The 57,671-nt window shown below is 48.5% G+C and carries 53 protein-coding genes; 21 read left to right on the forward strand and 32 right to left on the reverse strand.

Annotation, left to right across the window (positions count from 1 at the left end; genetic code table 11):
• The 5 genes from AB8599_RS13870 to mlaF are packed head-to-tail and all read right to left on the reverse strand — an operon-like array spanning position 1 to position 3,032.
• Positions 1 to 324: a lipid asymmetry maintenance protein MlaB gene (locus AB8599_RS13870; protein WP_407331481.1), complete on the reverse strand. Its 324-nt coding sequence runs from the start codon at positions 322 to 324 to the stop codon at positions 1 to 3.
• Positions 321 to 968 carry a phospholipid-binding protein MlaC gene (mlaC, locus tag AB8599_RS13875; protein WP_407331482.1) on the reverse strand — a complete coding sequence of 216 codons (648 nt, stop codon included), beginning with the start codon at positions 966 to 968 and terminating at the stop codon, positions 321 to 323. The genes AB8599_RS13870 and mlaC overlap by 4 nt, the downstream gene beginning before the upstream one ends.
• A gap of 6 nt (positions 969 to 974) precedes the next feature.
• Positions 975 to 1,451, reverse strand: a complete 477-nt coding sequence (mlaD, locus tag AB8599_RS13880; RefSeq protein WP_407331483.1) for an outer membrane lipid asymmetry maintenance protein MlaD — start codon at positions 1,449 to 1,451, stop codon at positions 975 to 977.
• Positions 1,452 to 1,455: 4 nt separating this feature from the next.
• Positions 1,456 to 2,226: a lipid asymmetry maintenance ABC transporter permease subunit MlaE gene (mlaE, locus tag AB8599_RS13885; protein WP_407333230.1), complete on the reverse strand. Its 771-nt coding sequence runs from the start codon at positions 2,224 to 2,226 to the stop codon at positions 1,456 to 1,458.
• A gap of 8 nt (positions 2,227 to 2,234) precedes the next feature.
• Positions 2,235 to 3,032, reverse strand: coding sequence for a phospholipid ABC transporter ATP-binding protein MlaF (mlaF, locus tag AB8599_RS13890; protein WP_407331484.1), 798 nt, complete (start codon positions 3,030 to 3,032; stop codon positions 2,235 to 2,237).
• Positions 3,033 to 3,433: 401 nt separating this feature from the next.
• On the opposite strand from mlaF, the gene AB8599_RS13895 reads away from it, so the two are divergent.
• From AB8599_RS13895 to mgtE, 12 genes are all read left to right on the forward strand, one after another.
• The gene (locus tag AB8599_RS13895; RefSeq protein WP_407331486.1) at positions 3,434 to 4,396 is read left to right on the forward strand and encodes a calcium/sodium antiporter; all 963 of its coding nucleotides are present in this window, start codon (positions 3,434 to 3,436) and stop codon (positions 4,394 to 4,396) included.
• 11 nt (positions 4,397 to 4,407) lie between these two features.
• Complete coding sequence (locus tag AB8599_RS13900; protein ID WP_407331487.1) at positions 4,408 to 5,376, forward strand: KpsF/GutQ family sugar-phosphate isomerase; 969 nt, start codon at positions 4,408 to 4,410, stop codon at positions 5,374 to 5,376.
• On the forward strand, positions 5,376 to 5,927 hold the full coding sequence (gene kdsC / locus AB8599_RS13905; protein ID WP_407331488.1) for a 3-deoxy-manno-octulosonate-8-phosphatase KdsC: 552 nt from the start codon (positions 5,376 to 5,378) through the stop codon (positions 5,925 to 5,927). The genes AB8599_RS13900 and kdsC overlap by 1 nt, the downstream gene beginning before the upstream one ends.
• On the forward strand, positions 5,924 to 6,490 hold the full coding sequence (gene lptC, locus AB8599_RS13910) for an LPS export ABC transporter periplasmic protein LptC (protein ID WP_407331489.1): 567 nt from the start codon (positions 5,924 to 5,926) through the stop codon (positions 6,488 to 6,490). The genes kdsC and lptC overlap by 4 nt, the downstream gene beginning before the upstream one ends.
• Positions 6,471 to 6,980, forward strand: coding sequence for a lipopolysaccharide transport periplasmic protein LptA (gene lptA / locus AB8599_RS13915; RefSeq protein ID WP_407331490.1), 510 nt, complete (start codon positions 6,471 to 6,473; stop codon positions 6,978 to 6,980). The genes lptC and lptA overlap by 20 nt, the downstream gene beginning before the upstream one ends.
• 6 nt (positions 6,981 to 6,986) lie before the next feature.
• A complete protein-coding gene (gene lptB / locus AB8599_RS13920) occupies positions 6,987 to 7,712 on the forward strand; it encodes an LPS export ABC transporter ATP-binding protein (RefSeq protein WP_407331491.1) in 726 nt (241 codons plus the stop codon).
• A 76-nt stretch (positions 7,713 to 7,788) separates the two neighbouring features.
• Positions 7,789 to 9,264: an RNA polymerase factor sigma-54 gene (locus tag AB8599_RS13925; protein ID WP_407331492.1), complete on the forward strand. Its 1,476-nt coding sequence runs from the start codon at positions 7,789 to 7,791 to the stop codon at positions 9,262 to 9,264.
• Between the two features lie 25 nt (positions 9,265 to 9,289).
• Positions 9,290 to 9,577 (forward strand): ribosome hibernation promoting factor, encoded by a 288-nt coding sequence (hpf, locus tag AB8599_RS13930; RefSeq protein WP_407331493.1) that lies wholly within the window; start codon positions 9,290 to 9,292, stop codon positions 9,575 to 9,577.
• Positions 9,578 to 9,579: 2 nt separating this feature from the next.
• Positions 9,580 to 10,023, forward strand: a complete 444-nt coding sequence (ptsN, locus tag AB8599_RS13935) for a PTS IIA-like nitrogen regulatory protein PtsN (protein WP_407331494.1) — start codon at positions 9,580 to 9,582, stop codon at positions 10,021 to 10,023.
• Positions 10,024 to 10,045: 22 nt separating this feature from the next.
• The gene (rapZ, locus tag AB8599_RS13940; RefSeq protein WP_407331495.1) at positions 10,046 to 10,897 is read left to right on the forward strand and encodes an RNase adapter RapZ; all 852 of its coding nucleotides are present in this window, start codon (positions 10,046 to 10,048) and stop codon (positions 10,895 to 10,897) included.
• Positions 10,894 to 11,169, forward strand: a complete 276-nt coding sequence (locus AB8599_RS13945) for an HPr family phosphocarrier protein (RefSeq protein ID WP_407331496.1) — start codon at positions 10,894 to 10,896, stop codon at positions 11,167 to 11,169. Before rapZ ends, AB8599_RS13945 begins: the two co-directional genes overlap by 4 nt.
• Before the next feature lie 130 nt (positions 11,170 to 11,299).
• A complete protein-coding gene (gene mgtE, locus AB8599_RS13950; RefSeq protein WP_407331497.1) occupies positions 11,300 to 12,667 on the forward strand; it encodes a magnesium transporter in 1,368 nt (455 codons plus the stop codon).
• Between the two features lie 154 nt (positions 12,668 to 12,821).
• On the opposite strand, the gene pmbA is transcribed toward mgtE, so the two are convergent.
• Positions 12,822 to 14,162, reverse strand: a complete 1,341-nt coding sequence (gene pmbA, locus AB8599_RS13955) for a metalloprotease PmbA (RefSeq protein WP_407331498.1) — start codon at positions 14,160 to 14,162, stop codon at positions 12,822 to 12,824.
• Between the two features lie 318 nt (positions 14,163 to 14,480).
• Here pmbA and yjgA point away from each other — a divergent pair, with 318 nt between their 5' ends.
• The gene (gene yjgA, locus AB8599_RS13960; protein WP_407331499.1) at positions 14,481 to 15,011 is read left to right on the forward strand and encodes a ribosome biogenesis factor YjgA; all 531 of its coding nucleotides are present in this window, start codon (positions 14,481 to 14,483) and stop codon (positions 15,009 to 15,011) included.
• Positions 15,012 to 15,112: 101 nt separating this feature from the next.
• Here the strand turns inward: yjgA and tldD are convergent, their stop codons facing one another.
• The 24 genes from tldD to csrD form a co-directional block, all read right to left on the reverse strand.
• Positions 15,113 to 16,558 (reverse strand): metalloprotease TldD, encoded by a 1,446-nt coding sequence (gene tldD / locus AB8599_RS13965; protein WP_407331500.1) that lies wholly within the window; start codon positions 16,556 to 16,558, stop codon positions 15,113 to 15,115.
• Between the two features lie 82 nt (positions 16,559 to 16,640).
• Positions 16,641 to 17,459, reverse strand: a complete 819-nt coding sequence (locus AB8599_RS13970; protein ID WP_407331501.1) for a carbon-nitrogen hydrolase family protein — start codon at positions 17,457 to 17,459, stop codon at positions 16,641 to 16,643.
• Positions 17,459 to 21,334, reverse strand: a complete 3,876-nt coding sequence (locus AB8599_RS13975; RefSeq protein WP_407331502.1) for a YhdP family protein — start codon at positions 21,332 to 21,334, stop codon at positions 17,459 to 17,461. Before AB8599_RS13975 ends, AB8599_RS13970 begins: the two co-directional genes overlap by 1 nt.
• A 53-nt stretch (positions 21,335 to 21,387) precedes the next feature.
• A complete protein-coding gene (rng, locus tag AB8599_RS13980; protein WP_407331503.1) occupies positions 21,388 to 22,857 on the reverse strand; it encodes a ribonuclease G in 1,470 nt (489 codons plus the stop codon).
• Complete coding sequence (locus AB8599_RS13985) at positions 22,854 to 23,441, reverse strand: Maf family protein (protein ID WP_407331504.1); 588 nt, start codon at positions 23,439 to 23,441, stop codon at positions 22,854 to 22,856. The genes rng and AB8599_RS13985 overlap by 4 nt, the downstream gene beginning before the upstream one ends.
• Positions 23,442 to 23,453: 12 nt before the next feature.
• Positions 23,454 to 23,942 (reverse strand): rod shape-determining protein MreD, encoded by a 489-nt coding sequence (gene mreD, locus AB8599_RS13990; protein ID WP_407331505.1) that lies wholly within the window; start codon positions 23,940 to 23,942, stop codon positions 23,454 to 23,456.
• Positions 23,935 to 24,921, reverse strand: a complete 987-nt coding sequence (gene mreC, locus AB8599_RS13995; RefSeq protein ID WP_407331506.1) for a rod shape-determining protein MreC — start codon at positions 24,919 to 24,921, stop codon at positions 23,935 to 23,937. Before mreC ends, mreD begins: the two co-directional genes overlap by 8 nt.
• A gap of 41 nt (positions 24,922 to 24,962) precedes the next feature.
• Positions 24,963 to 26,006: a rod shape-determining protein MreB gene (gene mreB, locus AB8599_RS14000; protein ID WP_407331507.1), complete on the reverse strand. Its 1,044-nt coding sequence runs from the start codon at positions 26,004 to 26,006 to the stop codon at positions 24,963 to 24,965.
• A 116-nt stretch (positions 26,007 to 26,122) separates the two neighbouring features.
• Positions 26,123 to 29,125 carry a DUF6701 domain-containing protein gene (locus AB8599_RS14005; RefSeq protein WP_407331508.1) on the reverse strand — a complete coding sequence of 1,001 codons (3,003 nt, stop codon included), beginning with the start codon at positions 29,123 to 29,125 and terminating at the stop codon, positions 26,123 to 26,125.
• Positions 29,122 to 29,562 carry an MSHA biogenesis protein MshP gene (locus AB8599_RS14010; protein WP_407331509.1) on the reverse strand — a complete coding sequence of 147 codons (441 nt, stop codon included), beginning with the start codon at positions 29,560 to 29,562 and terminating at the stop codon, positions 29,122 to 29,124. The genes AB8599_RS14005 and AB8599_RS14010 overlap by 4 nt, the downstream gene beginning before the upstream one ends.
• Complete coding sequence (locus tag AB8599_RS14015; protein ID WP_407331510.1) at positions 29,552 to 30,337, reverse strand: PilW family protein; 786 nt, start codon at positions 30,335 to 30,337, stop codon at positions 29,552 to 29,554. The genes AB8599_RS14010 and AB8599_RS14015 overlap by 11 nt, the downstream gene beginning before the upstream one ends.
• Positions 30,337 to 30,969, reverse strand: a complete 633-nt coding sequence (locus AB8599_RS14020) for a type II secretion system protein (protein WP_407331511.1) — start codon at positions 30,967 to 30,969, stop codon at positions 30,337 to 30,339. Before AB8599_RS14020 ends, AB8599_RS14015 begins: the two co-directional genes overlap by 1 nt.
• The gene (locus AB8599_RS14025) at positions 30,956 to 31,420 is read right to left on the reverse strand and encodes a type II secretion system protein (protein WP_407331512.1); all 465 of its coding nucleotides are present in this window, start codon (positions 31,418 to 31,420) and stop codon (positions 30,956 to 30,958) included. Before AB8599_RS14025 ends, AB8599_RS14020 begins: the two co-directional genes overlap by 14 nt.
• A gap of 9 nt (positions 31,421 to 31,429) precedes the next feature.
• On the reverse strand, positions 31,430 to 31,870 hold the full coding sequence (locus AB8599_RS14030) for a type II secretion system protein (RefSeq protein WP_407331513.1): 441 nt from the start codon (positions 31,868 to 31,870) through the stop codon (positions 31,430 to 31,432).
• 1 nt (position 31,871) lies between these two features.
• Positions 31,872 to 32,468 carry a hypothetical protein gene (locus AB8599_RS14035; protein ID WP_407331514.1) on the reverse strand — a complete coding sequence of 199 codons (597 nt, stop codon included), beginning with the start codon at positions 32,466 to 32,468 and terminating at the stop codon, positions 31,872 to 31,874.
• Positions 32,469 to 33,686 (reverse strand): type II secretion system F family protein, encoded by a 1,218-nt coding sequence (locus tag AB8599_RS14040; RefSeq protein WP_407331515.1) that lies wholly within the window; start codon positions 33,684 to 33,686, stop codon positions 32,469 to 32,471.
• On the reverse strand, positions 33,686 to 35,401 hold the full coding sequence (locus tag AB8599_RS14045) for a GspE/PulE family protein (protein WP_407331516.1): 1,716 nt from the start codon (positions 35,399 to 35,401) through the stop codon (positions 33,686 to 33,688). The genes AB8599_RS14040 and AB8599_RS14045 overlap by 1 nt, the downstream gene beginning before the upstream one ends.
• Positions 35,391 to 36,548: a tetratricopeptide repeat protein gene (locus tag AB8599_RS14050; protein ID WP_407331517.1), complete on the reverse strand. Its 1,158-nt coding sequence runs from the start codon at positions 36,546 to 36,548 to the stop codon at positions 35,391 to 35,393. The genes AB8599_RS14045 and AB8599_RS14050 overlap by 11 nt, the downstream gene beginning before the upstream one ends.
• Positions 36,549 to 36,555: 7 nt before the next feature.
• Complete coding sequence (locus tag AB8599_RS14055) at positions 36,556 to 37,389, reverse strand: ExeA family protein (protein WP_407331518.1); 834 nt, start codon at positions 37,387 to 37,389, stop codon at positions 36,556 to 36,558.
• Between the two features lie 16 nt (positions 37,390 to 37,405).
• A complete protein-coding gene (gene mshL / locus AB8599_RS14060) occupies positions 37,406 to 39,016 on the reverse strand; it encodes a pilus (MSHA type) biogenesis protein MshL (protein ID WP_407333231.1) in 1,611 nt (536 codons plus the stop codon).
• A gap of 5 nt (positions 39,017 to 39,021) precedes the next feature.
• On the reverse strand, positions 39,022 to 39,348 hold the full coding sequence (locus AB8599_RS14065) for an MSHA biogenesis protein MshK (RefSeq protein WP_407331519.1): 327 nt from the start codon (positions 39,346 to 39,348) through the stop codon (positions 39,022 to 39,024).
• Entirely contained in the window at positions 39,332 to 39,988 is a 657-nt protein-coding gene (pilO, locus tag AB8599_RS14070) for a type 4a pilus biogenesis protein PilO (RefSeq protein ID WP_407331520.1), read from the reverse strand. The genes AB8599_RS14065 and pilO overlap by 17 nt, the downstream gene beginning before the upstream one ends.
• On the reverse strand, positions 39,988 to 41,436 hold the full coding sequence (locus AB8599_RS14075; RefSeq protein ID WP_407331521.1) for an MSHA biogenesis protein MshI: 1,449 nt from the start codon (positions 41,434 to 41,436) through the stop codon (positions 39,988 to 39,990). The genes pilO and AB8599_RS14075 overlap by 1 nt, the downstream gene beginning before the upstream one ends.
• A gap of 155 nt (positions 41,437 to 41,591) precedes the next feature.
• Positions 41,592 to 43,544, reverse strand: a complete 1,953-nt coding sequence (gene csrD / locus AB8599_RS14080; protein WP_407331522.1) for an RNase E specificity factor CsrD — start codon at positions 43,542 to 43,544, stop codon at positions 41,592 to 41,594.
• A 218-nt stretch (positions 43,545 to 43,762) separates the two neighbouring features.
• Between csrD and AB8599_RS14085 the strand changes: the two genes are divergently transcribed.
• Positions 43,763 to 44,641, forward strand: coding sequence for a LysR family transcriptional regulator (locus AB8599_RS14085; RefSeq protein ID WP_407331523.1), 879 nt, complete (start codon positions 43,763 to 43,765; stop codon positions 44,639 to 44,641).
• A gap of 88 nt (positions 44,642 to 44,729) precedes the next feature.
• On the opposite strand, the gene AB8599_RS14090 is transcribed toward AB8599_RS14085, so the two are convergent.
• Positions 44,730 to 45,293, reverse strand: a complete 564-nt coding sequence (locus AB8599_RS14090) for a YbhB/YbcL family Raf kinase inhibitor-like protein (protein WP_407331524.1) — start codon at positions 45,291 to 45,293, stop codon at positions 44,730 to 44,732.
• A 549-nt stretch (positions 45,294 to 45,842) separates the two neighbouring features.
• On the opposite strand from AB8599_RS14090, the gene AB8599_RS14095 reads away from it, so the two are divergent.
• The gene (locus tag AB8599_RS14095; RefSeq protein ID WP_407331526.1) at positions 45,843 to 49,211 is read left to right on the forward strand and encodes an Ig-like domain-containing protein; all 3,369 of its coding nucleotides are present in this window, start codon (positions 45,843 to 45,845) and stop codon (positions 49,209 to 49,211) included.
• Between the two features lie 400 nt (positions 49,212 to 49,611).
• On the opposite strand, the gene AB8599_RS14100 is transcribed toward AB8599_RS14095, so the two are convergent.
• The gene (locus tag AB8599_RS14100; RefSeq protein ID WP_407331527.1) at positions 49,612 to 50,133 is read right to left on the reverse strand and encodes a single-stranded DNA-binding protein; all 522 of its coding nucleotides are present in this window, start codon (positions 50,131 to 50,133) and stop codon (positions 49,612 to 49,614) included.
• 399 nt (positions 50,134 to 50,532) lie between these two features.
• Between AB8599_RS14100 and AB8599_RS14105 the strand changes: the two genes are divergently transcribed.
• The 6 genes from AB8599_RS14105 (at position 50,533) to AB8599_RS14130 (ending at position 57,211) form a co-directional block, all read left to right on the forward strand.
• Positions 50,533 to 51,210: a LuxR C-terminal-related transcriptional regulator gene (locus AB8599_RS14105; RefSeq protein ID WP_407331528.1), complete on the forward strand. Its 678-nt coding sequence runs from the start codon at positions 50,533 to 50,535 to the stop codon at positions 51,208 to 51,210.
• 251 nt (positions 51,211 to 51,461) lie between these two features.
• A complete protein-coding gene (locus AB8599_RS14110) occupies positions 51,462 to 52,079 on the forward strand; it encodes a calcium-binding protein (protein WP_407331529.1) in 618 nt (205 codons plus the stop codon).
• 448 nt (positions 52,080 to 52,527) lie between these two features.
• Entirely contained in the window at positions 52,528 to 53,145 is a 618-nt protein-coding gene (locus AB8599_RS14115) for a calcium-binding protein (protein ID WP_407331530.1), read from the forward strand.
• Between the two features lie 324 nt (positions 53,146 to 53,469).
• Positions 53,470 to 54,087, forward strand: coding sequence for a calcium-binding protein (locus AB8599_RS14120; protein ID WP_407331531.1), 618 nt, complete (start codon positions 53,470 to 53,472; stop codon positions 54,085 to 54,087).
• 122 nt (positions 54,088 to 54,209) lie between these two features.
• Positions 54,210 to 55,922, forward strand: a complete 1,713-nt coding sequence (locus AB8599_RS14125) for a type I secretion system permease/ATPase (RefSeq protein ID WP_407331532.1) — start codon at positions 54,210 to 54,212, stop codon at positions 55,920 to 55,922.
• On the forward strand, positions 55,922 to 57,211 hold the full coding sequence (locus AB8599_RS14130) for an HlyD family type I secretion periplasmic adaptor subunit (RefSeq protein WP_407331533.1): 1,290 nt from the start codon (positions 55,922 to 55,924) through the stop codon (positions 57,209 to 57,211). Before AB8599_RS14125 ends, AB8599_RS14130 begins: the two co-directional genes overlap by 1 nt.
• Positions 57,212 to 57,671: the final 460 nt, after the last annotated feature.

Here is a 57,671-nt window from a genome sequence, read left to right on the forward strand (position 1 = left end):
TTATTCCCCGTGAACCGATGAGGTATCATCAGTAAAAAGACATTCTACATTGCTAAGCTGTAACAGCACTTTCAATTGCGAAGGGATGTTAAGCAGTGCCAGCGTTTGCTGATTAAGCTTGAGCTGCTGTTGCAGGTGCAACAACATTGCCATTCCGGCCGAATCAACACGCTTTACCGAAGACAAATCTAAGGCGATACGTGATTCTGTCGGCAGCCATTCGCTGCGGCGGCTCCAAAATTGAGGAACTGTGTCACGATCAAGCTCTCCTGACAAGCAGTAATCACCATTTCTGCGCCTTTCAAACGCCAGTGATTCACTCACGACGCACTCTCATCTTTGGTGATCGGCGCCTTGGCGCGTTCAATCAATTCTTTGGCAACAGATTCAATGCCATTTTTACGCAGTTGGCCACTCCACTCACTGGATTTGGTGTCCAACATGCTCACGCCTTCTACTTGGACATCAAAGCCCTGCCACTCTTCGGTTTTACCATTTTTACGCAGTTTGAAATCCAAGCGAATTGGTAGACGAGCTGCATCAGCAATATCAACACGCACTGAGACGACAGAACGGTCTTCATCAATAGACTTAGCTGGCTCAACAGTCACAACTTGATCGGTATATTGGGTCAGAATCTGTGCGTAAGAGGCAACTAAATAGTCATAGAAAGCATCGGTAAACTGATCGCGCTCTTCTTTGCTGGCTTTTCTGGCCATCGGGCCTAATACATTCATCGCCGCATAACGCACATTGATGTAGGGCATAAGCTCTTCTTTGACAACAACACGCAGAAGTTCTGGGTTTGCTTGATAGATTTCTTTGTCTTTTTTGAGTCGGCTAAACGCATTTTCTGCCACACCATCAATGAGTGCGTAAGGGTTGGTCGCATCCACTGTCTGAGCCACAGACAATGAAGGCAGCATCATACTGAATGCTGCAACTAACATAACTAGCCATTTTTTCATTGTTAATTACTCCTTCGAATCCCCGACGCTATACAGGAACTGTCCAATCAAATCTTCTAACACCATTGCCGAGCGAGTATCCTCCAGCAAATCGCCGTCTTGAAGCAGTTCAATATCGTCATCCATAAAGCCTGGACGGATACCAATATACTGCTCCCCCAATAAGCCTGAGGTCAAAATTGCCGCAGAACTCGTTTCAGGAAAGAAGCCATATTGGCGATCGATTTCCATGGTGACAGATGGTACATAGTCAGGAGCCGTTAGCTGGATACTACTTACACGACCGACCACAACGCCACCGACTTTCACCGGAGAGCGCACTTTCAAGCCACCGATGTTGTCGAAATACGCCTCTAGACGATAATGATCGCTGCGAGAAAAACTTTTCACATCGGCCACTTGGAAGATCAGCAGCATCACTGCGACAATCCCAACGATCACAAATGTTCCGACCCAAAATTCTGTTTTACGATTTTGTTGCATTTACTTAGCTCCCGAACATCAGTGCTGTGAGGACAAAATCCAACCCCAGAACTGCTAAAGACGAATGAACAACAGTGCGTGTTGTGGCTCGGCTGATCCCTTCTGACGTGGGGATCGCATCATAGCCGTTGAAAAGAGCAATCCAAGTGACCGTAATGGCAAACACCAAGCTCTTAATGAATGACTGACCAATGTCATAGCCTAACTCGACAGAAGACTGCATCACGGACCAGTAGCTGCCGTAGTCAATCCCTTTCCAATCCACACCAACAAGCTGGCCGCCCCAAATACCGACAATCATGAAAATCATGGTCAGTAACGGCATGGAAATTACTCCCGCCCAAAAACGCGGTGCTATGACCCGTCGCAGCGGATCAACCGCCATCATTTCCAAACTAGAAAGCTGCTCTGTGGTTTTCATCAGACCAATTTCAGCGGTCAGTGCAGAACCCGCTCGACCCGCAAACAACAGCGCCGTCACAACAGGCCCAAGCTCACGAAGCAAAGACAGCGCAACCATTTGCCCTAGCGAACTTTCAGCGCCAAAGTCTGCAAGAACCAGATAGCCTTGCAAGCTCAGCACCATGCCGATGAACAAACCTGACACTAAAATAATGGCGAGTGAGCGAACACCAACCGAATAAAGTTGGGTGACAAGCAAAGGGAACATTTGCTTGGGTTGAGGCTTGCCAATCAATGCCCCCAACAGCACAAAGGTAGCGCGGCCCATTGTTCGCGAGACAGACATGGCGCGCGCGCCAATGTCTTGAACCATGTTAACGATCACGAAAACAACTCCTGTGTGATGTCCTTGGCGGGATACCGAAACGGCACAGGACCATCTGCATCCCCTTTAAGAAATTGACTAACCCTAGGGTCAGGATTGTCACGTAATGATTGTGGGGAGCCTGATGCGATGACTTTTCCATCCGTAAGTAAATAGACATGATCGGCAATGCTCATTAACTCGGGGACATCATGGGATACCACAATGGCAGTAAGTCCTAGCGCTTGATTGAGGTTTCGGATCAGAGACACCAATACCCCCATAGTAATGGGGTCCTGCCCTACAAACGGCTCATCAAACATAATCATTTCTGGATCAAGCGCAATGGAACGGGCCAGCGCCGCACGTCTCGCCATGCCTCCCGACAAGCTGCTTGGCATTAAATCTGCCGCACCACGCAACCCCACCGCTTCAAGCTTGAGCAGTACGATCGTCTTAATCAACGCCTCAGACAATTCAGTATGTTCACGAAGAGGAAATGCAACATTGTCAAACACCGTCATATCAGTGAAAAGTGCGCCTGATTGAAACAACATGCTCATGCGTTTGCGAACGTCATAGAGTTTGCTGCGTGAAAGAGTGGGAATATCGTGCCCAGCAAATTCGATAGTACCGCTATCAGGACGAAGCTGACCGCCGATCAAGCGTAGCAATGTGGTTTTCCCTATTCCGGATGGGCCCATGATTGCCGTGATTTTTCCAACAGGTACGGTCAAGCTCACATCATCAAATATCACCCGATCACCACGGGAGAAGGTCAGGCTATTGATTTCCACTAAATTATTTGTACTCATCGACGGCCTTTGATAATAACATCCCTGAATAATAAGCGTTCGATCATAGAGTTATCGCCATTGCAAAACAAGTAATTGAACGGTATTCATTTGCAAATTCTCAGTAAGAAAACTATCAATTTCGCCACTTAATCCTGTCTTTTAATATATGCATCTCGTTGAAAGAAGTTCACTTCATCCATTAGGCTAGAAAACTCCCACCCAATACGCGCTGTTAAAGGGTATTTTTCACCCTAGAATGTGACCCAGCATGACTAAATCTTCTCGCAAGCCGATCCTCTCCTCTACCTTAACTCATAGGCCTGTCGCAACTATCACGCCCTTTTCCTTCACATTTACTCAATTAGCAGTCAAAATTGCTTTTTGATTCATCCGCCCTCTTTCTCATCAAAGGTAATTAAATGTTTGAAGCGACCGCCATTCTCGTCGTCGGCTTGTGTTTGTTAGTATGGAGTGCTGACAGACTGGTCTACGGTGCAGCCGCTATAGCCCGTAACGTAGGAATTTCACCGCTGGTCATTGGCATGACTATTTTGGCGATGGGCAGTTCAGCCCCTGAAATGGTGGTGTCTGCGACAGCAGCACTTAGCGGCAAAACCGACACCGCAGTAGGTAACGTGCTTGGCTCGAACATCGCAAATATTGCTTTGATCTTGGGGGTAACGGCGCTTATCAAGCCACTCGCCATCAGCTCAGGCATTCTTCGCCGCGAACTCCCCTTGATGCTTGGCGTCACCTTAATCGCCGGCGCCATGTTGTGGAATAACCATTTGGGTTTCTATGAAGGGATCACGTTGGCCGTTCTGTTTGTCATCTTCTTGCTCATCATGATGAAATTCGGCAAAGAAGGTGACAAAGAAGACCCAATGCTGGCAGAGCAAGAAGCCGAAATACCAAAAGGAGTTAGCAACGTTTCGGCGGGCATATGGGTTGTTATTGGTCTGGCACTACTTATTTTCAGCGCAGATATGGTCGTAGGTTCTGCTGTCACCATCGCCAAATCATTTGGCATGAGCGATTTGGTTATCGGCCTCACGATTGTCGCGGTAGGCACTAGCCTTCCCGAGTTAGCGGCTTCAGTCGCGGGCGTATTGAAAGGTGAAGACGATCTGGCGGTGGGTAACATCATCGGCTCAAACATATTCAACATTCTTGCCGTCATGGGTATCCCTGCAATTCTTGCTCCTTCTTCCCTGAACCCACTGGCGATGGAGCGTGACTTCTATGTCATGCTCGCACTCTCTGTATTACTCTTTTTGTTTGCTGCAGGCAAAAACAGAATCATCAGACGCTGGGAAGGTATTGTGCTGCTGATTTGTTTCGTCGGCTATCAAGGTTACTTGTTCACTAACATTGCGTCCTAATCGGATTAACTATGACTGATTTTGATTTTTGCCAAGCAGGCATCACCACACTAAAAATCGAACTGGATGCCATTGCTCAGTTGCAGCAATACATCAACCAAGATTTCGAACAAGCCTGTCAACTGATCCAAAGTGCCACAGGTAAAGTCGTTGTCATGGGGATGGGCAAGTCAGGTCACATCGGTAATAAAATTGCGGCGACGCTGGCAAGCACAGGCACGCCATCCTTTTTTGTTCACCCAGGTGAAGCCAGTCATGGTGATCTGGGCATGATCGAAAAAGGCGATGTCGTGCTGGCAATATCAAATTCAGGTGAAGCATCAGAAATCATCACCTTGTTGCCCGTGGTAAAGCGTCGCGGTATTTCCTTGATCACCATGACAGGAAACCCGTCATCGACCATGGCGCGTCTGGCACAAGTGAACCTTTGCATCAAAGTACCTAAAGAAGCATGCCCAATCGGTCTCGCACCGACTTCAAGCACCACAGCAACATTAGTGATGGGTGATGCGTTGGCCATTGCCTTGATGCAAGCCAAGGGCTTCACGGCTGACGATTTTGCCTTGTCCCATCCAGGTGGTGCATTAGGCCGAAAATTGCTACTGCGCATTTCTGATGTGATGCATTCTGGCGATGCACTACCCACAGTGAAAGCCGACGCCACCGTTCGCGATGCATTACTTGAGATCTCGGCAAAAGGCCTCGGCATGACCGCGATTGTGGATCATGATGGAACCTTGAGCGGTATTTTTACCGATGGCGATTTACGTCGCTTGCTCGATCAGCGCTTAGATCTGCACACCACGCGTATTGGTGATGTGATGGGTAAAAATCCCAAGTCTGTCAGCGCCGATTTGCTAGCAGCAGAAGGCCTTAAGCAAATGGAAGAAAAGAAAATCAACGGGCTGCTAGTCACTGAAAATGGCAAGCTGATTGGTGCACTGAATATGCACGACTTGCTCAAAGCTGGAGTCATGTAATGCACACTGAAACACTCTACGGCCCGGTGCCGACTCATATCGTCGAGCGAGCAGCATCAATAAAGCTGCTGATTTGCGACGTGGATGGTGTGTTCTCCGATGGACGCATCTACATGGGCAACGACGGTGAAGAGCTTAAAGCATTCCACACTCGAGATGGCTACGGTATCAAAGCGTTAATGAACGCAGGTATCGACATCGCTATCATTACTGGCAGAAAGTCAGCCATCGTTGAACGCCGCATGTCAGCCCTTGGTATCACCCACATTTATCAAGGCCAAGATGACAAGGCCTCCGCTTATCAAGATCTGGTGGCAAAGCTAGGTGTACCCGCTGAGCAAACTGCCTACATTGGTGACGATTTAATTGACTGGGCGGTCATGTCACAAGTGGGTCTATCCGTTTGCGTCAATGACGGACACCCTCTGCTCGCAAAACGTGCAGATTGGGTAACACGTATTCCAGGCGGCTACGGCGCGGTTCGCGAGGTCTGTGATCTTATCCTTGAAGCGCGTGGAGAACTCGATGCGCACAAAGGGCTCAGCATATGATATTGCAACGTCTCGGTATGGTTGTCCTGCTAGCAGTATGTGGTTTAACAGGCTATTACCTGTTAAATCAGCATTATTGGCAAACCGAAACACAAGTTGCGCCTGACGCTGAAAAGCCACTGTTTACGGCGGAAGATGTAAAATCGACCACTTACAACGAACAGGGCATTCGCAGCTACACACTCGATTCAACGCATCTAGAACACTACCAGCAAATCGACGAGACCCACTTTAACGAACCTGTGCTTTGGACATACAGCGACGGGACAAACGAAGAGTGGAGAATCAGTTCAGAATTTGCTGTTCTTGAGAATAAGCACATTCTAGTGATGACAGGTCGAGTAAGGATCTTTAACCTGTTGCCAGACGCACAGATAAAAGTGGTTACCACTGAGAAACTGACACTCGATCTGACTTCCAATGATTTCTGGTCCGACATGGAAACTGAGATCACAGGGACAGGGCTTCAAACGAGCGGACTCAGGGCAAAAGGCAATTTTGGCACCCATCAGATGGAACTGATTGAACAAGTGAAGAGTAGGTATGAACCAAAAACGAAATAAGTTCTTTGCCGTCATCGTTATGCTGCTTTCAAGCAATGCGATGGCCTTGTCAACAGACGCTGAGCAGCCGATCTACATTGATTCAGACTCACAAAATCTCGACATGACATCCAACACCGTTATTTTTACGGGAAATGTTTACCTTCGTCAGGGCTCTATTCGCTTGAATGCTGACAAAGTGGTTGTCACGCGTCCATCTGGCCAAGAGGGCGCTGAAATCATTGATGCTTACGGCAAGCCTGCCACCTTTGAACAGACGCTGGATGATGGTAAAAAGATTAACGGCGAGGCGCTTGATCTGAGTTACGAAACAGCAAAAAGCTTCTTGACCATGACCAAGAACGCCGTGTTGACGCAAGAAGGTGGCAATCAGGTTGAAGGTCAAAAAATCACCTATGACATCGACAAACAGCTTTTGGTCGCAGAAAGTGATTCAAGCAGTCGTGTCACGACTGTCCTGCAACCTCAATCTAAACAAGATAAGAAATAATCCTGCATGGCCACACTAACCGCTAAAAATCTCGCAAAAAGCTATAACGGCCGCAAGGTTGTTACTGACGTCAGCCTAGAAGTAAAGTCTGGCGAAATTGTGGGCCTACTTGGCCCGAATGGCGCAGGTAAAACCACCTCTTTTTATATGATTGTTGGGCTTGTGGCTCGCGATGAAGGCACAATTCACATTGATGAACTCGACATCAGTATTCAACCGATGCATAACCGCTCTCGCATGGGGATTGGTTATCTGCCTCAGGAAGCCTCTATTTTTCGCAAGCTCAGTGTTTACGATAACTTGATGGCCGTACTGCAAACCCGCTCGGATTTAACGAAAGAAGAAAAACAAGACAAAGCTGAGGACTTGCTCGATGAGTTCAGCATCCAACATATCCGAAACAGCATGGGTATGGCATTGTCCGGCGGTGAACGTCGTCGCGTAGAAATCGCCAGAGCACTAGCGGCGAATCCAAAATTTATTTTGCTGGATGAACCGTTTGCGGGTGTTGACCCTATTTCAGTTATTGATATCAAAAAGATTATCGAACACCTGCGCGATCGTGGGTTAGGTGTCTTAATTACAGACCATAATGTGCGAGAAACACTCAGTGTGTGTGAGCACGCCTATATTGTGAGTCAAGGGCACTTGATTGCACACGGTACTCCTGATGAAGTGCTCAACGATGAACATGTAAAACGAGTCTATCTCGGAGACCAGTTCAAGCTATAGTTATAAGAGTTCGGTTGGCGAACCACTCCAAAATATATGCACTAATAATAAAATTAGGAAAGGTGCCAGAATCACTATGAAACCCTCGCTTCAGCTTAAGCTTGGCCAACAACTTGCGATGACGCCGCAGTTGCAACAGGCGATCCGCCTATTGCAACTGTCGACGCTCGATCTGCAACAAGAAATCCAGGAAGCGTTGGAAGCTAACCCTCTCCTAGAGCAGGACGAGTCGTCGGATACTGACACTGGCGAGGGGGAGCAGGCATTTGATGGTGATGACAACATCAGTGCCACTGCCGAAAGCCAGCAGGACACTTTAGACAGCTCCGATGCCATGGAACAGCAGGAGATGCCAGAAGATCTGCCTGTAGATACCACATGGGATGACATGTACAGCGCCAACACAGGCAGCACAGGTATCTCTATGGGTGATGACATTCCTGTCTACCAAGGGGAAACCACCGAAACCCTTTACGATTACCTCATGTGGCAAGTCCAGCTCACCCCTTTTACTGAAGTCGATCTCGCCATTGCTACCGCTATCATTGATGCAGTAGACGATAAAGGCTACCTCACGGTAACTAGCGAAGACATCTTAGAAAGCATGGGCGCCGAAGATGACGACATCGAATTGGACGAAGTTGAAGCCGTACTGAAACGTGTTCAACAATTTGACCCCCTAGGTGTTGCATCTCGCTCATTGCAAGAGTGCTTGCTGATCCAGCTCGCCGCATTTGCTGAAGATACGCCATGGCTTGCTGAAGCACGCATGGTGTTGAAAGAGCACATGCATTCGTTAGCCAATCGCGACTTCCGACAAATTATGAAGGAAAGCAAGCTTCGCGAGCCAGAGCTCAAAGAAGTGATGCAGCTCATCCATACCCTAGAGCCTCGTCCAGGCAATCTCATTGTCACCAATGAAGCAGAATATGTGGTGCCTGACGTATCTGTGTTCAAAGATCGCGGCAAATGGGTTGTCAACATCAACCCAGACAGCGTGCCGCGTCTTAAAGTGAACCAGCAATACGCAGCGCTCACTAAAAATGGGTGCAGCGCCGCTGACAGCCAGTTCATTCGCAGCCACTTACAAGATGCTAAGTGGTTGATAAAAAGTTTGGAAAGTCGCAACGAAACCTTGCTAAAAGTGGCACGATGCATCGTTGAGCACCAGCAAGATTTCTTTGAGTATGGCGAAGAAGCAATGAAACCCATGGTACTGAATGACATTGCCATGGCGGTGGAAATGCATGAATCCACCATCTCGCGCGTCACCACTCAAAAATACATGCATACCCCGCGGGGTATCTTTGAATTGAAATACTTCTTCTCAAGCCATGTCAGTACTGACAATGGCGGTGAATGTAGCTCTACGGCAATTCGCGCGTTAGTCAAAAAGTTGGTCGCAGCAGAGAATCAAGCGAAACCACTTAGCGACAGCAAAATTGCCACACTGTTGGCGGAGCAAGGTATCCAGGTCGCAAGGCGTACTATCGCAAAGTATCGCGAGTCATTGGGTATTGCCCCGTCAAATCAGCGTAAACGCCTTATCTAGGCGTCCAATCAAAAGGAAGATGTTTATGCAAATCAATCTCACCGGCCACCACGTAGAGATCACAGACGCCCTTAGGGAATATGTGAACACCAAGTTTGATAAGCTGGAACGATTTTTTGATCATATCAATAACGTTCATGTTGTGCTTAACGTCGAAAAACTCCAACAGATTGCCGAAGCAACCCTGCACGTCAACAACGGCGAGATATTCGCAAAAGCAGATTCAGAGAACATGTACGCTGCCATTGATTCGCTGACAGACAAGCTGGCAAAGCAGTTAAATAAACACAAAGAAAAGATGAATCACCATTAATCATGGAACTTAAAGACGTACTTAAATTGGACTGCACCAAAAGTGCAGTCCTTTGTTCAAGTAAGAAACGCGCACTTGAAATCATCAGCGAACTCGCTGCCATCGAATTGGATCAAAACCCACAAAAACTCTTCGAGTGCATGTTGGGCAGAGAAAAAATGGGCAGTACGGGTATTGGGAATGGGATCGCCATTCCCCATGGCCGTATATTCAACAGCGAACACGCCGTCGGTGTATTAATCCAATGTTCAGAACCCATTGAATTTGATGCTATTGACAACCAACCCGTCGATCTCTTGTTTGCGCTTTTAGTACCAGACGAACAATGCAAAGAGCACTTGAAGACCCTGTCTTTGATAGCAAAAAAACTGGGGGACAGACAAGTTTGTCGTCAATTGCGTCAAGCAAGCTCGGATCAAGAGCTTTACGACATCATTACCGGATAAAGCCATCAGGGATAGATACACCATGCAGTTGAAAATCGTCAGTGGCCGTTCGGGTTCAGGAAAATCAGTCGCACTCCGCGTGTTAGAAGATCTGGGTTATTACTGTGTCGACAACCTTCCGGTTGCTTTGCTCCCTCAGTTTGTTGCTGCTCAAAATGGCGATGACTCTCAAATCGCCGTCAGTATTGATATTCGAAACATGCCCGCCGATCCCGATGAAATCACGCAAACTCTCGCCAAACTGCCGAATGACGTCGATGTCGATATCTTCTTTCTCGACGCGGATGACAACGAACTGGTGAAACGCTTTAGCGAAACAAGGCGCCTTCACCCGCTATCTCGTGACAACTTGTCACTCGAGCAAGCTATCGACAAAGAGAAGCTACTGCTTACCCCGCTAAAAGAGCGAGCAGATAAAGTCATCAACACTTCAAAGCATTCCATTCATGATCTGAGCGAAGCGGTTCGTGGGCTCGTGCTAGGCAGAGCCAATCGCGATCTGGTCATGGTGTTTGAATCATTCGGCTTTAAACATGGCTTGCCGTCTGATGCTGATTTTGTGTTTGATGTGCGCTTTTTGCCAAACCCCCATTGGGAGCCAGCACTGCGCCCTCTGACGGGCCTCGATGAGCCTGTCAAAATGTTCCTCGCTGCTGAGCAAGATGTTGCTATTCTCATCGCACAAATCAAAAGCTTTCTCGAATCTTGGCTACCTGCGCTTGAGAGAAATAACCGCAGCTATCTGACTGTGGCCATCGGCTGCACGGGAGGGCAACACCGCTCTGTGTATATCGCACAATTTTTGGCAGATTACTTCGCCGCCAATAACCATCAAGTTCAAACAAGACATCGCACACTCGAAGGGAAAATATGAATCACGTCAGCAAGGAAGTCCTGATTCGAAACCGACTAGGATTGCACGCGCGTGCCGCCGTCAAACTGGTGGAAATGGCACAAAGCTTCGACGCTGAAGTGATGATCTCTAAAGACGAGCAAACCGTCACCGCAGACAGTGTGATGGCCATCCTCTTGCTGGATTCCAGCCAAGGAGAGCAAATCACCGTCTCTGCTGAAGGACAGCAGGCGCAGCAAGCGTTAGACGCGGTTACTGCGCTCATCGAAGCCGGCTTCGACGAAGAAAACTGAATTCAATCTCACCATAAAGACAGTACATCTATACCATTCTGCTTCGCGTAAACAAAACGCATAGGACAGCCTGTTCAGATTGCGTTAATATTCATGTCATTGCGCCACTCGCCGTCACACGGACATTTCCATGGCTGAGAATTACGAAGTAGAAGCGTCAAGTCAGACGCATCAAACCTTACAGGAAGTTAGCCGCGCCCTAGAAAACGGTATGTTTGTCCATGTTCGTCGCTTATTGGAGGACATGGAACCTGAAGATATCGCTCACCTTCTTGAGGCCTCCCCACCGAAGAGCCGCTTGGTTCTGTGGCAACTTACCGACCCTGAAGAGCAAGGTGAAATCCTTGAAGAGCTTTCAGAAGACGTAAAAGACGGCATCATGGTTCGCATGCAGCCCGAGCAGCTCGCTGCTGCAACGGAAGGCATGGACACCGATGATGTCGCTTACCTGCTTCGAAGCTTACCCGATCGCGTCTCTCAGGACGTTCTTGCCCAAATGGATGCACAAGATCGTGCCCGTGTTGAGCAAGCGCTAGCGTATCCAGAGGATACCGCTGGCGGCATGATGAATATCGACGTGGTCACCATTCGCTCTGACGTTACCGTGGATGTGGTATTGCGTTATCTGCGCATGAAAGGCTCTCTGCCAGAGGCAACCGATACGCTCTACGTGGTAGATGAAAATAGCCATCTTATCGGTTCATTGCCTATCACTGCCCTGCTGACCACGCAGCCCGACACTGACATTATCGATATCATGGAAGACGCGGACGAAGCTATTCCTGTTGATATGGACGATGGTGAGGTCGCGAGTCTATTTGAACGCCGAAACTGGGTGTCCGCACCTGTGGTGGATGAAAATCAACACCTTGTTGGTCGTATCACCATTGATGACGTGGTCGATATCATTCGTGAAGACGCCGAGCACTCCATGATGAGCATGGCAGGCTTGGATGACGAGGAAGATACCTTTGCACCTGTACTCAAATCTACGCGTAGCCGTAGCATTTGGCTAGGGGCTAACGTACTTGCTGCCCTCGCGGCGGCCTCTGTTTCCAACCTATTTGAAGCAACCCTGGAGCAGATGGCAGCCATTGCCGTTTTGATGACTATTGTACCGTCGATGGGTGGTGTTGCAGGTAACCAAACCGTGGCGCTGGTTATTCGCGGCTTGGCCGTCGGACACATTGGTGACTCCAACACCCGCTGGCTCCTCAATAAAGAAGCGCTGGTTGGCTTGCTAAACGGCGTAATTTGGGCCGGTATCATTGGCGGTGTGGTTGTGCTTTGGAAGGGTAACCTGATGCTCGGAGCGATTATCGCGGCAGCGATGTTGACCAACTTAGTCGTAGCAGGGATCGCCGGTGTGACCGTTCCCATCTTTCTCAAGAAGATGAAAATAGACCCCGCTCTTGCTGGCGGTATGGCACTCACCACGATTACAGATATGGTTGGTTTGTCGGTCTTCCTAGGTCTTGCGACCATTTTCTTGGTTTAACCAGATCTTAGAATCTGAATAAAAGCGCACTGAGCTCGATACAAAAAAAGCGGCTTCTGAAAACAGAACCGCTTTTTTTCTTTTCCTAGGCTCAGCCCCTGCTTTTTCTAGGAACTGCTCTTCCTAGAAACAGCTTTGGCTAAACCTTAACCTATCATTCTCCGCCGACTTTCAGCGACTCAATCAAAATCGACCCCATCTGGATCTGGCTGCGATACTCTGTATCGGCACCCACCGCGACAATCTGCTTATACATATCCGCAAGGTTTCCCGCGATGGTAATTTCACTGACTGGGTATTGGATTTCGCCATTCTCAACCCAAAAACCGGCTGCACCGCGCGAGTAGTCACCCGTAACAATGTTCACGCCTTGGCCCATGACTTCAGTGACCAGCAAACCTGTGCCTAGCTCTTTTAGCATTTGTTCAAAAGATTGACCCGTGTTACCCACAAACCAGTTATGAATACCACCTGCGTGACCGGTTGGTTGCATGCCTAACTTACGCGCCGCATAGCTCGTCGCCAAGTAGGTTTGTAACGTGCCATCTTTGATGATGTCGAGATCTCTGGTGATCATGCCTTCACTATCGAACGGCGCACTGGCCATCCCTTTGAGGATGTGTGGGCGTTCATAGACCGAAAACCACTCAGGTAAAATTTGATGGCCGAGCTTATCCAGAAGGAAGGAAGATTTACGATACAAACTTGAACCGCTAATCGCGCCAACCAGATGACCAAGCAGCCCTGTTGCCACATCCGCAGAGAACATAACAGGTACGGTACGCGTCGTCAGGCGACGCGGCTCAATACGATCAATCGTGCGCTGTGCCGCTTCGATGCCTACTCGCTCAGGGGCCCAAAGCTCGCTTTTATCACGAGAAACCGTATAGCTGTAATCACGCTCCATCCCCTTGCTGTCTTCAGCAATCACGCTACAGCTAATGCTATGACGGCTCGATGCATAACTGCCGAGCATGCCATGGCTGTTACCATAAACACGTACACCATAATGGCTGTCGTAGCTCGCACCATCACTGAACTTGATGCGTTTGTCGTAATCAAGCGCAGCACGTTCAGCGGCAATCGCTTTTTCCGCTGCATGATCCGGTTCAGGTTCATCAGGGTAGAACAAATCTAAATCAGGATAATCATAAGCCATCAATTCCGCAGGCGCAGGACCAGAGAATGGATCTTCTGACGTGTAGTTGGCAATATCCAACGCGGCAGCAACAGTTTGTGCAATGGCTTTTTCAGACAGATCAGACGTCGATGCACTGCCTTTACGCTGACCACGATATACCGTGATACCCAGTGCGCCATCGCTATTAAACTCGACGCTTTCCACTTCGCACATACGAGTGGCAACGCTGATCCCCGTGGTTTTGGTGATCGCGACTTCAGCGGCATCTGCTTTTTTGCCAGCCAGCTCTAAAGCACGGGTGACCGCAGCTTCTAACTCAGCACGTTGCTGAGCAACCTGTTGTTTCACGTCCATAAAGTCTTAAATTGATGTGTGTTGCTAATAAGCATACCATTCGAAGCCATTACCGTACTTATAAAACACCTGCAAAATTCGACATTCTTGCGCCTACCTGCGTGAATCAATCTCCGCGATCCACATCGCGCACTCCGCCAACATCCAGCCACAATCGAACAATCGCGATGGGTGAGCAACCACCGAAGTGACTGAACACCTTGATATCAACGCTTATGACATAATATTCGATAGTTTTAAGCGCTAAGAATGAGCGAATATTTGATGAGATTGGTATAAACTAAGGCGCTAAAGTAAGCGATAACCTCGGGAAAAATTATGGGCCGTAAGAACAAACGTGAGCCTTGGGAAGAGGAAGAAGAAATCATCTGGGTCAGTAAATCCGAGATGAAACGTGACATGGAAGCATTGCAAAAACTGGGGCAACAACTGGTCGAGCTTAAACCGTCAGTGTTGGCCAAGTTCCCACTGGACGACGATCTGCGTACCGCTGTTGCGGACGCACAACGCTTTGAAAAAGAAGCACGACGTCGCCAGTTTCAGCTTATCGGTAAAATGATGCGTACCCGCGACATTGAGCCGATTCAAGCGGCGATAGATCTTCTTCAGAACAAGCACAATCAGCAAACCATCGAGCTGCATAAGCTTGAGAAAATGCGTGATCGCATGATTGCTGGTGGAGATGAAGTCATTAATGAAGTCATGGATGCGCATCCAAATGCGGATCGTCAGAAGCTTCGTCAGTTGGCTCGTCAGGCGAAAAAAGAACAAGAAAGCAACAAACCACCTAAAGCGTCTCGTGAGATTTTCAAAATCCTACGAGCTCTCAAAGCAGAAGCCGATAAATAGGCACGTCTGTTTTGCGATGAATCAATGTGGCATGGCTATCTATAAAAAAACCGGGAGATCCCCGGTTTTTTTATTTGTGCTTCACGCGCGGTATCTGGCGGTTATTCTGTTCCGCCGACGGTCATCGCATCAATTTTCAGCGTTGGTTGTCCAACCCCCACTGGAACACTTTGACCTGCTTTGCCACACACACCGACACCGCGATCCAATTTAAGATCGTTACCCACCATCGAAATCTGCTGCATCGCTTCAATACCGCTACCAATTAAGGTTGCCCCTTTCACTGGCGTGGTCACTTTGCCGTTTTCAATCAGGTAGGCTTCACTGGTAGAGAACACAAATTTACCCGACGTAATATCAACCTGACCACCGCCGAAGTTCGGTGCATAAAGGCCATATTCCACGCTGCTGATCATCTCTTCCGGTGTACTTTCGCCACCCAGCATATAAGTGTTGGTCATGCGAGGCATCGGCAGGTGCGCGTAAGATTCACGACGACCATTACCTGTTGGTGCAACGCCCATCAAATGCGCATTGTGCTTATCTTGCATGTAGCCTTTCAAGATGCCATTTTCAATCAACACGTTATATTGGCCCGGCACTCCCTCATCATCGATGTTCAATGAACCGCGTCTGTCTTGCAGTGTGCCGTCATCAACAATAGTGCAAAGCGTCGATGTCACCTGCTCACCGATTTGTCCGGTAAACACAGACGATTCTTTGCGGTTAAAGTCGCCCTCCAAACCATGGCCAACTGCTTCGTGAAGCAAGACGCCCGGCCAACCTGCACCAAGTACCACGGGCATGGTGCCCGCAGGTGCAGCTTTCGCATGAAGGTTGATCAACGCTTGTCGGACAGCCTCATCGGCGTAGTGCATCGCCACTGTTTTTCCGTCTTCCTCTGACACAAAGTATTGATAGCCAAATCGGCCACCGCCACCTGCAGAACCACGCTCACGACGTCCATCCTTTTCCACCAGCACACTAATCGATAGACGTACTAAGGGACGAATATCGGCGGCATACGTACCGTCTGTTGCCGCGATCAAAACTTGCTCGTAGACACCACTGATGCTGACAGACACTTCCTGGATCAACGGCTCTTTCGCGCGAATGTACACATCCACTTCTTTTAGCAACGCAATTTTATCGTGCTTAGACATGCTTTGAAGCGGGTCAATGGCTTGATAAATCGTCGGGTAAGCACGATTTGCGAAAGCAGAGACTTTCAGCTTGCCACCTTTATCAGCAATACCGCGCGCTGCCGTGGCGCTTTGCATTAGGGCATCAGCATTGATTTGGTCTGAATACGCAAAACCCGTTTTTTCACCGCTGATCGCTCGAACACCCACACCACGGTCGATGTTGAATGAACCATCTTTGATGATGCTGTCTTCCAATACGAGCGACTCGTGCCAGCACGACTGGAAATAGACATCACCGTAATCAATATTTCTTGCGGCCAGATGCTCCAGCGTTTGGCTGAGTTGACTTTTACTGACACCTGACAAGTGCAGCATCGTTTCTTCGACGTGTTCCAGACTCATGGATAAATTGCTCTTTAGCGCTGAAAAAAGAAATGTCCGGCAGCGATGTTCGCTACCGGATTAATAATGAATTGAGGTTGCGCTATTTCATCACGCTTTGCAACTGAGCATGCTGTAATAACGGCATTTTGCTTCGTATCGCACTGTTGGCCGCCAAATCAACATCCGCCCACGCAGTGCCAATTTTATCATTCAGCTCACACGCAACTTGCCCCCACGGATCAACAATCATCGAGTGGCCATAAGTTTCGCGTCCGCCTTGGTGCTCACCACATTGTGCGGCCGCCAATACCCAACACTGGGTTTCAATGGCGCGAGCACGAAGCAGCACCTCCCAGTGCGCAGCACCGGTTACCTTGGTAAAAGCCGCTGGCACCACAATGATGTCAGCACCGCGTTGGCGCAGAGCGGAATAGAGTTGCGGGAAGCGAATGTCATAGCAAATTGACAGACCAAGCATGCCGTATGGCGTATCCACCAATGCGAGGCTTTCACCCGCTCGGAAAGTATCTGACTCGCGATAGCTGCGATGATTGTCCGCGATATCAACATCAAACATGTGCAGCTTTTCATAGGAAGCGCGCAGGTTTCCTGCATCGTCATACACTAAACAGGTCGTGCTCAAGGTGCCATCATGATTACGGATCGGGAACGAGCCCATCACTAACCAGATGCCGAGCTCAAAGGCTAACTCTGACAATCGCTTTTGAAGCGGTCCGTGGCCCAATTCTTCTGCGTACTTTTCATAGTCTTCTTTACGGCCAAAAACGAGTGCGTTTTCGGGCGTCAAAATAAGACGGGCACCTTGTGATCGTAAATGCTTAAGCTGACCTTCCAACGCTTCAAGGTTATCTTCAGCGTTTATCCCCGAGTTCATTTGTACCACACCAAACTTGGTCATTACTTATTGCTCCCTTGCTGCTCGGTACGCAGGCGCTCTGTGGCCTGCTCCGGTAACGTCACTTCGCCAGTAATGCGCGAAACTTCCCTGACAATGGGTTCATCTATTGACCCGGTGACTTGATATCGAACTTGTGTAAACGCATCCACCACTGGCGACAAAACCGTTGTCACAGCCAGCACATAGAGCGCTGTTTGCGGTGTGACGGCGAATGCAGTTAATATCGGAATACCCGAGGCAATATCAGGAATAAATCGCACTTCGGCATTTACCTGATTTTTCACCAGATTCGCGATCCCTTTAATAAACATATCACCTGCCAGCGCTTTCATCTGGATATTATCCGTGACAATCACCCCGTTAGTGATTGATGCGCTGCCACTAATCTCATCAAAAGCAAGGCCATCTTCAAATACGCCGGTAAAGTCGAGTTGCATCTTGCGCAAGATAGAATCAAGGCTAAATAGCCCTAATAAGCGCCCAGCACCGCCGACACCGCTAATGTATCCATTCTCTATTTTGGTCTCTAACATGCCAGTCAAACTGGCGATATCCATTGACCAGGGTGCCCCCTCAAAGCGCAGATCGCCTTTGGTTTTTACGCTGGCATCTTGAATGCCGCCAGTCACCGCAAAGCGGCCCATTAAATCGCTGCTGTTTTTACCCTGAATATCAAATGTCAGCTTGCTTTTGTTGATGCCCTTAGGCGTGATTTCCCAGTTGCCATTCGCGGTTAATTGCGTGCTCCCACTGCCTAAGTTGAATTTGGACAGCGTCAATTTCTCACCCGTTTTAAGCAATTGGGATTCCAAACGACCAATGCGATAACCTTGCAGCCACAATTCATTGATGACGAGATCCGTAGAAGGGATTTTCGCCATCAAGGTGCGATCTATCTCTGTCGCGACAGAGTTTGTGGTTGTCGAATCTCGCAACTTGACGTCATCATCTAAATCGATGTTGAGGAACAAGTGCTCGATAGACACCGTCAGCAGCTTGTCTTCGTCCCACCATGCATCGCCAGAAAGTTCTTCGCTGCCGATCAGAATATGGAAGCCATCACTTTTCTGTCTTGCCGCCAAAGAAAACTGGTTAAAAACCACCTCTCCTGCCAATATTTTTTCAGCTTTTACATTGACCCGTGATGGGGCTGGCACGTTAATCGGCATGACCTGCTGCTTACTGACTTGGCTTTGTTGATAGCGGGCAAGTGCGTCTTTCCACGCCACAACATCCAACACAGGGACGTCCACGCTCACGGCGTTGCCGGAGAGCGGCTTTAGCGATAGTTCACCTTGACCTATCAATGTGCGGCTTCGTGTTATCGTCGGCTTCTCGCCACTGATATCAACATCGGCTTGATATTTGAGCTGAGGCAGCTCTATTTGTCCCACCAAGGCTTGTCCGTTCCCCGATGCTTTAAGACGACCGTGGCTTTTGATAAATGAGGATTTATCCAAGGGGGCAGGCAGGTTGATATCCATTTTGGTGAGGTCAGCATCCAAAAGTACATCGTAGGTAAAACCAATGTCTTTCAGTGCAATACCTACATCAATATCCCATGATGAACGACCTTCAATTAAATCAAGATCGGGTAAATCCAACGCAGCTTTAAGCTTATCGGCCTGCCAATTACCGGCAATATCAATGTTGACCAAATAGTTTTCAGCTTCCGACTCCCCCTTAAACCCAACCGTGATGGGTTGGTTGAGCCAATTGGCTTTGAGACTTTTTGCCCAGACCAAATCGTTATCAAACTCGATCTTTCCTTTCACCTCTTTTAAGGTGATTTGTGGGCTAACAATCGCCACTTTACTGTCACTTAGCGAGGCTGAACCTTTAACACTGACATCATCCCCATTAATTGGGATAACCAACGATATCTCGCCGTCTACGTCGCCAGCGACTTGCACATGCGTTAACGCAGCACCCACAGAATCCACAAGAGGGGTAGCAAGCATGTATTCGTGCAGGTCTTTACCGTTCGAGGCAACCTTCGCATCGATGAACAACAGCCCGTCAGGGTTACTGAGCGCTGGTATTTCACCTTTCAGATCATATCCACGTGCCCCCATAAGCCCGACATTACTGGCCGCTAAGAAAAGCGTATCGTTTTGAAACAACAAGTCGAGATCAAGATCGGTCAGTGTGGGCCACTGGGTATCGAAACTAAATTGTGCATTTTTCAATGGCACTGATGCTTGGAAGACACCTTGGTGTTCAGGATAAGGAAAGGTGCTGAAATCACCGTACCAAACCAGCTTCGCAAGATCAGCCTGCCCGCCGCGAATGGCCGATGATAGATAATCCGTCAGTTCGTGACCGAGAGCCAGCGTCGGTAAATAGCGCCATGTTTCTCCCGCATTATTCAGACTCGCTTCGGCATAAAAAGCCAACCAACTGTTTCCCTCAAACGGGATATCGAGTCGGAACTCCCCCACCACTTCTAAATGTGGCGAACGCACAGCGACACTATCCGACCATACAACAACACGATCGTCGTTGAGATCCCAAAAAAGCGCGACATCACCTTGCTCAATAGCCAGCGGTGCCTGGAAGAATTCACCATAAGGCAAGGTATCTTCTTGCATCGCCAGCGTCACTTTGCCGTTAGTGCCTTTACCGAGCAAAGACACCTGCAGTTTGTGAACCTCAGGCAGATAACTCCAATGCCGAAAAGCGACATCTTCAATGTTGGCTGAGTAAGCAACCTCCTGATCTTTTGCCTTGGCGATGCGAACGTTTGTTGCTTTGCCACTCGGTGACAGCGATGTGACTGCTTGCTCCACGTTATCCGGAATCGCGAACACTTCCCGCAGCGGCAATAGCAAAGATAACTCCAAGGCTGCGAGATTCACCGACCAAGCATTGTCAGTAATATCAGCTCGCAGCTTAGGTTCTGGCCACACCACTTTGCCAGTTTTTATCACCAAATCTTCAGTTGCTACACGCCAACCATTTTCTTCTGATCGCTCAAGCAGAACATAGCCCTTGGAGATCGAGACCGACTGCGACGTGTCGTGCGCTTGCAACGCTGGCGCTTTAGAGCGCCACGCCATTGCACTGTCGTTCAGGCGAACTAACGCCGTCGTAGGCATGCCGTCATCAACGGTCAGCCATGCTTCACCAGCCACTTTTGCTTGCGCTAAGGTGATGTTCGGGTTGATGAACTTAGAGACCCAAGCACGAAGAGAGACATCCTCGGCACGGAGATAGAAATCACCATCCAGTGATGCAAGACCACTATTTTCAGTAAAGACACCACGAATATCGACTTGATTGAGCGATGTTCCAACCACACTCACCACGCCTTGAACATGATGTTGACCAGATTGATTGTCCCAACTCAGTGACTCAATGTTGATGGTTTTGCGCTCGTCTGACGGTGACATTAACGTGACGCTGGCATTGTGAATAGCAAACTGCCCCAGCCCCACCAAGAACAAGCGTTCTAGCTGTGTTTTTAGATTGCCGTCTGGGGCATTATTTCGCTCTGGAAGCTGCGTAATATCAACATCAAGGCCATCAATGCTGACATTGGAAAACGTCGGCTCGCGGTGCTGCAGGCTGGCAAAAAGATCGAATTGCATGTCGATGCTATTTGCCGTCAGTACCTTTTGCCCACCTTCAGTGGGGGAGAGAGAGAAATCGTGGAAAGATAAAGACGGCACCAGATAGCGCCAGTGTCCTTTAAATGTGCTGAATTCAACGTGGAATCCACTGGCATCACTTGCCCAACGTTGAATGGGCGCTTTGGCTGCATCCAAGTTAGGCAGCACAAGGCGCATCGCTGCCGTTAACACAGCGGCAGTGACTAACATAATGACCATCAGCCAAGTCACTATTCCCGCTAATCGCTTGGCAAACTTCACCATTTAACTAAATTCTTCATGATGCGATATTCACTGCGCAACGGTCACGCTCATCCCTACATCATCACCACATCAAACTGCTCTTGGGTATAGAGCGGTTCAACATGGACTTTGACTTGCTTACCGATAAAGACTTCTAGCTCAGCAACCGCATGAGACTCTTCGCCTTCCAATGCTTCACCCACTGCAGGCGACGCATAAACCACAAATTTGTCGGCATCGTAGGCACGGTTCACACGGGTAATTTCACGTAACACTTCGTAGCATACCGTTTCGACAGTCTTCACCGAACCGCGACCCACGCAGGTTGGACACTGTCCACACAACACGTGTTCTATGCTTTCGCGGGTACGCTTGCGGGTCATTTCCACTAAGCCCAGTTGAGTAAAACCATTGATATTGGTTTTTACACGGTCTTTTTGCAGTGCTTGCTCAAGGGACTGCACCACACGCTGACGGTGCTCATCAGAAATCATATCGATGAAATCGATAATGATAATGCCACCAAGATTACGTAAACGAAGCTGACGCGCAATGGCCTTCGTCGCTTCAGTATTGGTATTGAAAATTGTCTCTTCGAGGTTTCGACGACCAACAAACGCACCGGTATTGATATCAATGGTGGTCATTGCTTCGGTCTGATCGATGATGATGTAGCCGCCAGATTTCAATTCAACTTTACGATCCAATGAGCGCTGAATTTCATTCTCTGTGTCATACATGTCGAAGATAGGCTGCTCGCCCGTGTACAACTCCAGCTTGTCAGTGAGCTCAGGAACAAACTCTTCCGTAAACTCACGTAGCGCTTCCATACCCGTGCGGGAATCAACACGGATAATGCTCAGTTCCGTTCCAACAAAGTCACGTAGAATGCGCTGAGCTAAGCCCAGTTCGCCATATAACATAGACTTTGACGGTCGCTTCGAGCGACGCTCAATGACCTTGTTCCATAAACGCTTGAGGAAAGCGGCATCTTGATTCATTTCTTCATCAGAGGCACCTTCCGCTGCGGTGCGGATAATGAATCCACCCAAATCGTCGCAGTAGCGCCCGACTATTTTCTTCAAGCGATCGCGTTCTTGCTCACTTTCAATGCGCTGAGAAACACCAACATGAGATGCACCTGGCATAAAGACCAGATAACGCGATGGCAGCGTAATATCCGTGGTCAACCGCGCGCCTTTAGTGCCCAACGGATCTTTCACCACCTGCACCACGATATCTTGCCCCTGACGGACTAGCTCGGAAATATCGCGAACCTGAAATTGCTGCTTTTCATTTTCAGACACACATTCCGTGTGAGGAACAATGTCAGACGCGTGTAAAAACGCCGCTTTATCAAGGCCGATATCAACAAATGCTGCCTGCATGCCCGGTAAGACTCGGCTCACCTTGCCTTTGTATATATTGCCGACAATACCGCGCTTCGCTTCACGCTCAATATGAATTTCCTGAAGGCTACCGCCTTCAATCATGGCAACACGGGTTTCCGTAGGCGTAACGTTGATCAATAACTCTGCGTTCATAGGGATTCACCACATAATTTTTTGAATTCATTTAACAGAGCATCTGTTTCATAGAGCGGCAACCCCACCACTGCGTGGTAACTGCCGTCGATACGCGTGACGAAACGGCCACCCAGCCCTTGGATTGCGTAGCTACCGGCTTTATCGCAAGGCTCGCCACTTTGCCAGTATGCGTCGATTTCCTCGTCACACAGTGGCTTAAACCAGACATGGGTTGTGACCAGTGTCGTCAGAGATTGATTCTTGTCTGCCAACGTCACCGCGGTCATGACCTGATGCTGTCGCCCAGAAAGCATGCTCAGCATGCGGCGGGAATCATCGAGGTTTCTAGGCTTTTCCAGCACCTCGCCATCGCACACCACGATGGTATCTGAGCCCAAGACAGGCAGTGAACATGGCGAAACTGCCACACCCGCGGTTGCCTTATCAAGTGACAAACGGCGGACATAGTCCGCCGCTTCTTCATGGGGTTGTCGTTGCTCTTCTACGTCAACGCTCAGGACAGAGAAGGGAACAGAGAGCTGTTCAAGTAACGCCTTCCTGCGTGGTGAGGCAGACGCAAGGTAAAGCTGAATATCTGCCATTGCTTCTCCAAACTATCGAATCGAAAATTGACGGCGAACCCGTCGCAGCAATAAAAATAGCCAAGGCCATAATAAGAAGTTAAGCACACCCGCCCAAAGCTGGGCCGGATCAAACTGCACATTGGACACCAAATATTCAGCCCAAAACTCTAACACTTTCCCGGCTAAGGTCAGCAAGGCCAAAATGGCTGCTTGTTGCCACAAAGACATGTTTCGAAGCATCTGGAAGTTAAGCGCGACAATATAGACCAGTACCGACATCATCAAACCGCGCACGCCCAGTGTCGAACCCAGCATCAAATCCCACAGCAAACCAACCACCAGAGCCGTGCCTACATTGACACGATGTGGTAGAGCTAGCACCCAGTAAAACGCGACGAGCAGTACCCAAGAAGGGCGAAATGGCGCGAGTTCGCCTGGCCAAGGGGCGGCCTGCAAAATGAGTGCAACGATAAACGATAGCCAAATAAGCGCGTGACCGCGAAACGTAGAATTAGCCATTGGTTATCTCTTTCTGTGTATCAGTGTCAGGCTCTTGTTGTTCAACCTTTGGCGCTTGTCCTTCAACCGCTGGCATTTTCTGTTCGCTTTCTAACACTGAATTAGCTTCTGCATTCGGAAGTACACCAGTTTCAGCAACCGGCACTTGTCCTTTTTCAACGTTGCTCGGCCACACCAACAGCAAATAGCGTAAACGGTCAAATTGCACTTCGGGCTTAGCATCAACCTGCGCAAACGGACGACGATTGTCAAACGAGAACGAGGTGACTTTTGCTACGGGGTAGCCTTCAGGAAACACGCCGCCCAAACCAGATGTCACCAGCATATCGCCCGGTTCAATATCTGCACTGCTTGGAATATTCTCAAGCTGGATGTTGTCGGTTTGCCCACGACCTGCGGCGATAACCCGCACATCATTACGCACAACCTGAACAGGAATAGCGTGAGTAGGGTCAGTGATCAGCAGCACACGGCTATTGTGCGCGCCCACATAGGAAACCTGTCCGACAATCCCACGCTCATTGATCACGGGCTGCCCTTCGTAAACGCCGTTTGTTCGCCCTTTGTCGATCATGACCTGATGCTTATAAGGATCAGAGTCAACCGCCATCACTTCTGCCACCATTTTGCGTTCATCTCGCACAAACGGCGAACCAAGAAGCTCACGCAATCGTTGATTCTCCTGCTCCATCTGCTCAAACAATAATTGGCTGCTACGAAGCAATAACACTTCTTCTTTCAATTGGGTGTTATCAATCAAAAGTTGTTGATGAGACGAAAATTGACGGAACAGATTATCAAGAAGATCTCGCGGTACATTCGACGCATATTGCAGCGGCGCAACCAGAGAGTTGAGCAGATAGCGAAAATTAGTGAAAGCACCAAGACGACTATCAGCCAGCATAAGGCTGGCTGAAATCAAAAGAGCGAAAAACAGGCGTAATTGTAAAGATGGCCCACGGCCAAACATTGGTTTCATTCAGTTACAACCTGCTAAACCGATTAGTTGATCGAAGAGTATTAATCTTCGCTGAACAGATCGCCGCCATGCATGTCGATCATTTCCAGTGCTTTACCACCGCCACGCGCAACACAAGTCAGGGGATCTTCAGCGACAACCACAGGAATACCGGTTTCTTCTGTTAGCAAACGATCCAGATCGCGCAGCAATGCACCGCCGCCCGTCAATACCATGCCGCGCTCAGAAATATCTGACGCTAGCTCTGGTGGACACTGCTCAAGGGCTACCATCACAGCTGAAACGATACCGGATAGCGGCTCTTGCAGCGCTTCCAGAATTTCGTTTGAGTTTAGGGTAAAGCTACGCGGCACACCTTCTGCAAGGTTACGGCCACGCACTTCAATTTCAAGCACTTCGTCACCCGGGTAAGCAGAGCCGATTTCGTGTTTGATGCGCTCTGCCGTCGCTTCACCAATCAAGCTGCCGTAGTTACGACGCACATAGTTGATGATGGACTCATCAAAACGGTCACCACCAATACGAACAGACGAAGAGTAAACCACACCGTTCAGTGAGATAACGGCGACTTCAGTTGTACCGCCACCGATATCGACCACCATAGAACCGGTTGCTTCTGATACAGGTAAACCTGCACCGATTGCTGCCGCCATTGGCTCATCAATCAAATACACTTCACGTGCACCAGCACCTAAAGCAGATTCACGAATCGCACGACGCTCAACTTGTGTAGAACCACAAGGAACTGCAACCAGCACGCGAGGGCTTGGGCGCATGAAGCTGTTGTCATGCACGGTTTTAATGAAGTGCTGCAGCATTTTCTCAGTCACGTAGAAGTCAGCGATAACGCCGTCTTTCATTGGACGAATGGCTGCGATGTTTCCTGGCGTACGGCCCAGCATTTGTTTTGCTTCATGACCGACTGCCGCAACGCTTTTTGGTGAGCCTGCACGATCTTGGCGGATCGCGACAACGGAAGGTTCATCAAGAACAATTCCTTGTCCTTTAACATAGATAAGGGTGTTAGCGGTTCCCAGATCGATAGACAGATCGTTGGAGAACATACCACGAAGTTTCTTAAACATAATCTTCGGTTAATCCTGCAAGCGTTAAAATTCTTCAAATTGCGCTAAATGTACCAACGCAGACGGGGCGCGGCAAGGTGATGATCTACAAACCTGAATGAGATCAGTCTTTTTTTTCATTCCTCTGTCAAAGTGATGTTTTTTTCACCTTTATAGATAACTCGATCACTTCCTCGGTAAAAACCAAAAATTCCGATTCCAGAAGGATCGTCATCAAACTGGGTCCCTTGCCAATTGTGCTGCAACCAAGTTTGCGGCACCACACCATTAACAGCCTTATCAAGTTGCTGCCAGTAACGGAACTGCTCGCGGTTTAATCCTGAACTTTGGTCGGGTGCGATCACGTGAAAATCGGCACGGCCCTCTTTAACGCTTTTTGTAGCCACGACGTTTTTTGCATCGTCACGCAGCTCTATCTTAGCCTGTAAAGCGGCGTTATCACTGAACAACACGTCTTTCTTACCAATTTCCGTCGAAACAATTGTCGCGTTGTCTCGTGTATTGGTAACAAAGTGCGTGCCGTTAAAGACTTCGACTGCAACAGGCAGGGTTTGTTCACTGAACGGCGTCTTAGTATCACTAAATCCTTCGATTCTCATGCGGCCGAAATAGAAATCATCCGTTGCGATTTGAACACCACTTAACGAAGGGTTGCCGCTCCCCTGTGGCTTAATAACCCGCATTTCACACTCACTTTTAGAGGCATCTGCACAATACACAAAGTCGGTATTATCTTGATCGAACGAGATAGCCCCTACGGCAAATCTAAGAGGGGTAAAAGGACTTTCGGGTACAGCGTCTTTAACAATCGACATTTGTCCATCAATGACCCACTCACTCTCACCATTCTCCCCCGCCTTCCATTGCCCTTGCTGCCCCACCGAGGGATCGGGTGTAAATGCCCAACGCGTGGTTAAATCCGTCCCGGCATACGGGTAGCCACTCACAGGATCTATCACCCAGCCGTCAAATACTGCTTTATCACTTCGCAAATGATAGTTGCTGACAGGGGTATCAAAGGTGGTCGCCGCAGTAATAACGTAAACACCAGAAAACGGTTGGCCAAGGTAGGTAAACCCTTGATGCAAACTATCGTGGCTGCGAGATACCCCAGATTCAAACTCTGGCGTAACCATAAAATGAGATGGATAAAAACGCCCAACAGGTAAGTCAGCTCGATTGACCGTCATCCCAAGGTAGCTATCAACAACACGAGAACGCAGTTTGAACGTGCCAACATTATTCAACGATAAGGATGGATATTCATACCTGCCGTTGATCGCCTCGGTGTGGTTTTGATTTGTCGCCCCGCTCACTGACGCTGACGCACCACCAGTGGGCGTCACAACTTGCGCCGTATTATTAATCGTAACTCTGGCGTCAGGCGCATCAGGATGCCAAAAACTCGGAGTAGATTGGCGCGCACAATAATCTTTTGCCGAAAGATCAATCAAGGACGAATCTGTTTTGTCTCCCGTCTGCCAAATGACTGGCTTTAAATTCGCAGAAAAAGGGGCACCCGCATAAGTAAATGCATCACCAGCATTGGACTTTCCTTTGTCTTGGGCTTTTACGTCACAAATCGCGAACGTGTATGGGCGTGAATCTACAAGTATTTGACCATCTCTTTTTAGTTGATGATTCTGCACTGTGGTATGTTCAGATTCCTGTTGAGAATCACTTGCTTTAGCTGTATCCAACACTCTTTCAGCCACATCAATACTAAGCTTGCCTGCATCCAAGTATGTTAATTTAAATTCGGTGTATCCTTCACTATTAAATACGAGGTCAAGCGGTGTGCTTGTGGTAATTTCTGAGCTATCAATATATGGATTACGAGTACCAACTGATGGACTGACATGATGATTGCTAAAGACAAGTGGCTTTAATCCTTCGTATTTATTATCCACCTTGCAGATTTGCCCATTCCCCACCGCTTTTACCGCTTCAAAAATGATAGTCTCTGGCTTTCCAGCAACCATTTTCACTGGCCCGCCACCGCGAACGCGAAAACCCAACGGAGCAAAATCATACGGACCGGCGACGCTGTCTAGCTTGGATATTCCACTATCATCAGGCGTAAAGTTTCCTTTGATATGAATATCGTCACCAATCCCCCCTAACCAAAGCTTTGATTGCCCGCCGATGACTGAAATATTACGAAGAGATTTTGGCATACATCGAGCATTAGGCTCTCCAGACACAGCCCAACAAGCGTGTCCATTTGTTGACACCACATCAACTTCCAACTTCCCAGATATATGAGTTTGAGTGACGCCATTTGCATCTTGTACAGAGAAGGTCAGAGGGATACGGTCACAACCGCTGGCAGAGGCTGTTGTGGGAGAAATATTTAAGTCATACTTAACATCACTGAAACAAGCACTATCACCAACCAGCTTTGCATTACCAGTAAGTTCAAGATTTTTAACAGTCATAGCCCCTTGTACTACAACATTGTTTGAAAGCGTAATTCCACCTTCGCCATAAATCAAAGCATTAAACTTTGAACTTCCTGTAAAACTACTATTTCCTTTAACCTTCAATATAAAATCATCTGGACTACCAGAATTATTTATCAATGAATCCTCATTCAGGTTAATGGAGTTAGCATACATTTTCACACTACCATCAATATTAAGCTTTGAGACGCCATTGAATGATATGTTGTTAAACCAATACGTTCCTGACTTTAGATTAAGTGTTCCACTTTCAAACGTAAGATCTTTATAACTACATTGTTCAGCGTTCGATGAAGCACACCGCCCATCAACTCCTAATGTAAGCGTTCTATGGTAAACATCTAAATCTCCATTTTCATGGTAAAGTACAATATCTTCTGGCTTGTCTACCTTATTAGATAAATCTTGATAGCACTTGAATTTATTGACCCCATCGTTACTGCATGAATTGCTGTGTGTTTGCCAGTCTACGATGGAAAAACCGAGCCCAAACTCTGCATCTAAATCCTGTCTAATTAACGAAGTCCCGTACATTACCAATTGCCCTGAACTAGAAAAGGACTGAGCAACATTTGGGAAAAGTGTGCAAATATTTTCTTCCGCTCCTACAACAACAGAAAATATAAATGCATATGCCAAAAACATACGGATAATCATAAATCCCCCCCCCTCGCCCAACTCTCTTGCACACGCACCACTTTCAAATGCCCGCTTCCGCACTCGCCTTTGCTCTCAATACGATATTGTGCCAAAGGCGCGACGCCAACAGTGTTACAGGTGACAGAGACAGAGCAACCCGTCAGGCCTGCGGAACTAAAGTTTGTCGTTATTGCTGTCGCACTGCAGCTAGCTTCTGGGAGGTTTTCTGAATCTTTTGCTAATGGAAACAACCTTGCCATCGCCATTTCAGTTCCGCTATTTGCAGCCAACCATGCGCGCGTACCCAGCAATTCTCGGGTGGTGGTGTCGCTTTGTGACCAAGTGATTTGCATCAAGGCCGCACCGAGCGCAGCCAATGCGGTAATCGCGAATACAGCGACAATCAACATGCTGCCCTGTTGGCGTTGTAAAGAAGACAAAGAACTAAGGCGCATTGAGAACCTGCACTTGTTGGTTGTAGACAGAAGTTTCACCGGATTGATTGAAGCGATAGTAAATGTTGATCAGGTTACCGCTTGAGAGTGATTCACCAGACAGATTGAAACGACTACCGGTCTCGATATTTTGTGCCAACGTGACGTCTTTTGGCCTCCCGCCATTATTCACACGTCGACGAAGCTCGCCATTATCAAAACACAACGTCACTGAATGGCTATAAAGGTAAACACGCTGAGATGGCGACGCTGCTGGCCATTCAGCAGCGGGAAGTTTATCAAGCGTCAGGGTGTTTCCCGACGCATCAGTAATCGCAAAACTGTTTACCGCTCCACCGACAAGATCAGACGGCATCATTGGCAGAAATACCAAGCGATGATCACCGCCTTTAACTGCGTCTTGCCAATTGGTTTGCTCTGTAGAAAGCGCGACATCTAACGTGTTTACGTTTTCTTCTCGATGATTGTAAACAGCTGAGTAGCGAATAGGCGTGTAGGTTAAACACGAACCGCCATCCCACACCGTCATGCTGTTTGGCACTGCATGGCGAAGTTCTCGCCCTAACCGCTCAACGGAAAAACGCGCTTGGGATTGCAGCGCTTCACGGTCACGGGATTCCACGTAACCCGTGGCACTGGATTCAATAAAGCCAAAGATGCCCACAGACACAATCGCCAAAATCGTCATAGTGACGATAAGCTCAACCAGCGTGAAGCCTTGGTTTACGCGCCTTGATGCTAATGCGCATTGTCGTGATAATCGCAAACCAGACATCAGAAATTACTCCGATACGCCGTGAAATCAAAACGGCCAAATTGTCCGGTATCGACATACAAATCAATGCGTTTATAGAGTTTGCTGTTACCTGTCGAATCATCAAACGTGCTGTTGTCATACACCACGTTAATATCTACCGTGAAACCTCGGTAATCATCGGCTGTGCCGCCAATCAATGTATCTAGCGCGCCGCGATGTGTTCGTGGACAGGAACCGAGGTCTCCCCAACAGCCAATGTAATCTTCTGTGGCAATAAAACCTTCTTTCGCTGAGAGCGGTGGCGGTGTCGGTGTCGGCGTGCATACCGGCACAGGGTTCGGGGAAATAATACCTTGCGCGAGGAGCGCTTCGACATCTTCATCGCAGCGCCAACGGCTGCCATTGGGATCAGAGTTGCGGTCAAATTGTCGCGCTAATACTTGGTTCATCACCGCTTGCCCAAGCGCAGCGGCGCGGGCTTCAAAATGCGGGTTGGCCGATTTTGCAAACATCGGAAATAACGTCGTGCTGATCAGCACCAAGGCAACACCAAATACGACGATGCCAATAATCAGCTCCACCAGCATATAGCCACGCTGATGGCGAGAAATTGGGGTTGAAGCTTGTGTTTTTTTTTCAGCTGCAGGCATAGAAATAACCTTCGCTGTTTAAACAGATACTCGCAGAGCTAGAACCTTGCGAGAAGGTGATCTTGCATTCAGACGCGATGCACATTCGATTGTTATTGGCGGCGACAGGTCGCCCCAACAAATCAAAACGAATCGTTTGTTGTGGTGCGATGCGAACGGATGAATCCGATAAATCCACCACATCACTGCGATCGGTTTTGAAACCACAGCTAGAAGCAGCACTGCCCCCCATGCGGGAGGCAGCAACATTCAGGGCATGGCAGCTATCAGAAGGATCTTCCTGCTGCATTGCCCTGAGCTGGACTTGCCTAGCGACAGACAAGCCCGCATCCCGCGCCCCGATCACTGAAAAGGCTTCAGATCCCGACAGGCGCGGTACGGCAAACACACTAATAATACCGAGGATCACTAAAACGGTGATCAGCTCGATTAGGGTGAAGCCTCTAGACATATTTAATTGTTACGCCGACGGTGGTGCTGTTTCTGTACATGCACCAACCCAAGTAGTTGGCGCATCGTCACCCGTAGCCATCTTATACATCGCACAATTAGTACCACCATTAGCTTTGTGCGTATATTTGATAACATTGGTAGCAGTAGAATCAGCATGAACAACGAAGTCCTGATCGCTAATTACAATGGCTTTGCCAATACCATCCACCGATGCTTCAGGGTATTTATCAGTCATGTCAACGCCCGTATTAGCTGCACCTTTAATAGATGCCTGTGCGTATACCAAACTTGCTGCAGAATCCATTGCGCCTTTAAGCCCCTTCAATGTGGCTTCTCGCGCCTCATCTTCAAAGCTGAGGAACTTAGGCGCAGCCGTTACCGCCAAAATACCCAAAATTACAATCACCACGATCATTTCGATCAGTGTAAAACCACCTTGACGTTTCATTTTATTGCTCCTGATTTTCTCTCAAAACCTCTACGCGGCCAGTCACCGGGTAGTAAGTAAAAACATGGTGATCCAAAAAGTCGGGCTCACCATCACTCCAAAACCCGGTGCGAACCGGTCTTTCAAATCGACAATAGGGCTGCAAGTTGTCGCTATCTTGCTTCACTACTGCGCGAACTTTTGGCTGAGGGCGTTTTAGTGCCCCCGGCCGTGTATCTGTCTCTAACCAATAGGATTGGTCGGTAAAGTTTGCCAAAAGCTCACCACAATCTTTTGATGACATCGCCATCAAGGTGGTTGCGCCTTGCACCAGTGCAAAAGGAAAGCCCGCTTGTGCATGTTGGCTTGGCGATAATCTGAAACTGACATTATCAACAGCAACGATATCGCTTTGTTTATTCTCTGTTTTTAATGCAGATCGCATTTGTACGTTTCTGGCTGAACCTTCGAAGGCATTCGCCAGATAACGAAACTCGACTTCATCAGCAAACAGCATCACCCGATCGATGACAGGGAGAGTTGCCAATGCCAGAACGCCGATGATTAACGTGACAATCCCCCACTCTGTCGGGGTGCGATCCCAGCTTAGAAATCCCATTTATCCGCCGCGGATCAGATCAAGCATGTTCCACATCGGCAAGAAAATACCCAATGCGAGGATCAACACCATGCCCGCCACGATCATCAGCAAAATAGGCTCCATGCGCGCTGACAGTGTTTTCAGGTCGTAATCCACTTCGCGGTCGTAAAAGTCGCTCGCTTCCAACAGCAGGTTATCTATCTGGCCCGTTTCTTCACCGACTTGGATCATCTGGTGCACCAGCGGCGTAAACAACTTGCTGTCTGCGGTGACGGAGCTCAGGTTAATACCCGATTCGATCGCCGCCTTCATTTTGTCCACTTCCACCGCGAGGTAGTGGTTATCCAACGCTTCACCTGACATCTGCAAGGCCGTGTTAAGCGGCACACCTGCGCGTAGCATCAAGGCAAAAGTGCGTGAGAAACGCGACATCAAAGCGCGGTTCACCAAGGGGCCAACCAAGGGAATACGAAGTTTAAATTTGTCCCACTGCACCCGACCCTTGTCAGTTTGTTTCCAGACGTGCCACCCCATGGTCAGACAAACGGTGGAGAACACAATCAACCACCAGAAATCGACAAAGAAGCTCGATGTGGCCATCAATATCTTGGTCGGCAGTGGCAAATCCGAACCAAACTTGGCAAACATACCCGCAAACTGCGGCACGACTTTCACGTTCAAAAACGCCATCGCCGCGACGATCACGATCAATACAAAGGTGGGATAACGCAGCGCCGATTTAATGCGGCGACGAGTTTCCATTTCTTGCTCGTAATATTCCGCCAGCTGCAACATGGCATCATCAAGGCGACCCGTGTTCTCACCCACTTGGATCAAAGACACGAACAGATCGCTGAATACATTGCTGTGATCGCGCATTGCCGATGACATAGAGCGACCATTGGAAAGCTCGCTGCCGACGCTATCTAACGCCTCTTTGAGCGACTTATCCGTGGTGCTTTGCGACAAGCCTTTAATAGCACGGAGCAAAGGTACGCCCGCTTTGGTCAGGCTGTACATTTGGCGACAAAACACCACCAGTGATTCGAGTTTCACTTTGCGCTGAAACAGCGGCGTCGAAGCTTTTTTCACACTTGCTTTCGTCGGCTCAAGCGAGAGCAATACCATGCCCAAATCGCCTACTGATGCGATCGCTTCTCGCTCGCTCGCCGCGTCAACAACCGCAGTGATGCGCTTGCCTTTGGCGTTACGTGCCGTGTAGCGAAAACGCGCCATTACGCACTCGCCATCGACAAGGCCGCAGCCTCAGAAAGCTTCATGGCTTCTTCCAGCGAGGTTTGTCCTTGCTTAGCGAACTCTAGCGCACAGTGCACCAGCGGTTTGTAGCCCGGCTGCTGCTCAGCGAGCATGGCAAAAGTTTGAGTATCATTGGCGCGTAAGGCATCCATCAAATCAGGCGTAATTTCCAGCAGTTCGAACACACCGATTCGGCCTTTGTATCCCGTGAAGTTACAGCTTTGGCAACCGCGGCCTTTATAAAACCCCTGATTGACCATCTCGTGTTGCGTCACGCTCAGCCACATCTTCTCCATGTCTTCTGTCGCATGGGGAACTTTGCAATCGGGGCAGATACGGCGGATCAAACGCTGCGCCAATACGGTACGTACTGCACTCGCCACCAGATAACCCGGCGCTTCCATATCCAAAAGACGCAACGCACTGTCGATGGCATTGTTGGTGTGCAATGTCGACAAGACCAAGTGTCCTGTCAGAGCGGCGCGAAGGCCGATTTCGACGGTTTCGAGATCGCGCATTTCACCGACCAAAATGATATCGGGATCTTGGCGCAAGAAGGTGCGCAGCGCTGACGAAAATGTCAGGCCAATTTTGTTCGCGATCTGAACTTGGTTGATACGCGGCAGACGGTATTCCACCGGATCTTCAGCGGTCAGTATTTTCTTGCCCGGCACGTTGAGTTCATTCAATGCGCCATACAGGGTGGTGGTTTTACCAGAACCTGTTGGCCCCGTGACCAAGATCATGCCGTGTGGACGACGCAATTGATTGCGAAAACGTTGCAGCATGTGTGCGTCCATGCCGACGTCTTCCAGTTGCAATACGCCTGCCGATTGGTTTAGCAAACGCATTACCACCGACTCACCGTATTGCACGGGCAGCGTAGACACACGCACGTCAATGGCGTTGCCACGCACGGTGAGGTTAAAGCGCCCATCTTGCGGCAAACGCTTTTCCGAAATATCCATGCCGCTCATGAGCTTCAAGCGCAGTACCAATGCGGAAGCAATGGCACGCTCTTTCAATAAGGTTTCATGCAGCACGCCGTCGATACGCTGGCGAATACGCAGCATGTCGGCGTCAGGTTCGATATGAATATCTGAGGCGTTGACCTGAACAGCGTCTTCAAACAAAGAATTAATCAGCTTAACAACGGTGACTTCTTCCGACTGATCGTCTTCCGCGCCAAAGTTTTGCTCAAGCTTCACGCCGTGTTCGGCTTGCAAACGCTCAGCAAATGAGGCGATATCGCTGGTGCGGCGATAGTAGCGATCAAACGCGTCGATCAATGATTGTTCGGCTGCGATCAATAGCTCTACTTGGTATTGATTGAGCAGGTTAAGTACGCTTTCCTGCGACGCGAGATCGGCAGGATCAGACATCACCACGCGCACTGTGTTTCCAATACGGCCAATCACCAATGCTCGCAAACGGCGAGCATGCACTTCAGGTATTAAGGTCACCGCACTTGGATCAACCTGCGTCAGACTGAGATCGATCAGCGGAACACCTAACTGACGCGCCAAAAAGTCCAGCATCTGGCTTTCAGAAAGAATACCCATCTCAATCAAGGTATCACCGAGCTTGTTGCCAGTTTGAGATTGACGGTTCAGCGCAGCGTTCAGATTCTCATCAGTAATGATGTGATCTTCAACCAGCAAATCACCGAGACGCTTTCGCAGTTTAACGGTCATTTTCGGCTCCTTTTGCAAGCTGACTATTGAGATAAGCCAAGCGCTGACGAGCAAATTGCACCGACTCATTGCTGAGGCCACCTGCCGTTATCGCTTTTGCGTAACCGCGCTTCGCATCGTCATCGTCTTTTTCGCGCTCGGCTGAAATGGCTAAACCTAACCACCAGCGACCATCAGCAGGTTCGCGCTCAGCCAACCATTGATAGCTTTGTTTGGCGACATCATGTTTCGCTAGCTTCTGTGCCAATGCCGCGCGCAAAGACACATAGCGAACGTGTTCGCCATCGAGTCCATCCACTGGTGCCATCAGCACATTCAGCGCAGATTCTTCACGCTGACTTTGTTGATACATACGCGCCAGTGTCAGTTTCAGTGACGCCGACGATGGGTTCGTGCTGATGCCTTTTCGCAATACCGATTCCGCATCACGCAGCTTATTACGGCCATAAAGCAAACCCGCCAATTGATTGGTCGCAGCGATATGATTCGCATCGTATTTCACGGCATCGCGCAAGTAGGCAATGGCTTTTTGGGTATCACCCACTTGTGCGCGTTTTTGCGCTTTGTCGTAGGCGATATCCGCCAGTTGCTCGCCGCTCAATGCGATGGTTTCTACCGACAAAGAGGATTCAGGTGCAACCTCTAACACCGTTGGCTCAGCAACCAATTTTGGAATTACCGCAGCCTTTGCAGGTGTCGCTTTGATTGGCAAAGCATCAGCTTTCGGCGACTGGACTTGCGCGACCAAGACTGGCTCAAGCACATCAGCAACGGGGGTTGGGGTTGGTGTCGATGTTGGTGTGACGCGAACGCGCTCTTCCACCGCATTTACATGCACAAAGTTTCTATCACGCGTCGACACTTTTTGCGTCGGTGACGGAGCGGCAATCGCAGGCGTTGCAGTTTCTTGAGGTGCTAGCACCAGAACTTGAGATGGCACTGAAACTTCAGGAGAAACGGCAGCATGATGGTCACCACTAGATACCGCCCACGCAATACCCGTCGCGCACACCAAGGTGGCCACTAGCGCCAACACAACACGAGCGAAACGAAATCCCCACGTTGAAGGAATGGTTGCCGCGGCGACACGATTGGCGTTGTTATCTGGCGATGTCAGATCGCTCAGCATGCGGTTCAATTCACTCATGTGATTCCTACCCCCACATCGCTTGCAGCATGGTGTGCTGCTTGGCAAGTGGCGTATCTTTAATGGCTAATCGGACAGCGCGGCTTGATACCTTTTTCTGTCCTTTACCGAAACTCAGCAACAGCGCTTTATGGCAAAGCTGGTGCATTAAACGGGGAATGCCATGACTGGCAACCCAAATACGTCGCTTGGCCCACACACTGAACAAACGCGTTGAAGCGCCTTGCTCGCGAATGCGGTGATCGATATATGCCGAAGCTTCGGCAAACGTCAACGGCGCTAAACGGGCACTGAAGCTAATGCGTTGCAACAGTTGGCGCATGTTGTGCTGAGACAATCTCTCATCAAGCTCGGGCTGACCCAGCATGATCAATTGAATCAGTTTTTGTTGCTCGGTTTCTAGGTTACCCAGCAACCTAATGGCTTCTAGTACGTCATCGGGCAAGGTCTGCGCTTCATCGCACAAGATCACGACAGGCTTTTCTTGGCGTGCAGATTCAATAGCCGCGCGCTGAATCGCCCCCAGTAATTTGTCGTGTGACAATGCCCCATCAACGCCAAGTTCATCGGCAATCATGCGATGTAAGCTTGCCACCGTGTTGGCGGGATTGGGCAAAAAAACCAATGTGAATGCATCGGTCAAAGCTTTAACCAGCAGACGGCACACCATGGTTTTTCCCGTGCCAACCTCTCCAGTGACTTTCACCAGTCCTTCGCCCATTTCCATTGCAGACATACAGGTATTGATGGCATCCACATGTGAGCGGACACCAAAAAAGCACCGAGTATCTGGGGTCAGGCTAAAAGGAGCGGCATTGAGGCCAAAGTGCGCTAAATACATCTGCGTTCAGTGACGATTAGTTTTCAGGAAACCAGTCGTTCAGCAGATCGCGTGAACGCTGAATTTCTTCTTGCCATGTCTGCTCGCCCACTACCGACGGCTGCAGCAAAATCACCAATTCGGTTTTTTGCTTCATGCGATTCACGTTACGGAACAAGTGACCAAGACCGGGAATATCGCCCAACAAAGGTACCTTCGACACCGCCTCTTCGTAGCTCGACTTCATCAAGCCACCGATCACCACGACATCCCCCGAGCGGGCATGAATAATCGAATCTGATTCGCGGATCGAGGTTTTCGCCAATGGCAACACATACGGCACAGAGGAGCTGCCTAGCTGAATCGTTTTCTCTTCCGTGATCACATCAATCACGGCAGGATGGACATGCAGCAGGACACCGTTATCGTCATCAATTTGCGGCGTCACATCGAGCGAAATACCCGAGAAGAACGGCGTGAGTTCGATATTAGGCCCAGAGTCTGAGTTGTCACCTGAGGAATCGCTAGAGGAAATATCCGTCACGAAATATTCATCGCCACCGACTTTGATCACGGCCTTTTGGTTATTAGCCGCCGTCACGCGAGGGCTAGAGAGCACGTTCACGTCGCCCTGCGTATCAAGAAAGCTCAGTACCGCATCAAAATGCCCATCGGTGATGGTGACATTGGTCTGCCCGCCAATGGCGTTGGAAATCAAATCGCCAGCGAGATCTGTTACTGGACGACTGATATTCACCCCGCTATTTCCAATGGCCTTGCCAATATTGCTCCAACTAACACCTTGCTGATAACCGTCACTGAGGGTCACTTCGAGGATTTTAGCTTCGAGGATCACCTGACGCTTTAAGCGTTTTTGTGACACTTCAAGGAAGCGCTTCACTTCACGCAGTTCATTCGGAAACGCTTTGACCGTGATAAGGCTCGCCTGCGGTGACACCACAATGCTTCGACCTTCACCCGGGCCAATCATGGCACTGACTGCACGTTCAAGTTGCACCCAGAAATTACTTTCTGCGCGCGTTTCAATCACAGTGCCACCGGTCGATACCGATGAACGTTCCGTGCTTTCGCTGTCGCCACTACTTGACGTTGAATCGGTAGAAATAGCCCCAGTGCTAATCGATGTCAGCGATACACCCGAGCGTTGCAATTGCAGGTAATCAACCGGAAAAGTTTCAGTGCGCAAAATAGCGGGGAAAATTTGGATCAGGCGCCCGTGCATCTCGACGTTGTAGCCATAGATATCAGACACCACGTCCAGCGCCTCTGGAACCGTCACGTCTTTGAGCGATACGGTGACTTTCCCGCTCACATCCGGATGCATCACTAAGTTGTAATCTGTGCCCTGTATTAAGCTGCCAAAAAAAGCTTTTGCATCAACATGATTGGCATTAATACGCAGACGGTTTTCCGACAATTCACCGCTGCCGGAACGATCAGAAAAATCGCCCATGAGATCTTGAGAAACCGCATCAGGTAACTCATTCAGCGGCTGACCACTGTTTTGCGCATACGCTTGGTTCAGCGCTTCTTGCACTTCCGTCGGCTTCTGGTGGCCGACACTTTGACACGCTGATAACAGCAAGCCTGCGAAACAGATTATCACTCGCTTGCTCAATAGATTCATTTTGCTCACTGTACTACCTGCTCGTTAAATACTGTCAGTGACCAGCGACGCTCGCCACGTTTCAACGTCACACTGCTGTCATTGATCGCGCTAATAACATACCCATTAATGGATTGCCCTGCGGTTAGGCTGCGCCCATTCATCACTGCCGAACAGCGGTTGTCACTGCTACACAAAATGGCGTTTAAGTTCGGTAAACGTTGCGTGGTAGCTTTCTTCGCCTGACTCGGCGCTTGATAGCCTAATGGCGCGGTCGGATCGTTATCCGCAAACACCAAAAACGGCATCATACTCATGGCAAATAACACGGCCAGTTTATTCAGCACTTTCACTCGCACCTCCAATAAACACGGCGCTTTCGCCCAAGGTATAAACCTGCACTGTCACTTCAGCCCAAGGGTACTCAGTGACGCGATAATTGATCCCCTTCCAGTAGTATTTCACCGGTAGGTTTTCCAGCGCTGTCAGGTATTCCACAATGTCGAAATAGCGCCCTTTAAGCGTCATTTCGATTGGGTGAATAAAATAACCGGCATCTTCGATGTGTGTCAGTTGCTCGGCAGGCCGTGACGCCATTGAAAGGAGCGTGAGACGATCCGATTGATTGAGCACACTTTCCATCAAAGACGCCATTTGATCGGCATTGACTAAGCCTTCCACTTTGTCTGCCATGCGCTGGTCTAAATCAACAAGCTGTTGTGACAATTGAGCAAGCTTTTGTTCAAGCTCGACGCTTGGTGAAACGCTCAGTTTTTCTTGTTTAAGCCGGTTCAGTGTCAGTAAATCTTGAGTGCTTTGCTGCTGCTGCGTGATTTGATGGCCGATCTGAGTCAGCGTCTTGGTCATGGGCTCAAGAAATAACAGTGTACCCATGGCGATAATTGCGCCCCAACCCGCCAATGCAATCAGCCATTGTTCACGGCCAGAGAGACCGTCGAAGCCCTGCTTGATGCGTTCAATCAATGGATTCATCACAACGCTTCCCCTTTCTCGCGCTTAGAGGTCAAGCTAAACGACAAGCGATTACTTTCATCACGGGTCAATGCCATCTGCTCAAACACGCGGCCGGCAAGTGGTGGTTGGGTTTGAAAGCTTTGAAGCCACGCTGGCACAGACGAAGGGGTGGCTGCCAACCCTTTCACATCCAATGCATCTTGGCTAATCGCAATGTCTGACACTGAGATATCTCGGCGCGACACATCGGACAGCGCACGAAATACCGACGCATAACCTTGCTGCAAAGCAACATCATGTTGGCGAACGGCTTCCAGTGCCTTGCGTTTCGCCGCAATCGCTTCTTCAGTGCGGTTGACGTCATTGACCAAATTCAACGAAGGAACATGAAGCATGAGTTGCTCATTCAACTGATTGGATAGCGACTCTGCCGTGCTTTGCTCCTGAGTGGCAATACTCAGCATCTTGTCAGATTGTGCCAATTGCCAATGTTGGTAAGCGGCCACTAACACGATGAGAAGCCCTGTCAGCCCCCACGTCACCAACATCTTCTCGAACGTCAGCAAGGCTCCGCGAGGCGTAAGATCATCACTAAATAGATTAATGTCAGGCGAGCATTCTCGACTCAGCGCCGCTAATGCAATGTGCTGGTGATGTTCGCCAGAATCAAACAAGGTTTGTGGACGAACGGCGACGGTAAGCCTTGAGGAAAGCTGGAATGCCAGCTCGGTATCATCGATACCCTGAACACCGACGACCAAGCCACTGACTTGCGCACTTTTAAGCTGTGAGCGTAAGTAATCGAGAGAGCGCTGAATTTCCAGCGCCAGATCGTCAACCGCCAATGGTGGCAGCTGTTGACCTTCAAATATCACGCCGCGAACTTGGCGCTGAAAGCACAACTTGCCTTGGTCAAACACGGCGAGTTGGAGCATGCCATGACCATCACGGGTCAGCACCATTTCGGTTTTATCCAGCTGCGTCCACTGGCGTAACACCACATCTTCCAATGAAACATTGGCTAGTTGGCACTGGCGTTTTTCTAGTGCGTGACTGAGCTGAATTAAGGGTGATTTATGACAAACAAACGCTTGATAACGGTTAGCGATAGGGGAGGAAAATCCGTCAGCGACAATATCGGACGGAGAATCAGAAATGAAATCTTTGAGCTTAAACGGCAACGCTGCACGTTTGTCTTCATCGGACAATTGCGGGTCATCAATCAGCAAAGTTTGATAGAGCCCATGCCCTAGCACCAGATGAATATCTGACTTGGTGATCTCATGCCGCTTCAGCAGCTGTAATGCAGCCGTCCAAGGATCAGATTGCGTGATGGGCTGGCAATCAACTTGCGCACTCCCATCAACACGAAAGCCAATAACAACCTGACTGGCAGATACAACAAGGCTAACAACATTTCGCTGCCTTGATGAAGAAAAACGCGCAAGAAGAGTGGGAACGGCCATTTACGACTAATAAATACTCAAAGCTATTGAATGAATGATTGCAAATTAAATCTTGAAATACAGCATACTCTATCAAATTTCCCGTCAAAAAATAAGTCTATGTTCGACAGTTTTATGACACTAATGAGTGGTTTATAAACAATCTTCGAGCGGGGTCATTTTTTGCGCCAGCGTTGACGCTTCAATGTTACCGGATTGCCAGACAATTCCGCTCCAAACAAGCGACCTTGTCCACCTTGAACGCCTAGCTGTAACAACACATTCCATTCAGACTCAGACTCGACGCCAACAGCCAAAACTTCAGTTGGTGTTGGCTCACAAGCACCCAGCATACTGCGAACGTAAAGCTGGTTCTCTGGGCGTTGATGAATATCTCGGATCAGGCTTCGATGAAGCTTGATGTACTTGGGTTGAATATCTTTAACGTAGTGGGTACTTACCACTGAACGTCCGGCTTGATCGACGACCAATGGGCACCCCAGTGCACGAACTATTCGCAATGTGGGACGAACAGCATCAAAGTGCTTCACCAGTGGCCCTTCTGATACTTCAAATTGCATACGGTTCAGTACGCTTCGTGGTGTTTGTAGCAAGGTGTCCCGAAGCCAGATCTGGAAGGCACGTTGGCGCAAAGAATCGGCGCAGATATTCAACGACAAGACTTCACGGCCATCACCATTACGCAATTGATGTAGCGTCTTACTCACCACACTGCGATCAAGCATTGTGTTCATTCCAACCAATTCAATGCCATTCAAAAAACGAGACGCTTTAATCACCAAACCATTTTCGTCTTTGATACGGGCAAGCAATTCTGTGTGAAGTAATTCTCCCTGCGTATTTTGCACCACTTGTCGATAGAGCTCAGGGCCACCGTTTTCAAACACTCGACCTAACAGTGTTCTCCAGCGAACACTGCCGCGCGCCTCGTCAGCGACCACATCTTTTTTAAATTCATGCCAGCCGTTACTGCGTTGCAGCACCGCACTGCGCTTGGCCATATCCGCTTCTTCCATCAGGCGTCCACGTCGTTCACCTGTGCTGAAAAATGTCATGCCCATATGCGCCCAGTTATCCTCTTCCAAGGTATCTGGTGGCGATAATCGCTCTAGCGCTTTCATCAGTTGATTGGCAAAAAGACGCGCATCTTTCGCAGATTGATGAGTCAGCAAAATGGCAAATTCCGTGTCGTAATAACGCGCCAGTATGGCATCAGGAAAACGTTGAATGGCATTGGACAACACATTGCCCACCTCTTTAACCCATTCATCCGCCCCCGATTTTCCGACATCTTGATTCAATACATCCCAATCGCCAATTCGAAGCATCAATACCGCGCCTTGCGCGCCTTTATCTTGCAATAGCGTTTGCAGGCGGTTATCAAACATCACACGGTTTGCCGCGCCTGTAAGCTTATCCAAAAAGGTATTACTGCGAATAAAGGTGTCAAATCGGCTTCGTTCTTGTCGCGCATCGCGCAGTTCAACAATCATCTGATCCAGCGCGATGCTTGCCGTCGATGGCCACTCTCTGTCATCGCCGGTTTGCACATCTTCGGCTCGCCCAGCCAAAATGAGTCGCCCTCGATGTTCAAGCAATTCAGCACCAAGTAACTGCGTACGCAACCATTTAATCCCCCACATCAGCGCGATCACAATGACCAATACGGCAAGTGATAGCGAGGACATTGCGCCAATGGAGTAGGCAAAATCCGCATAGGGGGGAACGGATTTTATCGTAATAAAAAAGCCAGGGTTACTGGGTAAGTCATAGCGGTTTTCAATCAACTCAAGCGGTTTAACCGCCGTTTGGATCTGCTCATAGCGATAGAGCATCCCTGTCTTACTGCTGATTTCCAGTTCGACAACGTCACTCGCCTTTAATAACTGAGGCAACCACAAGCCAATGTTTTCATTGGAGTTGGGATCTGCAATCGCTTGGTCAATTTCGACCACCACTTTCCCGAGATAATGGGAAAGAAAATCCGTGCCCAGTTTACGAAAACTGACTGCACCGCCAATAAACAAAACAAACATGGCGCAAACAACGATTAACGTAACAAAAACGACCAAACGATTGGTCAGCTTCATCCCTGCAACTTTTCGCATTCGATATCCAACTAAAGGAACGTACGGCTTACTGTTCAGTAATTTTAAAGGCTTAGCGCTTTTTTACGCCGAGTAATTGGCTATTATACCCAAACAACCTCAAGATGCAGGATTCAGAGCCTCCCATCACGTTTAAATTGAGGTTGTTTGGGTATATCTGTCGCTATCAAGAAGCGAAAGTGAACACAAACTCAAAACACAATGGAAGCAATCATTAGATGGATTGGATTACCTGCGCCAAAAGCTACATCACCGTTGTTGAGATGGGTTCGTTGGCACAAGCCGCAACCAAGCTCAACACGTCCAGCTCTGCGTTATCAAAGCGTCTGGCATGGCTAGAAAACCAACTTGGGGTGCAACTACTAAAACGCACCACACGCAACCTCACCATGACGGATGCGGGCCGTTTGTTTTACCAGCGAGGAAAGCTGTTACTCGATGATTGGACACAGTTGGTGTCAGAAACCACTTCAACCTATGGTGAAGTCAGTGGGGTACTGCGCATTGGCGCACCACTGGCAACGGGCAGTCGATTGCTGGTTAACAACATCGGGGAATTTCTCGCCACCTACCCCAATATTCAAGTTGAGCTACACACGCTTGCTCCCGGCCAGTTACCCGACCCAAATCTGGACATAGTGATCACCCGCGAACTCGCGGATTTTAATTCATCAAGCTTCATTGCCACCAAATTGTTTGATTTCCAGCCACGATTTTTTGCATCACCTACCTATCTCGCTCAACATCCACCGATCATTGAGCCCGAGCAACTGCTCCACCATAATTGCTTGCTGTACGGCTCAACAAGCCACCCGCAAGAGCATGAATTTGAACATGGTCGTCGACTACGTTTAAGCGGCAACTTTGTCTCGCCAAATCCAGAAGCGCTTGTTAACGCCGCCGTCGCTGGACTTGGCATTATTTTGGTGGGCGATGTCACCATCCGAAAAGAACTCGACCAAGGTTTACTCGTTCCCGTGCTGTCCGAAGTACGCCAGCCCAAAAGCCCTGCCTACGCGTATTATCCCAAACTGGAATACAACCACACCAAAACGCGATTGTTTATCGATTTTCTCAAGCAAAAAGTGGTGCATTGACCAAGAAATATCAGCACACGTCGCTGCCGCTGTGTCGACTTAGCACTTAATCGCGTGCCGCTCGTCGCGAGTGCCATTTACGTATGTGCTATTTTCGCGCATTGGTTGGCGCGATTAACTGCGCCTCACCCACTCGGTGTTGGAGAATATAGTAACCCGCGAGTGCTGGAGAGCCATTGACAGGAACACCCAGTTTTTCCACATCAAGCGCATAAACCGTGATTTGATAATTGTGCGGTGATGCTTTGGGCGGCGGACATGCACCACCAAAACCGTGGAAGCCAAAGTCATTACGCTGCATTTGCGCACCCGCTGGCATCAGTGCACCACCTTCGTCACCTGCATTCAGCTGCAGCTGATGAACGTCTGCTGGGATGTTTATCATCGACCAATGCCACCAGCCGCTACCTGTCGGTGCATCCGGATCATACATGGTGACCGCAAAACTTTTGGTTCCTTCTGGAATATCTGTCCACCTAAGTTCGGGGGATTTGTTATCGCCTTCGCAGCCCCATTGATTGAATATCTGCTGTGTTTTTAGCGTTTCACCTTCAACAACCTGAGGGCTAGTTAAGGTTAGCGCTGACGCTCCCATCGATACCAACGCCATTGTCAGGGCGATGCCTAATCCATTTCGTCTCGCTTTATTCATCGTATTCACTCCGATTAATGAATGCACGTTAGAGTGATCGAAGTATCGTAGCGATGCATATGGATAAATGACTCATACCTAATACTTGTTGCACTTAATTTGCCAATCCATAGAAACAAAAACTGCAATATTTTTTCTTGGGGTGATGAGAGCCATTCACCATCAAATATCGTCAATACGCCATCGGCCACATATCACACATGCAGAGACAATTAAATGAATCAATGTCACATAAATACCAAAAACCTATAGTGGCTAATTTTTTTCATAGTTAAATAGCGAAAAATCAGGATGTTATCGGTTTCTGACGTTCTGTTTTTATGGGTTTTCTGTGCCTGCTGCTTTATGGGTGTTGAAAACTCATAGCTAGGCGCCGTTGCCATGCCAAATAAGCAATTGATATTTAACACATTACCGTAACAGCGTGACTCAGGGATATGTCGCCTAGAACGATAGAAAGGATGATTCATCAAAGCAGTTCATTACACGCGCTATTGATAAAAAACAAACTTGCCTGAAAAGGCGATTAATTAACTGAGAAGCGAAATTTTGAGAACATTGAATAGAATAACCATCGCACTGGCAGGTGTGATGTTTAGTGGTTATTTGCATGCTGCCGATGCATCGAACGTCTCAACGTTTGTTCCGGGCGAAACCAAAGTCCAAAATGGCGAGATGGTTTCTTATGGTGGCGAGTGTTTTGTCGCTAAAAACAATCCAGGGGTATGGGAAACGCCAAACTCGAATTCATGGTTCTGGGATGTTGCGGAATGTTCAGGCGAACCGACTCCTGATCCGGAGCCTGAACCGGAGCCAGAACCGGAGCCGGAGCCAGAGCCAGAACCAGAGCCTGATTTAGGCGATATTATTCCTTTCATCCCAGGCCAGACTCAGGTCAAAAATGGTGATGTTGTTTCATACGACGGCCAGTGCTTTGTCGCCAAGAACAATCCGGGCGTTTGGGAGGCGCCGACAGCAAGTTCTTGGTTTTGGGATGTAACCGAGTGTTCAGCCGAGCCAGGTGAACCTGAGCCAGAACCAACTGAGCTGTCTATTTTGTCTCCCGTTTCAGGCCAACGCCTAAACGTGGGTGAGATGGTTATGATCAACTCACGTATCAATGGTAACCAGGCAGCTAGCGCAGAATTTTGGGCCAATAACCAAAAGATTGCTACTACACCCATCGCTCAAAACCAGACGACTTACACGCAAGGCTGGACACCAAGCGAAGCGGGTAGCGTAACCATCAAAGTGGTCGTGCTCGATAAGAACAGCCAACCTCTTCAACAGCAGACAGTTAACGTAACCGTACAAGCGGACGTGGAAGAAGATTTCACCGCCCCTATGGTTAGCTTTGTCACGCCAGCTAACGGCTCAGTGTTTAAAGAATCCGAGACCGTGTCTATCACTCTGAGTGCTTCTGACGTTGACAATGACCTCGCTAAACTGGTGGTACAAGCTAACAATCAACAAATCTGTGCGTTCGATGCGACAACCACTCAAGCGTTTGCCTGTCAGTGGCAACCAACGCAAGTTGGCAGCTTTACGCTGACTGCAATCGCGACAGATGCGCTGAACCTGTCTGCATCAGCGCGTGTGAAATTCTCGGTTGAAGAAGATGCTGTGGAGCCACCTCCACCGGTTACACCACCAGGTAGCCTGTGTGAAGATTTCAATGTTTACCCAGACTGGACACGTGGTGACCACGCGACAGGCGGTGACATTATGGTTCACAACAACATCGCGTACTCCGCGATTTACTGGACAAAATCATTGCCAGGTAGTGACGCTTCGTGGGCGCTTCACCTGAACTGTGACGGTACAGAGCCGGGTACATCACCACTGCTTTCGCTCCAAAACCCATTAGACCCTCTCCGCCTTGAAGTGGCCGGTTGGCCAAATACCTTGGTGGCTGCAAGCCCATCCACGGAGGCACCAGCAACACTGACTATCGACACCACCAACAGCGATGCGTTGGCGGATGCACAAGCGCTAACCCACGCATTTGTGTCTTTGATTGATCAGGCAGAACAAGCAGGTACGTCTTCAATCATCATTCGCAGTGATGTGCTTGATATCGCGTCCAAAGATAAAGGCGCAGCACTTGGCACGGTGGCAGTGAAAGAAGCACTGACCCACGCGGTTGAGATGACCAGCAGCCCGATCGATTTAGACGCGATAAACGCCTTGAGCAATGATGTGAAAGGCTGGGCGCAAGCACACAACCTGATCATCTCTTCACTGGCGCCGCAAGCGACTTTCGGTTGGTCTCTGAATATCGGCGACTTCGCTTACGATGCGCACTCAGGTCGCCAGTCAGTATGGGATAAGGCGTCAGTCTTCACCGCTGATCTGCTGGACAATTTCGAGCTGTACAAAGCAGAATCGGCAAACAGAGGAGACTTCGTTGTCTTCACCAAATCTGCGGCAACCGATGCGCTAACTGCGGATCAGTGGCACTATGCGCTGGAGTACGTGAAACAAGTTACCGATTACGTAAAAGCACCTGCGATGCTGGCAAACATGCCAACCGAGCAAACCGCAGGCTACTTCATGGGCAACAGCCAAGGTAAACCACAGCTTCGTAAAGCCGCGTTCAACAACGTGTTTGCGATTCTGTTTGATAAAGACGCTTCCGATCTATCAAACAAGATTGACCGCTACCAAGATACGAAAGTGCCCCTGTACTATGTTGGCGAAGAGTTGGAAAAAGGTGCCCTGACACGTATTGAAGCGCTAAATCAGCAACTCACTAACGCCGAAAACGTGATGGACAATGAGGCATTCTTGTACGAAACACCGCAATCACAGTGGGTTCCATCGACTGTGTACAAGTGGAATGACTTCCTTGATGGCATGAACGCGATGCATAACATCGGTGTGGCGGGTAATAAGTTGTGGCTAATGGATGACGCGGTTGATGATGAAACCAACATCAAGTACGCGAAAGTCGCAATTGCAGCCTTCCTTGCACAAAGCATGCAGGAAACCATCCGCTACAACGCGTGTGACGAGAACAACTGGTCTGAAGTGAAATATGGCGCACCCGCAGATTATCCAATGTCTGCAAGCTGTGGTCAGTTAGGGCAAAAGTACGCTGACTACGGCGTAAACCCAATTTCCGGTCTGGACTATGCGTACTCTTGCCCTCGAGACAGCAAAATGGAAGTGAGCGCACTGACCCACGCAAGATGGTACGGCGCACCAGCCCCTGTGTTCGCAGCACCTGATTCGGTCCTCAAAGAACGTGGCCTATTGGTAAACGGTGCTGTTGGTCGTTGGACAAATAACGGGCACTGTAACGGTGGCCCGAACGAGACCATCGACAACTCTAAGCAAGTTTGGGAACGTGACGAGTGTAAAGTCTATGAAGGCCAGAAAGCTGGTAGCTTCATTTGGGATGGCAGCAGCGAAGAAAGCGTTGAAGGTTGTGGTTGGTGGGGCCGTGGCGTCATCCAAACTACGGGTCGTCAGAACTTCGGTACGCTGAACCATTATCTGGGACGTTCACACGTTGATCCAGAAACTATCGGTCAAACCATTGACGGTGTCACCGTTGAAGCGCCACCGGCAAATCCTCTGTACGCCGATCTGGATTTCTGTTCAAACCCAGGCTTGATTTGTAGCTCAGAAGAGAACAAAGAGATTAAGTGGATTGCTGGTCTTTTCTACTGGGTGACCTCCGTACAGGCTTACAACGACGAAGGCGGTCAATACGGTGACTGGAACTACTATAACGAACTGAAAAAGTATGTTGATGGTGGTCTGAGTGGTTCACAATTTATTGATGACGTTTCTGGCATCGTTAACCGTGGCTGCCCAGATTTAACCTGTTCAACCGGCGATGTTCACAATGTGAAAGAGCGCCGCGAGAACTTCAAACTGGTGATGGAAAAGCTGGGCCTTGACCCTCGCTAAGGTGTATTGATTCATACATGATCTGACAGTTACTCACTTTTGTCGGTGCTGTCAGATTATATCTGGGTTCGATTCTTTTCTTCCCAGATAGTTTTCTCATCATCAAGTGCTTCCAGCGCTACCCTGCCATTGCAGTTTTTTGCCCCGATGAGTCCATTTTGTGTTGTCGTCATCCTCCCTCTCGCCCTGATCTTTTTGTCGCTCATCTACTACCAACCAGAGTCAGTAAGCGGTCATAAATTTGCGCAGGAAAAATCGTCAAGAGCAAGGAGAGAATACAGCAAGTGGTTATTCACACTTTCAAAAATGTACCAATAAAAAAACCCAGCATTACTGCTGGGTTATCACGATTCTTCTAAAGGATTACCGATAAAGTTTACACTTCTCAGTTATACGTGAGCTAGAAGGGAATATCGTCATCAAAATCAGGCATTTCGTTGTATTGCTGAGGCGCCTGTTGCGGAGCCTGCTGAGGGGCTTTTTGTTGCGCAGGCTGCTGATACGCGGGCTGCTGCGGCTGTCCCCAATTGCCTTGCTGAGGGTTTTGTTGCGCAGGCTGACCTTGACCCATGCCACCACCGGCACGGCTGTCTAGCATCTGCATTTCGTTCGCAACAATCTCAGTTGTGTAACGGTCTTGACCGTCTTGGCCTTGCCATTTGCGCGTTTGCAAACGGCCTTCCAAATACACTTTTGACCCTTTTTTCAGATACTCACCAGCGATTTCAGCTAAACGACGGTACATCACCACACGGTGCCATTCGGTCATTTCTTTATTTTCACCAGTGCTCTTGTCGCGCCACGTTTCTGAGGTCGCAACAGTCAGATTGGCAACCGCACCGCCATTTGGCAGATAGCGAACTTCAGGATCGTTGCCCAAGTTGCCAATCAAAATTACTTTGTTTACACCACGGCTGGCCATATTTTGCTCCCAAACCTTCATCATTGCGTCATCAGTTACATTGCGCCACGGAGTGCGCAGATGACAATTCAACGGCGATGATAACAGAAGCCAGAACATTGTTCACAGGCTTTCAATTGAAACTTAGAAGACCACTCAGTCCCAACGCAACATGATGAAAACCTCACTTTAAAGATGAAATACAGGAGACAGAAATCAGCGATACAAACTAATTTGTATTAGACTAACAAAGAGTTTGTGATAGTTGCTGCAGAAAAAGCTCAGTCTGAGAGTTCTAAAAATGATACGAATAGCTTTCCGATTGCGCTTTAGAATGCTGCGAAATGCGTTTTTTAATCTGTTACCTTGATATAGCGAGGCAAAACGCAACGTCATCATCAAAAGCATTTAGGGATACACATGCAGAACATTGAGACCACCTCTGACAAATACACGATTCTCCTTGTCTCCGAAGCAAGCATGACGATCACTGCGTTAATTTCATGCCTTGAGAAGGAAATCAAGAGTAGTGTATCTCTGGTAGAGAAGCAGACCATCAGCGAAAAGCTCGCTACCTCTTCAGGTCTGGTCTTGATCGATTTGAGCGCTTTTGAGGGCGATACGGTCAATTTTGTTAAACAGAGCCTTTCTCCTTTCAGCGAGCAGCATGTCTTTGCACTGTTCAATGCTCATGATTTGTCTGCTAAAGAACTGGCCAGCTGGCCGTTTATCAAAGGCGTATTTAAGAAAGAAGACGACCTTGAACACCTTTGCCACGGCATTGAAAAAATGTTGTCTGGTGAATATTGGCTGCCAAGACAAAAACTTGCTGAGCTCATTCATTACTACCAACAGAACAACAACAACGCCATCGACTATTCGGAAATCTGCCTGACTAACCGAGAGCAGCAAATTCTGCGCAAACTCGTGACAGGCGCATCCAACAGCGAAATTGCGGATGGCCTTTTCGTATCAGAACACACTGTCAAATCGCATTTATATAATATTTTCAAAAAGATAAATGTAAAAAACCGCGTGCAGGCGGTGTTTTGGGCTAAAAACAATTTGTCAGTGATTGGATTAGATTACCAAGGCTAACCCATTGAGGCCTTTCTTCTTTATAAGTAAACGCTCATGTATCGTCATGAGTGAGACACTTACCTAAGCGGTTTTGCACCATAGTTAGAATTGCAAAGCATAGGTAAGCTACATCTAATAATTCCTCATAATCCGCTTACCTCGCTGGTGTTTGCACTGATGCGAGGACTTTTTGTTATGTCGCAGTTCGCATCCCATCTATTCGTTTAAGGCTTAGGTATATTCAAAAACATAAATAGAGGGTTAGCATTATGGCTATTATTGATGGTACTGCATATGCAGAACTACTCAGTGGTTCAAGTGAAAGTGACATTGTTATAGGCTACGGCGAGAATGATGTTATCGTCGGTAACGGCGGAGATGATGCCGTTTTTGGTGGCAGAGGAAACGACGTTATAACAGGTGGTGCAGGTAACGATTTTGTCAGTGGTGGTATTGGTGATGATGTCGTTGGTGGTGGCAGTGGTGATGACATCCTGTATGGCGGTGAAGGTAATGACTTGCTGCTCGGCGGGATCGGTGACGATCTGGTATTTGCCGGATATGGCAACAATGTTCTCTTTGGCGGCGACGGTGATGATTGGCTAGTGTCCGGCACGGGTAACGATTTCCTTGTTGGTGGAGCAGGTGCAGATACGTTCCTGTTTGATAACATTCTTGGTACGCAAACAGGCAGTGATCGTGTTGTTGATTTTGAAATCGGCGTCGATACGATCTTTATCAGAGCGACGGGTGATACCGACTTTGCTTCCTTGTCGATCACGCAAGTTGGTGCCAATACCATGGTTGATTTGGTTGATGGGTCAAGCTTCATTATGAATGGCATTACTGCCACAGATCTCTCCGCCAGTGATTTCCATATCGTTTAACACGATGAAATAAGATTTATATATCCAATGGGCAATTTAGCACCTTGTGTTAATTGCCCTTTTATTATTGTTGTGCCTCCCGTCTCATTGCCCCAACGTCCCGTCCCACAAATCACATTCTCCTTAAAACCCATGCCGCCAATAAATTGACGAAATAAAGCATTTGTTTGCGATGGGCTTAAACTAAAAAAATCGCATGTTACACAAAAACATCAGCCACATATGCAGCATGTCACATATAGGTTACATAATGTACCAATCACCACCAATTCATATCATATTGATAACAATTGCAAAACGTCGGTAAGCAATAGCGCATTGCTTCTAATAATCCACTTACCTCGTTGATGTCTGCAACCAGTAAGTGGGCTGCAACCTGAATGTCGTAGATCGCATCCCACCTTTACGTTTTATGGCTTAGGTATATTCAAATATAAGGGTTGATACTGTGAATGAAATTAATGGAACTGCGGATTCTGAAGCGCTGAGTGGAACCAGTCAGGATGATTCCATCACTGGCTTTGGTGGTGATGACGTCATTGTGGGCAACGGTGGCGATGATTTCGTTTTTGGTGGTCGAGGTGATGACAATATCACTGGTGGTGCTGGTAACGATTTTGTTAGCGGTGGCATTGGCGACGATCGTGTCGGCGGTGGCAGCGGCGATGACATCCTATATGGCGGCGAAGGTAATGACATTGTATTAGGTGGTATTGGCAACGACAAACTGTATGCAGTGTCGGGCAATGACAAGCTATTTGGTGGTGATGGTGATGACTGGCTAGTCAGTGGCATCGACAACGATTTCTTGGTTGGTGGCGCGGGTGCTGATGTGTTTCTATTTGACAACATCATGGGGACACAAACAGGCAATGATCGCGTTGTTGACTTTGAGATTGGTATCGACACTCTCTTTATCAGAGCAACCGGTGACGTAGATTTCGCGTCTCTCTCGATCACCCAAGTGGGTAATAACACTTTGGTCGATTTGGCTGACGGTTCAAGCTTTGTCCTCAACGGCATTACTGCGACAGACCTCTCCGCAAGCGATTTCCATATCGTTTAATCGCTCCAAGATTCAAATTCTTACGGGCAATATTGCATTTAGCGTATTGCCCTATTTAAGTTAGCCAAATCCCTTTTATTAATTGATATTTATCGAATTTCATGAGGAAAATTGTCTGTGTTCCTTGGATACCCGATAGCGTTCTCTCATAGTTACTCACTAGTGAGACATTATCCTTTTCATAAGTACGTCAGAGTATAGCGTTATTTTTTTGGCAAGATCATCGAACCAGATATTCAGGTTGCCGAAAACGGCGAGTTGGCGAGATGCTTGTCAACAAAGCAACATGACAAAGGTACTTAGTCGTTTTAAAAGGAAGCAGTAATGGCAAACATTAATGGAACAGCAACTACAGATACATTGGATGGAACCAGTGACACAGATGTGATCAATGGATTAGGCGGCGATGACCGCATCATTGGTTATGGTGGCGACGATACGATATTTGGCGGTAGCGGCAATGATTTCCTGATTGGCGGTGCTGGTAACGATTTTATCAGTGGTGGAACAGGGGATGATTTCATTGGCGGCGGTAGCGGTGATGACACCTTATACGGCGGGGAAGGAAATGACGATCTTCTCGGTGGAACGGGTAATGACGCGCTTTACGGAAATTCAGGCAATAACCGATTGTTTGGCGGTGACGGCGATGATTGGCTTGTCAGTGGATCAGGGAACGACTTTCTGATTGGCGGCGAAGGAGCAGACACCTTCCTATTCGACAATATCCTCAATACACACACTGGCAATGACCGCGTGGTGGATTTTGAAATTGGTATCGACACAATCTTTATCCGTGCGACTGGCGACACTGACTTTGGTTCACTTGACCTTTCTCAAGTGGGCAACAATACCTTGATCAGTTTGGCAGACGGTTCAAGCGTGATACTTAACAATATCTCAGTCGGCGATCTCTCTGCCGACGACTTTCAAATCGTCTGATTTAAGCAAGCTATACTCAAGGCAATCAGTGCATATGCTGGTTGCCTTTTTTAGGGTTATTTAAGCATTCGCTTCGTTGCAGTATAAAAAAAACAAAGTGATTTGAAATCATTGGAAACGACATGTCTCTTTCTACAGAAAAACAGCTTCAAAAAACCATCGAGCAATGTAAAAAAGCCATGGTATTTGTCATCGCTTTCAGTTTTGTCATCAATATTCTGGTGCTGAGCGTCCCTATTTATATGCTTCAAATCTATGATCGCGTCATCAGCTCTCGATCAATAGACACATTATTATTGCTCACCATGATTACGGTTTTTGCTCTGCTCACCATGGCGATACTGGAAAACGTTCGAACCCGAATCATGGTCCGAATTGGGGCTTGGTTTGATCAAAGCCTATCGCCAGATATTCTAAGCGGCAGCATTGCGCTGCAGCTTAGGCAGGGTCTTTCAGCGTCGGTCCAAAGCCTGAGAGATATTGCCGCGATTAGATCTTTCATTGGCGGCAACGCCGTAATTCCGGCCTTAGATGCGCCTTGGACGCCGGTTTTCTTGGCCTTTGTTTTTCTCTTGCATCCATTACTCGGCATCATTGCAACTGGCGGTGCTATTCTGTTGTTTGCTATCGCAATTATTAATGACGCAACGACGCGAAAAGCCCATAAAAGTGCCAACGAATCCGCCATTCTCGCGATGCAACAAGCAGAGTCAGCAGCAAGAAACGCGGACGCAATTGAAGCAATGGGCATCATGCCGAACTTCATTAAGAACTGGTCAGAACTCAATAACAAAAGTATTGATAGCCAAGTCAGCGCAAACTCCAAGGGCGCGCTGCTGACTGCCACATCTAAGTTCATCCGAATGCTGCTACAAATTGCAATGCTGGGTGTGGGGGCTTGGCTAGTCATTGAAAACGAACTGACCGCAGGCGCCATGATTGCAGGTTCCATTTTAATGGCACGCGCATTAGCACCCGTTGAGCAATCCATTAGTGCATGGGGCACTGCCGTCTCGGCGAGACAAAGCTACCAGCGTTTGAAAGACCAAATTCCAGCATTTCCAGAGCGGGCTAAATCAATGCCTTTACCTAAGCCACAGGGCATGATGTCGGTTGAAAAAGTCACCTACTTCCATCCAGGTCAACCAGAGCCAGTTCTGCACGGCATCACATTCAAGCTCAATGCTGGTGATGCACTTGGAATTATTGGCCCATCTGGTACAGGGAAATCTACACTTGCACGTCTCATGCTCGGTAACTTGACCGCAACTGCCGGCACAATCCGTCTGGACAACATGGACGTGGCCAAATGGGACCCTGATGATCTGGGCCCGCATTGTGGTTATCTCCCTCAGGACGTAGAGCTTTTCCCCGGTACGATTCGCCAGAACATAGCTCGCATGTCAGAAGGTGAACCTGAGCTTGTCATTCAAGCCGCAAAGCTCGCAGGCTGTCATGAACTCATTTTGCGCCAACGCCAAGGTTACGACACTGTTGTCGGCGAGCGAGGACTTGGATTGTCAGGCGGTGAGCGCCAGCGCGTCGCACTTGCCAGAGCCCTTTACGGCGACCCAAGCCTGGTGATCCTCGATGAAGCCAATGCCAACCTTGACGGTGTAGGAGAGGTCGCACTGCAACGCGCCATCGCTTACCTTAAATCCCGCAAGGCCACTGTCATTTTAGTGGGACACCGACCCAGCATGATGCAATCCATGGATAAGCTACTTGTTCTGCAAGATAGCCAAATTCGCGCCTTCGGCGAACGTGATGAAGTCCTCAAGCCGCTCATGGAGCAAAGCGCCGCTATTGCTTCCAATAAAGGAGGAAAACAGTAATGGGCATCCCTGCAATTCGTCAACTCGCCCTTTTCGGTTTCGGTATCATCGCTTTGTTTTTTGGCACCTTTGGTGTTTGGTCTGTATTTAGCCCACTCGAAGGGGCCTCTATTGCGCCCGGCATAGTGACCGTTGATAGCCAACGTAAAACAGTGCAACACCTTGAAGGTGGCATTATTGATAAAATCATGGTCACAGAAGGAGCAAGTGTAGAGAGAGGTCAAACGCTGATCTTGCTTGATGACACCCAAGCACGTGGTCAATTGGAGCAATATAACAGTCGTCAGCGCAATGCATTAGCCCGAGAAGCAAGATTGATCGCCGAACGCGATAACCTCCAAACCATCACGTTTAACGAAAAACTTGAGTCGAACAAGCAAGATCCTCGTGTAGAAGAAATTCTCACCAATCAGCGACGGATATTTAAAGCCAGAAATGATTTCTATGCCTCACAACAGGAAGTCCTCAAAACGCAACTCGCGCAGAATCGCGCAGAATTGGAAGGACAGAAAGAACGCTTAGGAATTGAAAAACGCCGACTCGCGATCATTGGCGAAGAAATTGCGGGTAACCGAACGCTGGCGGAAAAAGGCTATGTAAGTAAGACCCAAGTGTTGCGTTTAGAACGTGAAGAAAGCCAGATACTAAGTACGATTAGTCAATTGCAATCCAATGCTAGCCGTTTTGCTCAAAATGTTGCGGAAAGTCAGGCCCAACTAAAAGAGCAAGAACTGGAACGCATCAAAGAGGTCGTGGAAGAGCTACGCGAAACTCGCCAAGAGCGTTACGAACTTGATGAGCAACTTGTAACAGCACAAGATATTCTTAATCGGACAAAAATTGTCGCGCCGCTGTCAGGTACTGTATTAAATCTTCAGGTGTACTCGGAAGAAGGTGTTATTTCACCCGGTCAACCGCTACTCGACATCGTGCCTAACAATGAAAGTTTGATGATAGAAGCACGTGTTGACCCTTCTGATATCGACCAGGTTCGCGCTGGCATGAAAGCACAAATCCGTCTAACGGCCTTGAGCATGCGCAGTATCAAGCCCCTCAACGGCGAGCTACTGACTATTTCTGCAGATAGACTTATCGATGAGCAATCCGGATTGGCTTATTACCTCGCGCGGGTGAAACTCATCGACAACGTGAACGAACTTCTCAACGGCATCGTCCTTTATCCCGGCATGCAAGCTGAAGTCATGCTGCTTACTGAACCTCGCACTCCGATAGAATATTTAGCCAAACCTCTGACAGAGAGCCTCAATCGCGCATTTCGTGAAGAGTGATCTTAATCATAAAGCCTCAGTCTTAATTAATACTTAAGACTGAGGTTGATTACTTATTACTAAAAAAGAATGAAGATATTGAAATGCTTTTTACGTTGAATATCTCACTATCGAAGCAAGTCACTTCAATTTGCGTGATCCAAATCACTTACTATGCAACGAGATTTACTCTCACTTTACAAGACAATGTATGTGATCTTTTTAGGCAACATAAATTTAACGAGTAAAAATCGGACAAAGTTCATCTTCTTTCTTACCCCTCATGCTGTTCTACTTGCGATGTCTTGTTGGAAGAATACACCTGTTCTTAAAAAATACCTCCCTAGCGAGGTTGCGATGCGTGGTTTACTTTTATTAGTAACACGTGAAATCGAAAAAATTGATACACATCACACGTCGCAATTGCATATTGTATTGTTAACAGAATGAATTTAATTAAAAAAAAGTGATCAATAATCCA

Origin of the sequence: Enterovibrio litoreus (assembly GCF_045679545.1) — a bacterium.
Classification (GTDB): domain Bacteria; phylum Pseudomonadota; class Gammaproteobacteria; order Enterobacterales; family Vibrionaceae; genus Enterovibrio.

Bases quoted from the DNA above. Each gene is read 5' to 3' on its own strand.
- pmbA (WP_407331498.1), bottom strand. From the start codon at position 14,162: ATGGACGTGAAACAACAGGTTGCTCAGCAACGTGCTGAGTTAGAAGCT.
- mlaC (WP_407331482.1), bottom strand. From the start codon at position 968: ATGAAAAAATGGCTAGTTATGTTAGTTGCAGCATTCAGTATGATGCTG.
- tldD (WP_407331500.1), bottom strand. From the start codon at position 16,558: ATGAGTCTGGAACACGTCGAAGAAACGATGCTGCACTTGTCAGGTGTC.
- mreC (WP_407331506.1), bottom strand. From the start codon at position 24,921: ATGAAACCAATGTTTGGCCGTGGGCCATCTTTACAATTACGCCTGTTT.
- kdsC (WP_407331488.1), top strand. From the start codon at position 5,376: ATGCACACTGAAACACTCTACGGCCCGGTGCCGACTCATATCGTCGAG.
- lptB (WP_407331491.1), top strand. From the start codon at position 6,987: ATGGCCACACTAACCGCTAAAAATCTCGCAAAAAGCTATAACGGCCGC.
- ptsN (WP_407331494.1), top strand. From the start codon at position 9,580: ATGGAACTTAAAGACGTACTTAAATTGGACTGCACCAAAAGTGCAGTC.
- AB8599_RS14025 (WP_407331512.1), bottom strand. From the start codon at position 31,420: ATGTCTAGAGGCTTCACCCTAATCGAGCTGATCACCGTTTTAGTGATC.
- lptC (WP_407331489.1), top strand. From the start codon at position 5,924: ATGATATTGCAACGTCTCGGTATGGTTGTCCTGCTAGCAGTATGTGGT.
- AB8599_RS14030 (WP_407331513.1), bottom strand. From the start codon at position 31,870: ATGAAACGTCAAGGTGGTTTTACACTGATCGAAATGATCGTGGTGATT.
- AB8599_RS14020 (WP_407331511.1), bottom strand. From the start codon at position 30,969: ATGCCTGCAGCTGAAAAAAAAACACAAGCTTCAACCCCAATTTCTCGC.
- AB8599_RS14075 (WP_407331521.1), bottom strand. From the start codon at position 41,436: ATGGCCGTTCCCACTCTTCTTGCGCGTTTTTCTTCATCAAGGCAGCGA.
- AB8599_RS13925 (WP_407331492.1), top strand. From the start codon at position 7,789: ATGAAACCCTCGCTTCAGCTTAAGCTTGGCCAACAACTTGCGATGACG.
- mshL (WP_407333231.1), bottom strand. From the start codon at position 39,016: ATGAATCTATTGAGCAAGCGAGTGATAATCTGTTTCGCAGGCTTGCTG.
- AB8599_RS14040 (WP_407331515.1), bottom strand. From the start codon at position 33,686: ATGGCGCGTTTTCGCTACACGGCACGTAACGCCAAAGGCAAGCGCATC.
- AB8599_RS14125 (WP_407331532.1), top strand. From the start codon at position 54,210: ATGTCTCTTTCTACAGAAAAACAGCTTCAAAAAACCATCGAGCAATGT.
- AB8599_RS13985 (WP_407331504.1), bottom strand. From the start codon at position 23,441: ATGGCAGATATTCAGCTTTACCTTGCGTCTGCCTCACCACGCAGGAAG.
- csrD (WP_407331522.1), bottom strand. From the start codon at position 43,544: ATGCGAAAAGTTGCAGGGATGAAGCTGACCAATCGTTTGGTCGTTTTT.
- mlaD (WP_407331483.1), bottom strand. From the start codon at position 1,451: ATGCAACAAAATCGTAAAACAGAATTTTGGGTCGGAACATTTGTGATC.
- pilO (WP_407331520.1), bottom strand. From the start codon at position 39,988: ATGAATCCATTGATTGAACGCATCAAGCAGGGCTTCGACGGTCTCTCT.
- AB8599_RS13900 (WP_407331487.1), top strand. From the start codon at position 4,408: ATGACTGATTTTGATTTTTGCCAAGCAGGCATCACCACACTAAAAATC.
- AB8599_RS14005 (WP_407331508.1), bottom strand. From the start codon at position 29,125: ATGATTATCCGTATGTTTTTGGCATATGCATTTATATTTTCTGTTGTT.
- rng (WP_407331503.1), bottom strand. From the start codon at position 22,857: ATGAACGCAGAGTTATTGATCAACGTTACGCCTACGGAAACCCGTGTT.
- mgtE (WP_407331497.1), top strand. From the start codon at position 11,300: ATGGCTGAGAATTACGAAGTAGAAGCGTCAAGTCAGACGCATCAAACC.
- AB8599_RS14015 (WP_407331510.1), bottom strand. From the start codon at position 30,337: ATGTCTGGTTTGCGATTATCACGACAATGCGCATTAGCATCAAGGCGC.
- AB8599_RS14090 (WP_407331524.1), bottom strand. From the start codon at position 45,293: ATGAATAAAGCGAGACGAAATGGATTAGGCATCGCCCTGACAATGGCG.
- AB8599_RS14130 (WP_407331533.1), top strand. From the start codon at position 55,922: ATGGGCATCCCTGCAATTCGTCAACTCGCCCTTTTCGGTTTCGGTATC.
- AB8599_RS14035 (WP_407331514.1), bottom strand. From the start codon at position 32,468: ATGGGATTTCTAAGCTGGGATCGCACCCCGACAGAGTGGGGGATTGTC.
- yjgA (WP_407331499.1), top strand. From the start codon at position 14,481: ATGGGCCGTAAGAACAAACGTGAGCCTTGGGAAGAGGAAGAAGAAATC.
- mreD (WP_407331505.1), bottom strand. From the start codon at position 23,942: ATGGCTAATTCTACGTTTCGCGGTCACGCGCTTATTTGGCTATCGTTT.
- lptA (WP_407331490.1), top strand. From the start codon at position 6,471: ATGAACCAAAAACGAAATAAGTTCTTTGCCGTCATCGTTATGCTGCTT.
- AB8599_RS14100 (WP_407331527.1), bottom strand. From the start codon at position 50,133: ATGGCCAGCCGTGGTGTAAACAAAGTAATTTTGATTGGCAACTTGGGC.
- AB8599_RS14055 (WP_407331518.1), bottom strand. From the start codon at position 37,389: ATGTATTTAGCGCACTTTGGCCTCAATGCCGCTCCTTTTAGCCTGACC.
- AB8599_RS14120 (WP_407331531.1), top strand. From the start codon at position 53,470: ATGGCAAACATTAATGGAACAGCAACTACAGATACATTGGATGGAACC.
- AB8599_RS14045 (WP_407331516.1), bottom strand. From the start codon at position 35,401: ATGACCGTTAAACTGCGAAAGCGTCTCGGTGATTTGCTGGTTGAAGAT.
- AB8599_RS14105 (WP_407331528.1), top strand. From the start codon at position 50,533: ATGCAGAACATTGAGACCACCTCTGACAAATACACGATTCTCCTTGTC.
- AB8599_RS14110 (WP_407331529.1), top strand. From the start codon at position 51,462: ATGGCTATTATTGATGGTACTGCATATGCAGAACTACTCAGTGGTTCA.
- mlaE (WP_407333230.1), bottom strand. From the start codon at position 2,226: ATGGTTCAAGACATTGGCGCGCGCGCCATGTCTGTCTCGCGAACAATG.
- AB8599_RS13970 (WP_407331501.1), bottom strand. From the start codon at position 17,459: ATGACCAAGTTTGGTGTGGTACAAATGAACTCGGGGATAAACGCTGAA.
- AB8599_RS14010 (WP_407331509.1), bottom strand. From the start codon at position 29,562: ATGCGCCTTAGTTCTTTGTCTTCTTTACAACGCCAACAGGGCAGCATG.
- AB8599_RS13895 (WP_407331486.1), top strand. From the start codon at position 3,434: ATGTTTGAAGCGACCGCCATTCTCGTCGTCGGCTTGTGTTTGTTAGTA.
- AB8599_RS13945 (WP_407331496.1), top strand. From the start codon at position 10,894: ATGAATCACGTCAGCAAGGAAGTCCTGATTCGAAACCGACTAGGATTG.
- AB8599_RS14050 (WP_407331517.1), bottom strand. From the start codon at position 36,548: ATGAGTGAATTGAACCGCATGCTGAGCGATCTGACATCGCCAGATAAC.
- mreB (WP_407331507.1), bottom strand. From the start codon at position 26,006: ATGTTTAAGAAACTTCGTGGTATGTTCTCCAACGATCTGTCTATCGAT.
- AB8599_RS13975 (WP_407331502.1), bottom strand. From the start codon at position 21,334: ATGGTGAAGTTTGCCAAGCGATTAGCGGGAATAGTGACTTGGCTGATG.
- AB8599_RS14085 (WP_407331523.1), top strand. From the start codon at position 43,763: ATGGATTGGATTACCTGCGCCAAAAGCTACATCACCGTTGTTGAGATG.
- hpf (WP_407331493.1), top strand. From the start codon at position 9,290: ATGCAAATCAATCTCACCGGCCACCACGTAGAGATCACAGACGCCCTT.
- rapZ (WP_407331495.1), top strand. From the start codon at position 10,046: ATGCAGTTGAAAATCGTCAGTGGCCGTTCGGGTTCAGGAAAATCAGTC.
- mlaF (WP_407331484.1), bottom strand. From the start codon at position 3,032: ATGAGTACAAATAATTTAGTGGAAATCAATAGCCTGACCTTCTCCCGT.